General features: G+C 39.9%; 61 protein-coding genes and 1 rRNA gene (1 of these 62 running past the window's edge). 35 read left to right on the top strand and 27 right to left on the bottom strand.

All coding sequences use genetic code 11. The features are described 5' to 3' along the window. A protein-coding gene (locus BUA11_RS05720) for a D-alanyl-D-alanine carboxypeptidase/D-alanyl-D-alanine-endopeptidase (protein WP_072759323.1) crosses the window boundary here: on the top strand, positions 1-918 show its 3' portion. It extends 300 nt beyond the left edge of the window; the window shows 918 of its 1,218 coding nt (coding positions 301-1,218); its start codon lies beyond the left edge, outside the window; its stop codon occupies positions 916-918. Here BUA11_RS05720 and BUA11_RS05715 read toward each other — a convergent pair. Continuing rightward, positions 915-1,880, bottom strand: a complete 966-nt coding sequence (locus tag BUA11_RS05715; RefSeq protein ID WP_245789549.1) for a YbgA family protein — start codon at positions 1,878-1,880, stop codon at positions 915-917. The two genes, BUA11_RS05720 and BUA11_RS05715, sit on opposite strands and share 4 nt — an antisense overlap. 62 nt (positions 1,881-1,942) lie before the next feature. Here BUA11_RS05715 and BUA11_RS05710 point away from each other — a divergent pair, with 62 nt between their 5' ends. The 3 genes from BUA11_RS05710 (at position 1,943) to BUA11_RS05700 (ending at position 5,482) form a co-directional block, all read left to right on the top strand. Then, complete coding sequence (locus BUA11_RS05710) at positions 1,943-3,115, top strand: L-lactate MFS transporter (protein ID WP_072759321.1); 1,173 nt, start codon at positions 1,943-1,945, stop codon at positions 3,113-3,115. Positions 3,116-3,170: 55 nt separating this feature from the next. Further along, the gene (locus BUA11_RS05705) at positions 3,171-3,350 is read left to right on the top strand and encodes an HTH domain-containing protein (protein ID WP_072759319.1); all 180 of its coding nucleotides are present in this window, start codon (positions 3,171-3,173) and stop codon (positions 3,348-3,350) included. Between the two features lie 77 nt (positions 3,351-3,427). Further along, entirely contained in the window at positions 3,428-5,482 is a 2,055-nt protein-coding gene (locus BUA11_RS05700) for a metallophosphoesterase (RefSeq protein WP_072759317.1), read from the top strand. A 76-nt stretch (positions 5,483-5,558) separates the two neighbouring features. Here BUA11_RS05700 and hcp read toward each other — a convergent pair whose 3' ends face one another. Further along, complete coding sequence (gene hcp / locus BUA11_RS05695) at positions 5,559-6,860, bottom strand: hydroxylamine reductase (RefSeq protein WP_178137750.1); 1,302 nt, start codon at positions 6,858-6,860, stop codon at positions 5,559-5,561. A 153-nt stretch (positions 6,861-7,013) separates the two neighbouring features. Between hcp and BUA11_RS05690 the strand changes: the two genes are divergently transcribed. The 18 genes from BUA11_RS05690 to BUA11_RS05605 all read left to right on the top strand — a co-directional run bounded on the left by BUA11_RS05690 (position 7,014) and on the right by BUA11_RS05605 (position 23,916). Further along, complete coding sequence (locus BUA11_RS05690; protein WP_072759315.1) at positions 7,014-7,691, top strand: Crp/Fnr family transcriptional regulator; 678 nt, start codon at positions 7,014-7,016, stop codon at positions 7,689-7,691. 194 nt (positions 7,692-7,885) lie between these two features. Further along, positions 7,886-8,917 (top strand): L-threonine 3-dehydrogenase, encoded by a 1,032-nt coding sequence (gene tdh, locus BUA11_RS05685; RefSeq protein ID WP_072759447.1) that lies wholly within the window; start codon positions 7,886-7,888, stop codon positions 8,915-8,917. Positions 8,918-8,945: 28 nt separating this feature from the next. Then, positions 8,946-10,133 (top strand): glycine C-acetyltransferase, encoded by a 1,188-nt coding sequence (locus BUA11_RS05680; RefSeq protein ID WP_072759313.1) that lies wholly within the window; start codon positions 8,946-8,948, stop codon positions 10,131-10,133. A 58-nt stretch (positions 10,134-10,191) separates the two neighbouring features. Further along, positions 10,192-11,406, top strand: coding sequence for a cyclic nucleotide-binding domain-containing protein (locus BUA11_RS05675; protein WP_072759311.1), 1,215 nt, complete (start codon positions 10,192-10,194; stop codon positions 11,404-11,406). Positions 11,407-11,435: 29 nt separating this feature from the next. After that, positions 11,436-12,596: a beta-aspartyl-peptidase gene (gene iadA, locus BUA11_RS05670; protein WP_072759309.1), complete on the top strand. Its 1,161-nt coding sequence runs from the start codon at positions 11,436-11,438 to the stop codon at positions 12,594-12,596. A 188-nt stretch (positions 12,597-12,784) separates the two neighbouring features. After that, a complete protein-coding gene (locus BUA11_RS05665) occupies positions 12,785-13,936 on the top strand; it encodes a sodium ion-translocating decarboxylase subunit beta (RefSeq protein WP_072759307.1) in 1,152 nt (383 codons plus the stop codon). Between the two features lie 34 nt (positions 13,937-13,970). Next, complete coding sequence (locus BUA11_RS05660; RefSeq protein ID WP_072759305.1) at positions 13,971-14,231, top strand: ferredoxin family protein; 261 nt, start codon at positions 13,971-13,973, stop codon at positions 14,229-14,231. After that, positions 14,224-15,393: a 2-oxoacid:acceptor oxidoreductase subunit alpha gene (locus BUA11_RS05655; RefSeq protein WP_072759303.1), complete on the top strand. Its 1,170-nt coding sequence runs from the start codon at positions 14,224-14,226 to the stop codon at positions 15,391-15,393. The genes BUA11_RS05660 and BUA11_RS05655 overlap by 8 nt, the downstream gene beginning before the upstream one ends. Positions 15,394-15,496: 103 nt before the next feature. Continuing rightward, positions 15,497-18,091: a preprotein translocase subunit SecA gene (gene secA, locus BUA11_RS05650; RefSeq protein ID WP_084634376.1), complete on the top strand. Its 2,595-nt coding sequence runs from the start codon at positions 15,497-15,499 to the stop codon at positions 18,089-18,091. 27 nt (positions 18,092-18,118) lie between these two features. After that, positions 18,119-18,850 (top strand): cyclic nucleotide-binding domain-containing protein, encoded by a 732-nt coding sequence (locus tag BUA11_RS05645; RefSeq protein WP_072759300.1) that lies wholly within the window; start codon positions 18,119-18,121, stop codon positions 18,848-18,850. After that, positions 18,837-19,172: a cyclic nucleotide-binding domain-containing protein gene (locus BUA11_RS05640; protein WP_072759298.1), complete on the top strand. Its 336-nt coding sequence runs from the start codon at positions 18,837-18,839 to the stop codon at positions 19,170-19,172. The genes BUA11_RS05645 and BUA11_RS05640 overlap by 14 nt, the downstream gene beginning before the upstream one ends. Positions 19,173-19,280: 108 nt before the next feature. Beyond that, positions 19,281-19,688 carry a methylmalonyl-CoA epimerase gene (gene mce / locus BUA11_RS05635; protein ID WP_072759296.1) on the top strand — a complete coding sequence of 136 codons (408 nt, stop codon included), beginning with the start codon at positions 19,281-19,283 and terminating at the stop codon, positions 19,686-19,688. A gap of 53 nt (positions 19,689-19,741) precedes the next feature. Beyond that, entirely contained in the window at positions 19,742-21,280 is a 1,539-nt protein-coding gene (locus BUA11_RS05630) for an acyl-CoA carboxylase subunit beta (protein WP_072759294.1), read from the top strand. Between the two features lie 46 nt (positions 21,281-21,326). Further along, complete coding sequence (locus BUA11_RS05625; RefSeq protein ID WP_072759292.1) at positions 21,327-21,731, top strand: OadG family protein; 405 nt, start codon at positions 21,327-21,329, stop codon at positions 21,729-21,731. After that, a complete protein-coding gene (locus tag BUA11_RS05620; protein ID WP_072759291.1) occupies positions 21,728-22,183 on the top strand; it encodes a biotin/lipoyl-containing protein in 456 nt (151 codons plus the stop codon). Before BUA11_RS05625 ends, BUA11_RS05620 begins: the two co-directional genes overlap by 4 nt. A gap of 220 nt (positions 22,184-22,403) precedes the next feature. After that, positions 22,404-22,853, top strand: coding sequence for a hypothetical protein (locus tag BUA11_RS05615; RefSeq protein WP_072759289.1), 450 nt, complete (start codon positions 22,404-22,406; stop codon positions 22,851-22,853). Positions 22,854-22,982: 129 nt separating this feature from the next. Next, entirely contained in the window at positions 22,983-23,417 is a 435-nt protein-coding gene (locus BUA11_RS05610; RefSeq protein ID WP_143145288.1) for a hypothetical protein, read from the top strand. 34 nt (positions 23,418-23,451) lie between these two features. Then, positions 23,452-23,916: a hypothetical protein gene (locus tag BUA11_RS05605; protein WP_072759285.1), complete on the top strand. Its 465-nt coding sequence runs from the start codon at positions 23,452-23,454 to the stop codon at positions 23,914-23,916. 31 nt (positions 23,917-23,947) lie between these two features. Here BUA11_RS05605 and BUA11_RS05600 read toward each other — a convergent pair whose 3' ends face one another. Genes BUA11_RS05600 through BUA11_RS05570 form a run of 7 tightly spaced genes read right to left on the bottom strand, consistent with a single transcriptional unit; the run spans position 23,948 to position 29,630 of the window. Then, a complete protein-coding gene (locus BUA11_RS05600; protein ID WP_072759282.1) occupies positions 23,948-25,444 on the bottom strand; it encodes an STN domain-containing protein in 1,497 nt (498 codons plus the stop codon). After that, positions 25,441-25,860 (bottom strand): hypothetical protein, encoded by a 420-nt coding sequence (locus tag BUA11_RS05595; protein WP_245789576.1) that lies wholly within the window; start codon positions 25,858-25,860, stop codon positions 25,441-25,443. Before BUA11_RS05595 ends, BUA11_RS05600 begins: the two co-directional genes overlap by 4 nt. Positions 25,861-25,901: 41 nt before the next feature. Further along, the gene (locus BUA11_RS05590) at positions 25,902-26,600 is read right to left on the bottom strand and encodes a hypothetical protein (protein ID WP_072759278.1); all 699 of its coding nucleotides are present in this window, start codon (positions 26,598-26,600) and stop codon (positions 25,902-25,904) included. A 33-nt stretch (positions 26,601-26,633) separates the two neighbouring features. Continuing rightward, complete coding sequence (locus BUA11_RS05585) at positions 26,634-28,001, bottom strand: hypothetical protein (protein WP_084634374.1); 1,368 nt, start codon at positions 27,999-28,001, stop codon at positions 26,634-26,636. Between the two features lie 36 nt (positions 28,002-28,037). Continuing rightward, a complete protein-coding gene (locus BUA11_RS05580) occupies positions 28,038-28,571 on the bottom strand; it encodes a hypothetical protein (protein ID WP_072759276.1) in 534 nt (177 codons plus the stop codon). A 17-nt stretch (positions 28,572-28,588) separates the two neighbouring features. Further along, the gene (locus BUA11_RS05575; RefSeq protein WP_072759274.1) at positions 28,589-28,831 is read right to left on the bottom strand and encodes a hypothetical protein; all 243 of its coding nucleotides are present in this window, start codon (positions 28,829-28,831) and stop codon (positions 28,589-28,591) included. A 37-nt stretch (positions 28,832-28,868) separates the two neighbouring features. After that, positions 28,869-29,630: a hypothetical protein gene (locus tag BUA11_RS05570; RefSeq protein ID WP_072759272.1), complete on the bottom strand. Its 762-nt coding sequence runs from the start codon at positions 29,628-29,630 to the stop codon at positions 28,869-28,871. A gap of 436 nt (positions 29,631-30,066) precedes the next feature. Here BUA11_RS05570 and BUA11_RS05565 point away from each other — a divergent pair, with 436 nt between their 5' ends. From BUA11_RS05565 to BUA11_RS05555, 3 genes are read left to right on the top strand one after another with little or no spacing between them, the layout of a single operon-like run. Then, positions 30,067-30,468, top strand: coding sequence for a cobalamin B12-binding domain-containing protein (locus BUA11_RS05565; RefSeq protein ID WP_072759270.1), 402 nt, complete (start codon positions 30,067-30,069; stop codon positions 30,466-30,468). A 3-nt stretch (positions 30,469-30,471) separates the two neighbouring features. Further along, the gene (gene meaB / locus BUA11_RS05560) at positions 30,472-31,413 is read left to right on the top strand and encodes a methylmalonyl Co-A mutase-associated GTPase MeaB (protein WP_084634373.1); all 942 of its coding nucleotides are present in this window, start codon (positions 30,472-30,474) and stop codon (positions 31,411-31,413) included. Between the two features lie 30 nt (positions 31,414-31,443). Continuing rightward, positions 31,444-32,283 carry a Rossmann-like and DUF2520 domain-containing protein gene (locus BUA11_RS05555; RefSeq protein ID WP_245789545.1) on the top strand — a complete coding sequence of 280 codons (840 nt, stop codon included), beginning with the start codon at positions 31,444-31,446 and terminating at the stop codon, positions 32,281-32,283. Between the two features lie 18 nt (positions 32,284-32,301). Here BUA11_RS05555 and BUA11_RS05550 read toward each other — a convergent pair whose 3' ends face one another. The 17 genes from BUA11_RS05550 to BUA11_RS05470 form a co-directional block, all read right to left on the bottom strand. Further along, entirely contained in the window at positions 32,302-33,153 is an 852-nt protein-coding gene (locus tag BUA11_RS05550; RefSeq protein WP_245789543.1) for a carbohydrate ABC transporter permease, read from the bottom strand. A 44-nt stretch (positions 33,154-33,197) separates the two neighbouring features. Next, the gene (locus BUA11_RS05545) at positions 33,198-34,124 is read right to left on the bottom strand and encodes a carbohydrate ABC transporter permease (protein ID WP_245789542.1); all 927 of its coding nucleotides are present in this window, start codon (positions 34,122-34,124) and stop codon (positions 33,198-33,200) included. A gap of 110 nt (positions 34,125-34,234) precedes the next feature. Then, positions 34,235-35,500 (bottom strand): extracellular solute-binding protein, encoded by a 1,266-nt coding sequence (locus tag BUA11_RS05540; protein WP_072759266.1) that lies wholly within the window; start codon positions 35,498-35,500, stop codon positions 34,235-34,237. 263 nt (positions 35,501-35,763) lie between these two features. After that, entirely contained in the window at positions 35,764-36,438 is a 675-nt protein-coding gene (locus BUA11_RS05535; protein WP_072759264.1) for a zinc metallopeptidase, read from the bottom strand. 85 nt (positions 36,439-36,523) lie between these two features. Continuing rightward, positions 36,524-37,060, bottom strand: coding sequence for a GNAT family N-acetyltransferase (locus tag BUA11_RS05530; protein WP_072759262.1), 537 nt, complete (start codon positions 37,058-37,060; stop codon positions 36,524-36,526). A 36-nt stretch (positions 37,061-37,096) separates the two neighbouring features. Further along, positions 37,097-37,924 carry an ABC transporter ATP-binding protein gene (locus BUA11_RS05525; RefSeq protein ID WP_072759259.1) on the bottom strand — a complete coding sequence of 276 codons (828 nt, stop codon included), beginning with the start codon at positions 37,922-37,924 and terminating at the stop codon, positions 37,097-37,099. Between the two features lie 40 nt (positions 37,925-37,964). After that, a complete protein-coding gene (locus BUA11_RS05520; protein WP_072759257.1) occupies positions 37,965-38,378 on the bottom strand; it encodes a type II secretion system protein in 414 nt (137 codons plus the stop codon). Positions 38,379-38,467: 89 nt separating this feature from the next. Further along, positions 38,468-39,571, bottom strand: coding sequence for a DNA polymerase III subunit beta (dnaN, locus tag BUA11_RS05515; RefSeq protein ID WP_072759244.1), 1,104 nt, complete (start codon positions 39,569-39,571; stop codon positions 38,468-38,470). Between the two features lie 42 nt (positions 39,572-39,613). Next, positions 39,614-40,771, bottom strand: coding sequence for an HD-GYP domain-containing protein (locus BUA11_RS10465; RefSeq protein WP_245789540.1), 1,158 nt, complete (start codon positions 40,769-40,771; stop codon positions 39,614-39,616). 57 nt (positions 40,772-40,828) lie between these two features. After that, positions 40,829-41,017 (bottom strand): ubiquitin family protein, encoded by a 189-nt coding sequence (locus BUA11_RS05505; RefSeq protein ID WP_072759242.1) that lies wholly within the window; start codon positions 41,015-41,017, stop codon positions 40,829-40,831. A gap of 10 nt (positions 41,018-41,027) precedes the next feature. Beyond that, positions 41,028-41,615 (bottom strand): phosphate propanoyltransferase, encoded by a 588-nt coding sequence (gene pduL, locus BUA11_RS05500; RefSeq protein ID WP_072759240.1) that lies wholly within the window; start codon positions 41,613-41,615, stop codon positions 41,028-41,030. Between the two features lie 40 nt (positions 41,616-41,655). Next, positions 41,656-42,807, bottom strand: coding sequence for a ribosome biogenesis GTPase YqeH (gene yqeH, locus BUA11_RS05495; protein ID WP_245789538.1), 1,152 nt, complete (start codon positions 42,805-42,807; stop codon positions 41,656-41,658). 18 nt (positions 42,808-42,825) lie between these two features. Continuing rightward, positions 42,826-43,428 (bottom strand): GNAT family N-acetyltransferase, encoded by a 603-nt coding sequence (locus BUA11_RS05490; protein ID WP_072759238.1) that lies wholly within the window; start codon positions 43,426-43,428, stop codon positions 42,826-42,828. A gap of 120 nt (positions 43,429-43,548) precedes the next feature. After that, entirely contained in the window at positions 43,549-43,887 is a 339-nt protein-coding gene (locus BUA11_RS05485; protein ID WP_072759236.1) for a DUF190 domain-containing protein, read from the bottom strand. A 31-nt stretch (positions 43,888-43,918) separates the two neighbouring features. Continuing rightward, on the bottom strand, positions 43,919-44,287 hold the full coding sequence (gene crcB, locus BUA11_RS05480) for a fluoride efflux transporter CrcB (RefSeq protein WP_245789574.1): 369 nt from the start codon (positions 44,285-44,287) through the stop codon (positions 43,919-43,921). A gap of 100 nt (positions 44,288-44,387) precedes the next feature. Then, complete coding sequence (gene glpX / locus BUA11_RS05475) at positions 44,388-45,392, bottom strand: class II fructose-bisphosphatase (protein ID WP_072759232.1); 1,005 nt, start codon at positions 45,390-45,392, stop codon at positions 44,388-44,390. Positions 45,393-45,589: 197 nt separating this feature from the next. Beyond that, on the bottom strand, positions 45,590-46,177 hold the full coding sequence (locus BUA11_RS05470) for a hypothetical protein (protein ID WP_072759229.1): 588 nt from the start codon (positions 46,175-46,177) through the stop codon (positions 45,590-45,592). A 314-nt stretch (positions 46,178-46,491) separates the two neighbouring features. On the opposite strand from BUA11_RS05470, the gene BUA11_RS05465 reads away from it, so the two are divergent. The 6 genes from BUA11_RS05465 to BUA11_RS05440 all read left to right on the top strand — a co-directional run bounded on the left by BUA11_RS05465 (position 46,492) and on the right by BUA11_RS05440 (position 53,859). Further along, a complete protein-coding gene (locus BUA11_RS05465) occupies positions 46,492-47,469 on the top strand; it encodes a LacI family DNA-binding transcriptional regulator (RefSeq protein WP_072759226.1) in 978 nt (325 codons plus the stop codon). Positions 47,470-47,493: 24 nt separating this feature from the next. Continuing rightward, positions 47,494-48,714 carry an ABC transporter substrate-binding protein gene (locus tag BUA11_RS05460; RefSeq protein WP_072759224.1) on the top strand — a complete coding sequence of 407 codons (1,221 nt, stop codon included), beginning with the start codon at positions 47,494-47,496 and terminating at the stop codon, positions 48,712-48,714. A gap of 72 nt (positions 48,715-48,786) precedes the next feature. Further along, positions 48,787-49,956, top strand: coding sequence for a carbohydrate ABC transporter permease (locus BUA11_RS05455; protein WP_072759222.1), 1,170 nt, complete (start codon positions 48,787-48,789; stop codon positions 49,954-49,956). A gap of 24 nt (positions 49,957-49,980) precedes the next feature. Beyond that, positions 49,981-50,877 (top strand): carbohydrate ABC transporter permease, encoded by an 897-nt coding sequence (locus BUA11_RS05450; RefSeq protein ID WP_072759220.1) that lies wholly within the window; start codon positions 49,981-49,983, stop codon positions 50,875-50,877. Between the two features lie 32 nt (positions 50,878-50,909). Continuing rightward, positions 50,910-51,557 (top strand): beta-phosphoglucomutase, encoded by a 648-nt coding sequence (gene pgmB, locus BUA11_RS05445; RefSeq protein ID WP_072759218.1) that lies wholly within the window; start codon positions 50,910-50,912, stop codon positions 51,555-51,557. A gap of 31 nt (positions 51,558-51,588) precedes the next feature. After that, positions 51,589-53,859: a glycoside hydrolase family 65 protein gene (locus BUA11_RS05440; protein WP_072759216.1), complete on the top strand. Its 2,271-nt coding sequence runs from the start codon at positions 51,589-51,591 to the stop codon at positions 53,857-53,859. A gap of 61 nt (positions 53,860-53,920) precedes the next feature. On the opposite strand, the gene BUA11_RS05435 is transcribed toward BUA11_RS05440, so the two are convergent. After that, entirely contained in the window at positions 53,921-54,442 is a 522-nt protein-coding gene (locus BUA11_RS05435; RefSeq protein ID WP_072759431.1) for a C40 family peptidase, read from the bottom strand. 161 nt (positions 54,443-54,603) lie between these two features. On the opposite strand from BUA11_RS05435, the gene asnS reads away from it, so the two are divergent. The 4 genes from asnS to BUA11_RS05415 all read left to right on the top strand — a co-directional run. After that, on the top strand, positions 54,604-55,902 hold the full coding sequence (gene asnS / locus BUA11_RS05430; RefSeq protein ID WP_072759214.1) for an asparagine--tRNA ligase: 1,299 nt from the start codon (positions 54,604-54,606) through the stop codon (positions 55,900-55,902). An 82-nt stretch (positions 55,903-55,984) separates the two neighbouring features. Beyond that, a complete protein-coding gene (locus BUA11_RS05425) occupies positions 55,985-56,248 on the top strand; it encodes a LysO family transporter (protein ID WP_072759212.1) in 264 nt (87 codons plus the stop codon). Continuing rightward, positions 56,245-56,823 carry a LysO family transporter gene (locus BUA11_RS05420; RefSeq protein ID WP_072759205.1) on the top strand — a complete coding sequence of 193 codons (579 nt, stop codon included), beginning with the start codon at positions 56,245-56,247 and terminating at the stop codon, positions 56,821-56,823. The genes BUA11_RS05425 and BUA11_RS05420 overlap by 4 nt, the downstream gene beginning before the upstream one ends. Positions 56,824-57,227: 404 nt before the next feature. Then, positions 57,228-57,671, top strand: a 16S ribosomal RNA gene (locus BUA11_RS05415); the annotation flags it as partial.

Genomic DNA, 57,671 nt, shown 5'->3' with positions numbered 1-57,671 from the left:
TACGTGCCAAGAGGAAATATATCTCCCACATTAAGAGGAAATATTATCATAAAAGGCAACGGCGACCCGTCGATGAGCGTTGAGATCTTGAAAGAGCATCTCTACAAATTCGTTCAAGAAGGTGTCAAGGAGATAACCGGGAACATAGTTATCGATAATTCGTTTTTCTCAAACGAACGATGGGGAGTTGGATGGGAATGGGATTACAAGAATCCAAGCATCGATGCACTCGTTCTCAAAGAAAACACTAATTCTTTCTCACCATACGATGCCAACGCCGTAGCTATAAATTATGGTTCTCAGGTGCTTTCTATACTAAGAAATTATGGAATTCGTGTCAACGGCTCGGTAATGATTGGCAAACTGAACAGCGACTATCGGGAGTTTATTGTTATGAAATCGGTGCCGTTAAAAAACCTAATAAGCGTTGCGAATAAATTCAGCAGCAACTCTTACGCTGAACAGATTTTAAGAACAGTTGGTCTAAGGGTTTACGGGTATGCCAACGTATACAATTCTCTAAAAGTTATGAATGATTTTTACAAGAGGCTTTTTGGGGAGTACTACCCTTTAAAACTCAATGACGCTTGCGGTCTTTCGACGTATAACCTTTTGACCCCTTACTCCGTTGTGCAGGTGTTACTATACGCATACAGAAATTACGGTGGTCTTGACGGATTCATATCTACGCTCGCGATCTCTGGAAAAGAAGGAACTATGCAGGGCCGACTCGGTGATATAACCTTGTATGCAAAAACCGGTACACTTCAAAAAGTTTCAAACATCGCAGGAGTGATGATTACAAGAACAGGAAGAAAGGTAGCTTTTGCGATAATGGTTAACAACTTTATTACGCCAACTTACGTGGTTATGCAATACCACGACGAGATAATTAGGTACGTGTGGAATAACTACTAATTCTTTTCTTCCAGTCTTTCTTCGTTCTTTATATCGGCTCTTAAATCTATCGCATCGAGTTCTCTCGGATAAGGCTCGAATAGGGATTGATTCTTAATATATGATTCCGAATGCCTGATTGCCCAAGATTTTAATACGCTGAGAACCGATTGCAGATTTACAATCCCGTTCTTATAATCTTCGATTAAATCCATGAAATACGCCTTTTCCTCGAGGTTTATAATGTCCTTAAAATGCCCGTACACATGCAACAGCATGTTGATGATTTTACTTCTCTTAATTGGAGTTTTAAGTAATTTAACTAACATGCTGTGGTATTCTTTGAGCGTTTCGTTATTAAAGCCTTTCTGTGCAACGAGTCTTCCCATGTCTCTCATAATCTTCTCGTTCTTTGCAAGGAACAGATACTTGTTCTTTGAGTGGAATTCAATGAGTTCATTCTTCGATTTTATGCTTCTGAACTCTACGTGTTTGAAAATGAAAGTGAAGAATTCGAACCTTATTTTGTCATTTGTAAGTCGCATTTCGCTCTCTATGGCTATTTCTGGTAATTTTTCAACCATCGTCTTTGCAAAAAGACCTGCGGTCTTTGAAACAACACGCCCATTTTCACCGTACAGCTTTGCATCGTTTAAACCACACGATGGAGACTTCGACTTTAGTATCATGCCGTCTATGATGCCTTTTACGTTTTCCAAAAATCCATCCGCAAAGTTGTACATTTTGTTTGTCAAGTCAACCGTACGGGCTTTGTTCAAAAGCTTCAGTTCGTTGTTGATTAAAAATACGTCTATCGGCTCTCTTGGAATTGGCAGACCAATTTCAACCTCTGGACAAACCCTTACGAATTCGCAGTACTTTTCCAACTTTTTCACAATTTCGCTTGAAATAATCCCTCCGTCATACCTTGTGTGTTCGAAAAAGCAGCGGCTTACAACTATCTTAGGTTTTGGCATATTCATAACATCACCCCTCGTTAAATTATAGCATATATAAATTAATAAGTCACAGAAGGGGGTAAAACATGAAATCAAGATGGATTTACGTCGTCTTTGGGATAGTCATATTTATCTGTCTTGGAACTGTGTACTCGTGGAGCATATTCAGAAAACCGCTTGAGAACATGATGGGTCTTTCTTCGGTTGAAAGTAGCTTGCCATTCATGTTCTTTTTGACATTTTACTCTTTGTTGATGCCTGTTGGTGGCAAGTTAGTAGCTAAGCACAGCCCGAGAAACGTCCTAATTTTCGGCGGTATATTAGTTGGACTTGGATGGATACTTGCATCGTTTTCGGAGGGTTTATGGCAACTCGTACTAACCTACGGTGTTGTTGCCGGCAGTGGTGTTGGGATCGCTTATAGGATACCAATAAGTGTTGTTTCAAAGTGGTTCAACGAGAAAAAAGGACTAGCTTTGGGAGTTCTCATCGCTGGATTTGGGCTTTCACCGTTTGTCACAGCGCCATTGGCTAAAAAGTTGATTACTTCCTACGGAGTCTTTCCTGCATTTAGGATTTTGGGAATGGCTTTTCTGCTCTTGATCACGCTGCTGTCTATACCATTCAAATTTCCGAAAGATTCTGGTTTTGAATCAGATAGCAACGATGGTTCGACTTCTCCAAGACAGATGCTCAAAAATAAAAAATTCTATGCACTTTGGTTTTGCTTTATGGCAAGTACGTTTATCGGATTGATGATCATCGGAATCACCGCACCTTTCGGAGAAGAGGTTATAGGGATTGACGAAAAGACGATGCCCATTTTAACCGCTATCTTTTCGGCATTTAACGGAATAGGCAGGCCGCTTTTTGGCTTGTTGTCAGACATTATCTTACCACAAGTAACGATTTCGGTATCCTATGTCTTGGTTATTTTATCATCTTTGTTGTTGGCGTATACTCATTCTCCAATCTCTTTCGTAGTTTCATTCTCACTCTTCTGGTTAACATTCGGTGGATGGCTCGCAATGGCGCCGTATCTAACTTCGAAGTTCTTTGGGAATAAATATCAAAGTCAAAACTATGGAATTGTATTTACCGCATACGGTTTTGGCGCAATTTTTGGAAATCTATCAGCTGGCATAATCAAAGACTTATTTGGAAGCTACAAGTATGTCGTATATCCGATAGCTCTTCTTGCCATTATCGCTGTTGTTGTTGCAAACGTTTATTTGAGGGTAAACGAAAACGTTAGGTAAATGACTCATGATATAATAAATACTGTGGAACGAATTTAATGTAGGGGGTGTAATCATGGACAAGAAAGAACTTGTATTCAAAGTGTTACTCGAATCAGACAAACCGCTGAGGCCGGGAGATATCGCCGAGAAGGCAAGCCTTTCAAAAGAAGAGGTTGATAAAGCCATTAAAGAGCTGAAAAACGAGGGCAAGATCGAATCTCCAAAAAGGTGTTTTTATCAAGCAAAGAAATAACCAATCAAACCCGCCGAGGATTCCCGAGGCGGGTTTGTGCTATTTATACCACTTTGTTTCGCGTTAGGAGGGAAATCGTGCGAGCTAAGTTTTTGTTATTACTAATTCTGTTTCTAACCTTTATATATTTGTTCTCATCTACCGTATTTGCTCAAATACCATTCTTATCGCATAAGGGTTTTGTAGCGGTACTGAGCGATCTGCACTATCCATACCGCTCGAATATCACGGATACTCTGTTTAAAAAGCTCCTTGAACTGAAGCCGAGTTACGTATTTTTGACAGGTGACTTGACGGAGATGGGTAGCGATGTGGAATTTTCGAAATTGTGGAAAGCCATTTCGGTGCTTGATAAATCGGGTATCAAGTACAGATATACCCTTGGAAATCATGATGTGCGTTGGAGCGATATATTCAGAAAATCAAAAAGGCTGTCGAATGTTCCATATGAATTCTTCCAAGAGACTGTGGATAAGTTATTATTTATAGGCATAGATACATCTGTCCCATTCCAGCAAGTTGGTCATATTGGCAACGAGCAGTTGAAGTGGGTTGAAAACACTCTCAAGAGTGCAGGAGTTGAAAAGAAAATTCCGATTATATTGTGCCACCATCCGTTCGGTGGTCCTTCGAATTATACCGACGACGGCTGGAAGTTGATGAATATGCTTTTAGAATACAGAGTACCTTTGGTTTTGTACGGACATGGGCACAGCTATTCTTATGCAGGAAATTACAACGGGACATGGTTTCAGATGATTGGAGCAGCAAAGGATGGGTATATGACCATTGTAAGCTGGGACGAAGCGGCTTTACATATCTGGAGATACTCGCTTGAATTTGATAAATTTGAATTATTAAAATCTGTATCTCTAATACCGGAAGCTATTGAAAAAAATCTATCGCCTTCAATAGAAAACAAAGACGGAAAAATCTCTATATCTGCCAACCCTTCAAAATACAACAGAATTAAAGCGATTTCCAACGGCAAGATTCTCCTTGAACGAACTCTAAAAGATACTTCCAAAACCAGCTTTGAAATAGGCAACGTTACAACCGATTTAGGCATCAACTTTTTATCACTCTATGGCTACTCAAAAGGATACACTATTCATAGATTTTACACATTAAAAAGCGCCATAAACACTGATGCTAAGTTAAAACTCATTTGGTCGTATGAATTACAGGAAGCTATTTATTCAAAGCCGATAGAAGTAGATGGTGGGATAATCGTAGCTGATTACTCGGGCACGGTTTTGTTTTTGCAGGATGGAAAAGAGACTTGGAAGATGAAGATTGGTCCTGTTTTCGCGAATATAGTTAGTGAAAGTGATTCGGGTACGTCGTTCTTCATTGGCGATATCGATGGTAATATGTATGTTATTGAAACCAAGACAGGAAAGATTTTGAAGAAGATAAAACTTAACGAACCAATTTATACAATTTCAAATGGAAAATCAACACTACTCGTTGGTGCAGGTAGGTTTGGTTATGTGATTCGAAAGTCAGATCTCCAGATAATAGCCAAACACGATTTAAAGGGGTTAGTACAATCAGAAGCTTATTTTGAGAATGGAGTGTATTACCAAACATCTTGGGGCGGAGGTATCTATATCATAGCCGAAGATGGAAGGCTTACAGATAGAATAGACACGGGAAGCGGATACTACACAGCGGGTGCGTGTAAACCTGCGGTGATTGACGAATGGCTCTTCTATACAACCACCGGAAGCAAAGTTGTTGGTGTGAATTTAAAAGACAAGACTAAAAAATGGGAAGCCGGCAACATAACGGTTGGATATTCCTCAGTTGAAAAATTCAAAGATTTCATCTTTGTATCTTCACTTGGGGGAACGGTGTATAAATTTGACAAAAACGGAAAGTTGGTCTGGAAAGCAAATACAGGTTCGCCGATAAGTTTTTCATCGCCGAGAGTTTTGAGCGATAATCATTTAATAATTGGAACAAACTCAGGTGAGATAGCTTTAATAGACATAACGACGGGAAGTTTCTCAAAGTACTTTGCAGGACCCTCTTATGTGACGCATGTTGTACCAACTTCAAATCCCGGAACATTTATTGTGGCTTTTGCGGACGGGAGTGTGAAGATGATAAGAATAGGTTCAACGTGAATCAATTACAAATAACGCAGGGCATTTCAGCCCTGCGCTTTTTTATTTTTCAAAATCGGTTCGAATTTAAGGTTTCTTATACCTTTAAAATCGCCTTTATATCTTCTTCCGGTTGCCCTATGAGTTTCAAATCGTAGTTCTTAACGAGCACTTCAAGAATTTCTTTATTGACCCAAGCTGGCAATACAGGACCTATGTAGATTCCTTTGAGTCCAAGTGCAAGTAGTGTCCACAGTATTGCAACAGCTTTCTGTTCCATCCATGTGAGCACGAGTGATAGCGGGAGCTCTGTGACAGGAACACCGAACGTTTCAGAGAGCGCCATGGCTATTTCGAGTGCTACGATTGTATCGTTGCATTGACCAACGTCGATGAGTCTTGGAATACCTTCAATATCGCCGAGTTGTAAGTCGTTGATTCTGAACTTACCACACGCAAGTGTTATAACTACTGTTTCCTTTGGAAGTTTTTCGACGAATTCTCTGTAGTATGCACCGCGTCTTGTTGGGGTATCGCATCCGCCAACAACAAAGAAGTGTTTTATCTTTCCAGCTTCAACAAGTTCTTTAATCTTTCCCGCTAAAGATTTAACAACGCTTGCAGAATATCCTGTTGTGAGCTTGTACTTTCCGGGTTGTTCTGGGAGCTTTGGCAATGACTTTGCCTTCGCTATAACTTCCGAATAGTCGTAACCTTCAATGTGCTTTACGCCGGGAAGCCTTGCAATCGATGTTGTGAACATTCTGTCTCTATAGGATTCTTTTGGCAACAGTACGCAGTTACTCGTTCCGAGTATCGCTGCGGGAATTTTGTCAAAGAGGTCCCTTTGATCAAACCAAGCGCCTCCGAGGTTTCCAGCTAAGTTCTTGTATTTTCTCAATCCGGGATATCCGTGTGCTGGGAGCATTTCAGAGTGCGTGTAGACGTACACATCCGTGCCTTCAACTTGTTTAAGGAGCTCTTCAAGAGCTTTGAGATTATGTCCAGTGACGATTATCGCGTGTCCTTCTTTTGTACCCGTTTCCACTTCTGTCGGCATCGGCTCACCGTACGTTTCAATATGTGCCTTCTTGAGTAGTTGCATGACTTTGAAGTTCATCATACCAGCTCTGAGAGCCAAATTCACAAACTCCTGAGCATCGAAATTCACGTTTGTGAGGGTTGAATAGAGCCCTTCACTGAGGAAAGCTGCAATTTCCTCATCTTTGTAACCGAGTTCTCTTGCATGGTAGTAATACGCAGATATACCTTTGAGTATGTACTCCAAGTTATCTTGCAATCTTGAAACAACAGGATCTTTGCCGCACACACCTGTGATAGTACATGCTTCGCCGTTCATCGCTTGTGAACACTGATAACAGAACATGTTCAACGCCATCTCAAAACACCTCCTAAAATAATACCTTTTAATATTCTTTGATTTCGAATAACCTGAGGTTTCCAAGATAAGTTTAATATAACTTCAAATATAATTCCGTAACCTATGTTACAATTTTAGAGAAATAGTCGTGTCTCAAACGGAGGGAACTTTATGGAAAAATACATAGAAGCTCTTCAAAAGTGCGAGGTATTTGCCGGTGTTGAGAAGAAATGCATAGAAGAACTTATGCGGTATGCGAAAATTCAAAGGTACGATTCGAAAGAGCTGGTGCGTTCAAGGAATGATGAGTGCGATGAGATGTTGTTTTTAGTTGAAGGTGAAGCGTTTGGGCTTTTTACAAATCCAGAGGGCCACGTTTTACAAATTGACCATATGTTCGCCCCGAAATTGCTCGCAGCTGCGGTTATATTCTCAACGGAAGCCAAGTACCCTGTTGATGTCGAAACCGCTCAACCTTCTGTTTTCCTAAGCATCGAAAAGGATAGGTTCGTTTCATACATGATGAAAAACGAGCAACTGCTGAGGAATTACCTTAGATACGTCAGCGATGCTTTTGTCTTCATCACCGATAGGTTTTATGAAATAACAATGAAAAACCTCGTCCAAAAAGTGTGTTCATATCTTGTGAGACTAATGGAAGAGCAGAAAAGTCCTGTTGTTACACTTGATATGACGAAAGAAGAGCTTTCAAGAGAGTTCGGCGCCACACGCCCTGCGCTTTCAAGGGTGTTTGTGGAGCTTGAGAAGCTTGGAATTATTGAGATGGAAGGAAAACGCGTGAAAGTCAACGATATCGACTATGTGCAAGACTATGCTGAATTTGGATAATGGATTATAAAAGTGCATATGGCTGAAAATAAGTGAATTTTTGTACTAATAACGTTCGAATTGCTAATTTTCTTCTGTATGCTCAGTTATTTCAGCTTTGCGAAAGTTTTTCGATAAACTCCGAGGTTGTATAATTGTATTGCCAGAAGAAAAGCTTTTAAACAAAGGAGGCGGTTAAATTGGGGACAGTAACAATGAAAGCTATAATGAAGCAAACAGCAGGACCAGGGCTTGTAATGACAGAAGTTGAAAAGCCAACGGAACTTGGACCAAGAGATGTGCTTGTTAAAATAAGGCGTGCTTCAATATGTGGTACGGATATACATATATACAAATGGGATGAATGGTCGCAGTCTCGAATCATCCCACCACTGATAACCGGACATGAAATGGCTGGTGAAGTTGTAGAGGTAGGTAGTGCGGTAACACAAGTTAAAGTGGGCGATTTAGTTGCGGCGGAGACGCACATTCCTTGCGAGCACTGCTATCAGTGTAAAACGGGAAGAATGCACATCTGTAAGAATTTGAAAATACTTGGCGTGGATACAAACGGTATCTTTGCAGAGTACGCGGTTATACCAGAAACTGTTCTGTGGCGCTTTTCAAAAGAGATACCTCTGGATTTCGCGTCTGTAATGGAGCCGTTTGGTAACGCTATACACACAGCTTCCGTAACAAACCTTCTCGGAAAGACTGTACTCATAACAGGTGCTGGTCCGATAGGCTTAATGGCGATACAAGTTGCTAAAGTTGCAGGAGCAAGTACGGTAATAGTTTCCGAGGTTGATCCGCTTAGAATCCAAATGGCGAGAGAAAATGGAGCAGATGTAGTAATAAATCCTGCGGAGAAGGATCTTGTAAGAGAAGTTTATAAATTGCTTGACGATGGTGTCGATGTATTGCTCGAAATGAGCGGAAATAGAAAAGCATTTGAAGATGGTTTGAAATGCGTGACGATGGGCGGAGAGGTATCCGTTCTTGGTATATTCGGCGGCAAGATCGATATCAATATCGATGCATTGCTAACTATGAGAGGCCTCACAATGTACGGCATAACCGGAAGGCGCATGTTCGAAACTTGGAGAATCGCAGATGAGCTGTTGAGGACAAAGAAAGTTGACCTCTCAAAAGTCGTGACTCACGTGCTTCCATTTGACCAGTGGGAAAAAGGATTTGAATTGATGCTCAATAAGCAATGCGGAAAAGTTGTTCTTAATCTTGACTAATGTGCCGTAGAGGAAAAGGAGGGTTTGTATGTTCGATTACAAGATTCTCGAAGATGAAATGGAAGCTCTTAAGAATGAGGGACTTTTGATAAATATCCGCACGTTGGAATCACCGCAGGGAGCATGGATTGTAATCAATGGCAAGAGAGTACTTAATCTTTGTTCGAACAATTACCTCGGGTTTGCTAACGACGAAAGGCTGAAACAGGCAGCGATAAAAGCAACCCAAGAATGGGGTGTTGGACCTGGGGCTGTTAGAACGATCGCTGGTACGATGAAAATTCACGAAGAACTCGAAAAAGCGCTTGCAGAATTTAAAGGTGCCGATGCTACGATATTCCTTCAGTCAGGATTTATAGCAAACCAAGCAGCGATCCCGACAATTTTTGGAGATGAATCAGACGCTATCATTTCCGATGAGCTTAACCATGCGAGTATAATCGATGGTGTAAGGCTTTCAAAAGCCAAGAGGTATGTATACAAACACAACGACATGAACGAACTCGAAGCAAGGCTTAAGGAAGCGAGAGATGTTCAGAAAGCAAGAAGAATACTTATCGTTACTGATGGTGTTTTCAGTATGGATGGAGATATAGCACCACTGCCTGAGATAGTCGAGCTTGCAGACAAATACGGAGCTGCTGTAATGGTCGACGACGCACATGGTGAGGGTGTGCTTGGACGTGGTGGGCGCGGTATAGTGGATCATTTCGGGTTGCACGGCAGAGTTGATATGGAAATAGGCACGTTATCGAAAGCGTTCGGCGTGCTTGGTGGATACATTGCAGGTAAAGAAACGCTTGTCAGGTACTTGAAACAGAAAGCAAGACCATTCTTGTTCAGCACGGGCCTTACACCGGCAGATGTGGCTGCGTGTCTTGAAGCGGTCAAGATACTCCAAGAGAGCGACGAAAGAGTCAGAAAGCTCTGGGATAATGCTTCATACTTCAAAACTGAAATGAGAAAGCTGGGTTTTGACCTTGGCGTAAGTCAGACACCGATAACGCCAGTAATGCTTTACGATGCAAAGGTTGCAAGCCAATTCAGTAAAGAACTGTTTGAAGAAGGCATATTCGCTCAAGCGATAGGATACCCAACGGTGCCAAAAGGAAAAGCAAGAATAAGAGTAATGATAAGTGCGGTACACTCAAAAGAAGATCTCGACTTTGCACTTGAAAAATTTGAAAAGGTTGGGAAGAAATTGGCGGTGATATGATAAAATCAAACCGGGTGGTTCTCACCCGGTTTAATTTTGCACATTAGAGGTGAGGATTATGAAGCTCATCACTTATCCTCCGAACAGTGTTATATATAAAGAAGGTGAGGTTCCGCAATCGATTTACTACATAGTTAACGGCTCTATTAGCGTAAAGCTCTTTAGAAAAGAAAAACAGATAGAAAGCGGTACAATCGGTGAGTGGGGTATTTATAATATCCCTTCAGAAGAGAGCGTTGTTACACTTTCGGAAACTACACTCTATTCAGTGAATTCAAGTGAAATTCTTTCGTCCGAATATTCTGACAGAATATTGAGAAGCATGGTTTCCTCAATAGCCCAGCGATTGTTGGTTATAGATTCAGAGCTTGCAGAATCTCGGGAAATACCAGAATACGTTGGACCCGATAAACTGCGTTTTTTCAATAGACTGCACCCGGGGGCTTACAAATTGACTGATAATATCTTTCAAGATATCTTGCAATCCAAGAGATTTTATGTGGGCGGTTATTATAGAGAAGCGATGGAGATATTTGCTAAGATGATGGCTCAGGTGACAAGCGAAGAGCTCAAAAAGGAGATAATGGTATGGCATACTCTCCTAAGTATGGTAACGGATCCTGAAAGAGCCGAAATACACTTCAAGAGGCTCAATCCAAACGAATACAGCGATTTGCTTTCATATGCGTACCTTGTTAATTTCTTCAAAGGTGGTCAAAAGCAGGAGATACTTGAAATGTACATGAAAGCTGGTCTATTTGTTCCTGCCAATACCATAATTACGCTCGAGGGTGAAGCTGCTTTGGAAGGGTATTTGATATTGAAAGGATATCTGAAAGCAGTGAAACTTCTCGAAGACAAAGAAGTACTGCTTTCAATAGTTGGACCCGGAGAATTCGTGGGAGAAGGCGCTTTCTTGGATTCAAAAGTAAGGATGGTCACACTGTACACGCTTTCACCTACCGCATTCATCCCGCTCAATGCCGAGGTTATAAATAAGACGATTACTACAAACCCAGGCTTTATACTGAAGATATGCGAGTCTCAACTGAGAAGGATATCGCAAGTCAAGAGATTACTTGAGATACGGTATCAATCAAATCCAGCTCAAAGAACGATAAGCGCACTTAAGTACTTTTCCGAACTCTTTGGCAAGACAAAAATAACAGTGAGAGATATAGCGTATCTTGTCGATGTAAATTCCGAGAGAGTAATAGAGGAAGCTAAGCATCTTGGATTTAAAGTATCATTTGACGGCACGATTACTCTGTAGAGGACAGTCGTTGTTTTGGAGGAATTGCGATGGTAAGGATGATCAAAAATGTGAAAGTATTTGCTCCAGAATATTTAGGCGTCAAAGATATCGTATTCGATAAAGAGATTTTGTACGTGGGCGAAAGTATAAATACCGATGTACTGCCTTTCGAAATAGAAATCTATGATGCAAATGGTTTGTATTTGATTCCAGGCTTGATCGATCCTCATGTTCATATAACAGGCGGTGGTGGCGAAGGCGGATTTGTAACGAGAACACCCGAGTTGGATTTTTCTGAGTGTGTGAAGAATGGCATCACAACAGTGATTGGTTGTCTTGGAACTGATGGGATTACGAGAAGCCTTGAAAATTTGTATGCAAAGGCGAAATCGCTTGAAACGGAAGGTATAAACACCTATATTTATACAGGCTCATACAGGGTGCCACCTGTTACTTTCACTGGTTCGGTGATGAAGGATATAGTTCTAATTGATAAAGTCATAGGTGTTGGTGAAATAGCGATTTCTGATCACAGGTCATCCCAGCCAACGTTTGAGGAAATAGCCCGAATTGTGGCTGATACAAGGGTTGCATCGCTCTTATCTGGAAAGCCTGGAATTGTTAATTTCCATGTGGGAGCTGGAAGTAGTGGTATAGATTATCTGTTTAAACTTATCGATACGACCGAGATTCCAATTCACCATCTGTACCCAACGCACATGAGCCGGAATAGAACACTCTTTGAACAAGGGCTCGAATTTATCAAAAAGGGAGGAACGATAGATCTAACCGCTTTGCAACCAGAAGAGTTGCCTAATGAAATCGAATCATTTAATACAGTCAACTGCATCGTAGAGATTTATGAGAACAAAATGCTCGATAATGTCACTATCTCGTCAGATGGACAAGGAAGTCTTCCGAGATTTGACAAAGATGGTAGATTCTTAGGGCTATCTGTTGGAAGTGTATCATCTGTTCCCCATACGCTCAAGCGTGTGGTTGAAAAAGGCGTTCCGTTTGAAGATGCACTGAAGATATCAACGACCAACCCCGCGAAAGTTTTTAACATGAAAAAAGGCAAGATATCAAAAGGATATGATGCAGATTTTGTGGTTATTGATTTAGAATCATGGAAAATTAGCACAGTAGTCTCGCGTGGAGAATTCGTTATGAAAGATGGCATTGTGAAGCCCAGAATATTTAAATAGTCTTGTGTGTGGCTTTATAGTTGCCTATAATTGCCAAATTCACATTATGGGCAAGAAAAATATAATAAATCGTTTATAGCTTGCCTATTTTTGATTTTAAGCTCGTTCTTGTTTATTGAAAAAAGATGTATTAATAGTATACTAAAATATGAGATAAAACAAAAATATTAATAGTGGAGGCTAAGTATATGCTGGATCAGTTCGCTTTGTTTTTCCAAAGTACGGGCTTTGCACAGCTTACTATGGGTAATATTTTCATGTTAATTATCGCTGGTGTTCTGGTGTATGTTGCTGTGAAAAAAGATGCTGAACCTCTTCTCTTAATTCCTATTGCTTTCGGTATAATTTTCTCGAATATTCCTTTACTTGCGACTGGTGTTCTGGCTGAACCTCAGGTTTTAGAAAATGGTGGATTAGTTCCAGGTGGTTTTTTGTATTACATAAAGCAAGGACTTGATCTGGGTATATACCCGCCGCTTATATTCTTAGGTATAGGTGCGTTGACGGACTTTTCATTTATGCTTTCCTACCCGATAACTATTTTCCTTGGCGGTGCTGCTCAAATCGGTGTTTATTTAACATTTCTTTTAGCAAGAGCTTTCCATTTTACGTTCCCTGAGGCAGCGGCGATAGGAATAATAGGCGGTGCGGATGGTCCGACGTCGATTTATTTAGCAACTAAGTTTTCACCGGATTTGCTACCTATTATCGCTATCTCTGCTTACTCGTATATCGCATTGATACCTATTTTGCAGCCTCCGATATCTAAATTACTTACAACAAAAGATGAGCGAAAGATAAGGATGAAACCACCGAGAAAAGTTTCAAAAACAGAGAAAATAGTGTTTCCAATCATTACAACTGTTATAACGGCGTTGATAGTTCCGCAATCCTTAGCGCTTGTCGGTCCTTTGATGTTCGGTAATCTTCTCAGAGAAGTTGGAAATGTGAAAAGATTGGTTGAAGCAGCGAGTAAATACATACTGGATACTACGACGATCTTGCTCTGTCTTTCTGTCGGAGCGTCTGCTCGAGCCGATGTTTTCCTCAGTCCGAAATCGCTCTTGATATTTGGCATGGGAGCTTTTGCGTTTGTTACATGCATTATCTCGGGAATACTTTTTGCAAAACTCATGAACCTTTTCTTGAAAGATAAGATTAATCCGTTGATTGGTGGAGCGGGTGTTTCGGCAGTTCCTGACTCAGCAAGGGTTGCACAGAAGATAGCTCAGGAAGAAGATCCAACAAACTTCATTCTCATGCATGCTATGTCACCGAACGTTGCTGGTGTTATCGGTACAGCTGTGGCGGCTGGTATGTTCTTAGCGATGCTTAAGTAATAAACTATAAATGTAAAAAAGGAGGTAAACCCTCGTGGCAAAAAAGCAGTACAGGGTGGAAATCAAATATCAGTGGTGTAAAGCATGTGGAATCTGCTATCATATATGTCCAACAAAGACAATTATTAAAGGAGAATTAAATAAACCTGCAGTCCCAGATCACAGCACTTGTATAGGTTGTATGATGTGTGAAAACCTTTGCCCGGATTTCGTTATAAACATAGTTGAGATACAACCAGAAAACTCCAGTATTGAAAAAGAAGCTGAACAGAAGGTGGGTGTTGAAAATGCCTAAAAATTCTCGCATGGTCTTTTGGCAAGGAAATGAAGCCTGTGCCTACGGTGCCATAAGGGCTGGTTGCCGATTTTATGCAGGCTATCCGATAACCCCATCTTCCGAAATAGCCGAAGCGATGGCAAGAGAACTCCCAAAAGTTGGTGGCGTTTTCATACAGATGGAAGATGAAATAGCGAGTGCCGCAGCTATAATTGGTGCTTCGCTTGCAGGTACAAAGTCTATGACCGCGACAAGTGGTCCCGGGTTCAGCTTAATGCAAGAAGCCATAGGTTACGCAGTTATGACTGAAACGCCAACTGTATTTGTGAACGTAATGCGTGGCGGTCCCTCAACGGGTATGCCGACAAAACCAGCGCAAGGAGATATAATGCAGGCAAGGTGGGGAACGCACGGAGATCATGCGATCATTGCCCTCTATCCTTCAACTGTTGAAGAAGTGTATAAATACACGATCAAGGCTTTCAACTTAGCGGAAGAGTACAGAACACCAGTCATATTGTTAATGGACGAAGTGCTTGGACACATGTACGAGAATTTTATGCTTCCACCTGACAGTGAAATAGAAATTGTAGAAAGACTAACATCAAGAGAACTCGAAGAGGAAGAATTATTCGTACCTTTCAGCGAAAGTGAGTATGCTGAGAACTTACCGCCAACGTTGGTCGAGATGGGTAAGGCGAGATTCCATGTCTCGGGCCTTGTGCATGATGAATCAGGTTTCCCAATGGCAACAGCGGAGACCGCTGAAAAACTGATAAGAAGGCTTGTTAATAAAATAAAATTGCACATAGACAAGATTGCAGAGTGCGAGGAATTCATGACCGAAGATGCTGAAACAATAATAGTTGCCTACGGTTCGGTTGCAAGGTCTGCAAAGGAAGCAGTTAAAATGGCGAGGCAGGAAGGTATAAAGGTTGGCTTGCTCAGGCCGATAACAATATGGCCCATCCCAATAGAGAAAATGAGGAAAAAACTTTCGAGTGTTCAAAACGTCCTTGTTGCGGAGATGAATCTTGGGCAGTACGCGGGCGAAATTGCAAAGCTCATAAGACCTGGAACGAAGATGAGGCTTTTAAGCAGAGTAGGTGGTGAACTCATAGCACCTCACGAGATACTTAACGAGCTTAACAATATGCTCCTCGAAGGCATAGATTTTTGAAATACTTTTGTCTTTTGGTCATCCTCGCTTGGATGACCTTTTTTCTTTTTTGTGATAAAATATTATAGGTAAGTGAATTAACGATTTAAGGAGGAAAAAAGACGTGATTAGCAAATTGAAAAAACTTTTTGACAAGAACGAGTCTGAAATAAGAAAGGCACGAAAGTTGGTAGAGAAAATTAACTCCCTCGAAGAACAAGTGAGAAGAATGTCTTTCGAAGAAATGAAGAACTATATCTTAGAACATAAAGGAAAGCTCCAGAACTTTGAAGAACTTGAAGAGCATGTGGAAAAAGTTTTCGCATTTGTAAGAGAAGTTGCAAGGCGTACCGTTGGAATGAGGCATTTCGATGTGCAGCTTATAGGCGGAATAGTGCTCCACAAAGGTAAGATTGCTGAGATGAAGACCGGTGAAGGTAAGACGCTTGTCGCAACCGCACCAGTTGTGCTCAATTCTTTGATGAATAGGAATATCCACATGGTCACCGTTAACGATTACCTTGCAAAAAGGGATGCAATGTGGATGGGACCAATTTACCTCGCACTTGGGTTGAGGGTTGGAATTATAAATACCGCCGGGAAAGCCTACGAGGTAGTTTGGAAAAATCCGGAATTAGCTCAAAAAGGACTCGAAGAGAATTACTGCGTCTGGCCAGATGATTTCGATGGAGAATTTTTGTCCGATGAATTGAAAGTTAAAAAGGCTGTTGAAGCTTTTGAAGTCGATATAGTTGAGGTAAGTAAGAAGGAAGCTTACAGGTGCGATGTTACATACGGAACGAATTCTGAGTTTGGGTTTGATTACCTGCGAGATAATCTCGTTATCTCGCTCGAGGACAAAGTCCAAACCGGACATTTCTATGCGATAGTCGACGAGGTCGATAGCATACTCATAGATGAAGCAAGAACGCCGTTGATCATAAGCGGTCCTTCCAAGAACAATGCTTCCGTTTACAAACAATTCTATCAGATTGCAAAAAGACTTGAGAGAGACAAGCACTTTAAACTCGATGAAGAGCACAGAACGGTGCTCCTCACAGATGAAGGCATCGAATTTTTGGAAAAATTACTTGGCGTTGATAATTTGTACGATCCGGCGAACGTGAACAGTATTTACCATATAACGAATTCTCTGAAAGCGATACATCTTTTCAAAAAGGACGTTGATTACTTAGTTCACAACGGACAAGTCCTCATCGTCGATGAATTCACAGGGCGCGTTCTACCAGGAAGACGTTACAGTGGAGGCTTGCACCAAGCGATAGAGGCGAAAGAAGGAGTGCCTATAAAGGAAGAAAGTATTACGTATGCAACTATAACTTACCAGAATTACTTCAGAATGTACGAGAAACTCGCCGGTATGACTGGAACTGCGAAGACGGAAGAGGAAGAATTTAAATCGATATACGGTCTTGAAGTCGTTGTCATCCCAACGCACAAGCCTATGATTAGAAACGACAGAGACGACCTGATTTACCGAAGCGTAGACGAAAAATACAAAGCTATCGTTGAAGAGATTAAGAAAAGATACGAGAAAGGCCAGCCTGTTCTCATTGGAACGACGTCGATTGAGAAAAGTGAAAGGTTAAGCGAGATGCTGAGGCGTGAAAAGATTCCACATCAAGTTTTGAATGCGAAATACCACGAAAAAGAAGCGCAGATCATAGCCCAAGCAGGTCAAAAAGGAACGGTAACAATAGCAACTAACATGGCTGGAAGAGGAACGGACATCAAGTTAGGTCCAGGTGTGAAGGAACTCGGCGGTTTGTGCGTTATAGGTACTGAACGCCACGAGAGCAGAAGGATAGATAACCAGCTACGCGGTAGGTCAGGAAGACAAGGCGATCCGGGAGAGTCTATATTCTTCTTGTCTGTCGAAGATGATCTCATGAGAATCTTCGGTGGAGACAGGATACAAAAAGTTATGGACATGGTCAAGATAGAACCCGGACAGCCAATTTACCATCCGCTTTTGACAAAACTCATCGAACAGGTTCAGAAGAAAGTTGAAGGCATAAACTTCGGAGTTCGTAAATTCTTACTTGAACTTGATAGCGTCTTAGACACACAAAGAAGGGCGATTTATGGTTATCGAGATTACATACTTGAACACAACGTTGATAATTTCATAAACGAGGCGATTGAGAATTTTGTCCAGTCGAGAATCGATGAATTCTGTTCATCAATTGAATGGGATTTAGAAGGGTTGAAGAATTCCTTTGCCGTAATAAAAGATTATGTCAAAATAAACGAAAAAATCGACGATGTTGAAAAACTGAAAGCCGATTTAACGGCGCAGATCAGAGGATGGTACGAGGAGAAGAAGAAAGAATTTGGCGAAGATTTTGAACATGTCGCAAAGTTTATTGTACTAAGGATTATTGATGAAAACTGGAGACAGTACCTTGAAGAAGTGGAGCATGTCAAAGAGTCTGTAAGATTGAGAAGTTATGGACAAAAGGATCCAGTTCTTGAGTTTAAGAAAGAGACGTACGCGATGTTCACGGATATGATGTCGCGAAATTATGAACTTGCGGTTTCTTACCTACTCAATTTGAGAAGGGTGGACAATAAAGCAGAAGAAGAATCGAAGAAGGAACTTGCAAGAGTCAGCACAATTCATGATGAATTTAAACTTGTAGAAGACAAAACAGCTGATGGTAAGAAAAAACCAAAATTAAAAATAAAGAGAGATTAAAAAATCTGTCTGGGTGAGTGAGTAGGCATGAAAATCGAGGGCGTGATATTCAAAAGTGGAGAAATTCCAAAGAAGCTTTTTAAAATTCAGTACGGAACCATTAGGGAAACAAGGAATAAGACATATCACGATATATCGAAGGGTGATTATGTTGCTCTGGTCGAGTATCTTCTTGAGATACCGCTGGAAGAGGATGTCGTTGCATTGGAGGAAAGCGAGATAATTGACGTTTCACTTGAAGATGAATACGAAAATATAATAAATAAGATTCTTGAACTTAGGAAGATCCTTTACGAAACATCTGTGGATTTAGACAAAATAGTTCTTGATGATTTTAATTTCGAAACGCCTGATTTAGATGAGTACCTTGAACAAGTTGAATCGCTCTTAACTTTATCAGGAGGGGAATTGCCGGAGAATAAAGAAGAAGCGATCAAGTTTATAGAGAGCATTGAGGACGACAAGCTAATCACAAAGGTCAATTTGGTAAAGAAATTCTCAGACAAATTTCCAGACGAGCAGATTGGTGCGAAATTTTTAATAGAAACAGCGGCCAAAGTTTACATAGTGCTGAACGACAGGTACGTAGCGAAATCTCTGCTGAAAAAGGTGCTTCTAAGGTACTCTCATCTTAAAGACTATTGTTACGAAGCGGTCAAAACTCTTGAGAGCATATACAAGGATGAAGGTAACATCATTTACAGAAGGTATTCAAAGATTGCGCGGGTTTTAGAGGTGATGTTGCGTGGAAACTCTTGAATTCAGCGACGGTGAGAAGATCATAGAAAAAGATGACAGAAAGCCTTACATTTATATAATCAAGACTGGAACCGTTAAAGCTATCGTAGGTGGTTATGAAACACTCGTTAGTAGTGATCAAGCAGCTGATATGGTTGAAGTCTTTGGTCTTGAGGCTCTCGTCGGAGAACCTTATTCTGAAACGTGCATCGCTGTTGGGGCTGTTAAAGTGATACGTTGTGAAAAGAATGAATTTTTGGATATATATGCAAAAACAGAAGTTGGAAAGAATGCACTCAAAAACTTTATGAAACGCACGGCAAAAGCACTTGGATGGATTTGATAACCGTTTGGCAGGTTTTGACACACCAAGAGTGTATTGTAAAATAGAAGTAGATTCCAAGGGATAATTTTAATAAACTTTTAATAGACTTTTTGGGGGTGACTTGTTGTGCACACTAACCGAATAGATCACATAGGCATCGCTGTAAGAGATGCCTCAGAGAAGCTGAAGTTGTATAAGGATTTCTTAGGACTGGAAGTGACAGAAATAGAAGAGCTTCCTGAAAGAGGTTTGAGAGTGTATTTTATCAAAGTTGGCGACACTCGAGTAGAACTTCTTGAGCCGATGAACGAAAACTCTGAAGTGTCAGGCTTTCTCGAGAAAAAGGGCGAGGGAATTCACCATATAGCATTCAACGTCCATGGGATAGATGAGGCAGTCAAACTTGCTAAAGAGAACGGACTGCAACCTTTGTCTGAAGAGCCGAAAAAAGGTGCGGGCGGTACTCGTGTTCTTTTCCTGCACCCGAAGACAACAGGTGGGGTCCTTGTTGAATTAGTTGAAGGTGAACATTGAATTGTTAGTTGATTTAACTGATTTGATAGATGTATCGGAAGGAGTGGGAATTGATGGACGAACTCATTGAAAAGCTTAAACAGATGGAGGAAGAAATAGAGCTTGGCGGTGGAAAAGATAAGATAGAAAAGCAACATGCCGAAGGGAAGTTGACAGCAAGGGAAAGACTTGAGCTGCTCTTTGACGAAGGCACTTTCGAAGAGATAGATAAATTCGTAAAACACAGAAACGCAACTTTTGGACTCGATAAGATGAAGTTACCAGCTGATGGCGTTGTCACCGGTATTGGAAAAGTTAACGGAAGACCCGTTGCTGCATTTTCCCAGGACTTTACCGTAATGGGCGGTTCATTAGGCGAGATGCATGCAAAAAAGATAGTAAAAATAATGGACCTTGCGTTGAAAATGGGAATACCTCTTGTAGGTATTAATGATTCAGGTGGTGCGAGGATACAAGAGGGTGTTGATTCTTTATACGGTTACGGAGAGATATTCTTCAGAAACACGATTGCATCGGGAGTTATACCGCAGATTACGGTTATCTCCGGTCCGTGTGCAGGTGGTGCTGTGTATTCTCCTGCGATAACGGATTTTGTAGTGATGGTGGACCAGACTGCCCAGATGTTCATAACGGGTCCCAACGTCATAAAGGCAGTGACAGGAGAAGATATATCGAAAGAGGACCTCGGTGGTGCTTATGTGCACAACTCAAAGAGCGGAAATGCGCATTTCCTTGCTTCTGACGATAGACAGGCTATAGAGATGGTCAAGAAATTGCTTTCTTACATTCCTGAAAACAACATGGAAGAACCGGTTTCACAAGAAGAATATGTTACGCCCAATATCTCTGATATCCACACAATAGTTCCTATCGATTCGAGAAAAGGATTTGACGTTAGGGATGTTATAAAGAAAATAGTTGACGAAGGAACGTTCTTCGAAGTGCATGAGCATTTCGCAAAGAGCATAGTAGTTGGATTTGCAAGGATTGGCGGGAAATCGGTCGGTATAGTCGCAAACCAGCCAAATTATCTTGCCGGTGTGCTCGACATAGACTCATCAGATAAGGCGGCAAGATTCATAAGATTCTTAGACGCTTTCAACATACCGATAATTACATTTGTCGATACGCCTGGATATTTACCAGGAGTCAAACAAGAACATGGCGGAATAATAAGGCACGGTGCAAAATTGCTCTATGCATACAGCGAGGCAACTGTTCCGAAGATTACGATAATTCTCAGAAAGGCATACGGTGGGGCGTACATTGCAATGGGGAGCAAGCACCTTGGCGCTGACTTTGTTGCCGCATGGCCAACAGCCGAAATTGCGGTCATGGGACCAGATGGTGCGGCGAATATCATATTCAAGAAAGAAATAGACGCTTCAGAAAACCCAGAAGAAACAAGAAAGCAGAAGATAGAAGAATACAGACAGCTCTTCGCAAATCCATATGTTGCAGCCTCAAGAGGATACATAGATGCTGTCATCGACCCAAGAGAAACGCGTGAATGGATCGAAAAAGCTCTCGAATACAGTGCCACAAAAGTAGAATCAAGACCGAGGAAAAAACATGGCAACATACCTTTGTGATCGTTAGATTGAAAAAATAGTTAAGAAGCTAAGAGGTGATTGATTCATGCCACAAGAATTAGTAGTGATGATAGTAGGAGTTACAGCAGTTTTTGCCATATTCGTTGTTCTTTATTTTGTTTTCAAGCTGATGGAACTTTTTGGTGTAAGCAAGAACAAAAAAGTGAAATTGCCTTCGCAAGAACCTCGAGAAGCTGTTGAGACAGCGACTAAAAAAACCGATGAAGGGAAAAAACTATTCAGCGAAGCGAAAATCTCTGAGGCTTTAGATAATTTAGATAATACCGAAGAAATAGCGGCAATATTTGCAGCAATTTACGCAACGATAGGAACGAACGTCGTCGTAAGAAGTATAAGACCTGTGTCTAAAGGAGAAAGTAAAGTAAGGCACAAAGGTATTAGAGGATGGGATGAATGGAGAACATATGGTTGGAGAGGTGGAAATAGATGATTAGAAAATTCGTTGTTAGGGTGAATGGAAAAGAGTACGTCGTAGAGGTCGAAGAATTGGGAGCACAAGTGCAACAATCTGTGCAAGTATCTCAACCAACACAACCAGTGCAATCAACTCAGCAAGTAGCTGCAGGACCCACACAACAAATGCAGAGAACATCTGCTCCGTCGACAACACCGACAACACCAACTGTGCCAACTACACCAACAGCACCATCAAGTTCCGGCACAAGTGCTGGTGCGAAAATAGTGGCACCGATGTCTGGTGTGATACTGAAAATACTGGTTGGGGAAGGACAAAAAGTTGAGTACGGTCAGAAGGTTCTGATACTCGAAGCGATGAAGATGGAGAACGACATCGTAGCTGATAAACCGGGAGTTATTAAGAAGATACTCGTGAAAGAAGGAGACAACGTAGATACTGGACAAATAATGATTGAACTCGAATAATCTTTGGAAGATGGGTAAAATTCAGATAATCTAAAATTCAAGAATTCAAGCCGATGGACGACCATCGGCTTTTTATTTATTTTTTGATTATGATTTAAGCGTTTTTTAATACTTATTCCTTGCATTTTCCTATACATGGTTATAGAATGGTTTACCTTTGTAAATAATGGGACTATACTTGCGTAAAGGGAGAAGCGTTTCAAGAAAGGAGGGATGAGATATGAAGAAGTTATTAATCGTTCTCTTGATAGTTCTTGTCTTTACGGAGTTCGTAGCAGCTGGAAGCACCACCATTCAAATGAGTTCAAGTGGACAGTGGTCACAGACGCTCAAGTTTTCAGTAAAACACAAAATCGTTGTTACTTGGGAATACGATGTGTCATCAACATTCTTAGTCGATTATGATACCGGAACTGCAAGTGTTGGAGATATTCAATTCTGGTCTAATAAGAAATTCAAACTTTACTACGCTATAGGCAACCAACTTCCTACTGGCTTAGGAATTTCTGCAGTCCAAGTTGGCACGCAAGTTCTTTCAGACAATGCTAATAGTCCAACAGAAGTTCCTACAAAGTCTCTTGCCGGTGTATTAAGTGTAACGTTTACAGGTTATACAGACATTGAAGATGACTTTGACGTAAAACTCGATTTTACCTTCTTGCCGTTTTGATTAAGGATATGATTTTAATAAAAACTGAAAGAAGAGGGCTTCGTGCCCTCTTTTAATTTAAACAGTTTCGTAGGAAGTGGTATAATTTTAGAGCGAGAAGATGGTAGTAATAAGAAGGTGATCAAGAGAATGATAATAAAACGACAGTTCGAAAAAGGTGACAGCATTGAGCGGTTCAAGGTATTAGCGATTTTGCTTTTGATCATATCTTATCTATTCTGCGCTGAGCGGACTTTTGCTGAGCAGATAATAACAATTACTTGGTATTACGATGAGAGCCAGACTTTTGTAGTAAGTGAATACACCAAAACAGCGTCAGTTGGAGAAATTTATATTTATGCTTCGGTGAGCAGATTTAAGATGTATGTTGAACCTGTCGTATTGGATTCTCAAGATGTGGTCGTTAAAAGTGTTAACATAGGCAACACCAAAATATCAATGTCTCAAGATAAACCAACAAAAATAAATAACTTCATAAGAGGAATTCTATCTCTGCGTTTCGATTTAGATGAAGCAGCTGGAGACTTCCAAGTGTCTTTAACGTTTGTATTTTTGCCGTTTTGATTTTTAGCACCCTGGTATAACGGAGGTTGATTTTTTGACAAAAAGATTGTTTTTGGTGCTTTCTGTTGTTTTAATACCACTTTCGTTGTTTTCTAATGGTCCAGTTCATATAATATTTGGACCAAGCGGAGCTGTCTGGAGTCAGGTACTTACTTTCACTGTAAAGCCGGCAATAAAAATCTCGATGGACTACGATGAAAGTCAGCAGATTCTAACCGAGCAAATGGATTTAAAAACGGTTGTGGGAAGCATCACATTAGAATCAAGTAAGAAATTCAAATTTTCTGTGGACGTTTTATCCACTGACGGTGTTGCTCAAGAAATGAGAATACCTATAACAATTAGGTTAGGTAATAAAGTCATATCTTTGAGCCAAGCTACTGAATTCAATCCGAGAAAACAGTTTAGAATGACTTCTGTTTTCTTCATCATAAACTTGGAAGAACTTGAAAAAGAAGAATCTCCAGTGGTCCTTTCATTTACTTTTTTTCCGTTCTGACTAATTGGCTAAAGAGCTAAAAAAGCTTTCCTCACCAAGAAATTCCTCCAGTAACTGCAAAAAACTGACCTGACCATAAAGTTCCTAATCTGAATTCATAATCTTTCCCTCTGTATCTTGCTGTCACTCCATATCCCGTGGTTTCATAAAATGCATTCCCTTGGTTTCCGAATTTTATCAATGGAACGAGTGAGAAATCGCCAAAAGAGATAACAAAGTCTATTTCTGCCGTGATTGCAAATGAATTATCATTTATCGAATATCCTATTTTTGGATAAATCTCAAAAAGAGGAAGAGTAATCTTGTCGTGTACCAAAATGTAGATCTTTGAACTTGATACCTCAAACCCAATTCCTATGAAAGTATTATCCACTATTCTTGTTAGTATCTCTGCATACAAAGGTAAAAAGTCTTGACTGCTTACAACAACCGATGCTTTGTTCCTTTCATTCTGAATAGACAGTATGGTCGATGAACTGCTGTATGTTAGTTCAATATCGCTTTTTAGTTTTGTTAGATTGTAGTTATCTTTCTTCTCTACATACGTATAATTTCTTACTTCATCAGTATTTTCAATTTCCAATTTGTAGAATTCCAAGTATATCAGATATTGTCCAGACTCCAATATAGAGTATCCTGTGCCCTGACCTTCTCCGAATTTAATCTTTTCCTCTGCACTCTTCAAAATCGGTATACTGTTCAGCGGTAGTGTCCCCTCAGCTTCTTTTGTTCCGAACTTAATAAACTCGGTACCATCTTTGTTGATCAACCGTACAGTAACTTGTCCAAAACCACCTTCTATTGTCATTGTTGCAGCGATGGTTTCTGACAAAAGCAAGGTTGACTCTTCAACTTGAGCTTTGTAGATCGGGATAGATATGTAGCAATATTCTCTTGAATATTCGCTCACTCGTTCAACGATTCTTGGCAAAATGTATGCTATATTAGATTTGTCGATACTTTGGTTAGCATTTTTGTTTGCTGAAATCGTGAACTCGCTTTTTGAAATCGACAACAGCTTTACCAAAAGAATCGAAGAATCTTTGGAATCCTTCCTTACATCGAGCTGTGAAATGATAGAAAGCAATTCATCTGCCTTCTGATTGCTCGCCGAGTAAAACACATTTCGATTTTCAAAAACATAATTCTCAATGTCTAAAGTGTCCAAAACACTTTTGATAGTAAACGGGTCCAGGTATTTTGGCTCGTAGTTTGTGATATATCTTGGGTAATACCGTGTCTGCGAAAAAACGACATAAGTTTCTGAATCGATTTTCTCAAAATCAAAGCCGAGATTTAGAAGCAACATTTTCAGCGCAGTCTCTATATTAACGTTTTTCAAGTTGATAGTAATCTTAAGTTTAGAGAGTTCTAAAGGGTAAACTATGACGGAACTGGTTTCTGAAGATATGAAATCGAGAATCTCAGAAAGAGGCGTATTTGTAAAATCAAGAGTGACCGAAATGCCAACGGAAAATAAAAACGAAGAGATAAGAAAAAAGAGCAAACTGTATAGACTTCTTCTCATTTTCCATCAACTCCTGATTCTTGAACATATTCGTTCATATTCGACAACAAATCTATACTTCTTGCGACGATTACAAGGAACATAACATATCTTTTCTCTGATTCGATGTAATAGCTTTTGAAAAGACTACCTATTATCGGCAAATCTTTAAGAAATGCGATTCCACCTTCCTTTTGCACACTCTTGTCATAACTAAACGATCCAACCAAGTAAACCTTCCCGTATTCCAAGTTAACTGTTGACTGAAGTATCGCACCCCTTGTTTCAAAGTTCAACTCGTTGGCATCTGGAATTCCATCTAACTTCAAAGAGATTTCCATTACACAGCTGTTGTACAAAAATCTTGGGGTTATGGTCATCTCCATTGTTGTTATATTCTGCCCGCTTGTTAATTTACCATCTCCGAATTTTGAAATCGTAATACTTCTCTGAGCCGTTATCTTTGTTTGATAACCACTTAAAGCTTGGACTTTACCTTCGTATATGATTTAAAATCTTCCGAGTCTTCCTTGTTGTTAAGAAGAATATTTAGGTTTGTATCAGAAATTGGAATTTGCAACAAATTCGGCGCAAAGATTGACTGGCGTGAGGACGAGAAATCGAGCCGGAAGTTAAAGAGAAAGGCCTCGCTTATATCCGTAATCTTCACATAAACTTCGTAAGCTTGTTTCGGCTTGTCGATATCTGAAACAAAGCTTGCAATCTTCGAAGCTATCGGCGGTGGTGCAAACACTAAAAGATTATTCTGCTCAAAGGGTTTCAAAACGAAACTTTCAAGAGCCTTCGGCATGACAGCAATGATCTTCTCAGCAGAGCAAAACCTAAGCGGTATCTGATAGAATTTAGCAGTATTTAAAAAAGAAGATGCGTTTACATCCGAGATGCCGACAAAGTATACGTTTTCGAGCTTAGTCCAGTAGTAATTGTAAGGCATTAAAATCAAATCGAGGACTCTTTCAAAATCAGCATCTACTTGTATCGTAACTGCACCACTGATATTTGGTTCGTAAATGATAACAGCACCAGTATCAAGTGAAAGAATATTCAAAGCCTCTTTTATATTAGTGTTGAAAAACGATACTTCCAACGCAAACAAAAAAGGTAGAGAGTATATCATAATCAAAATAATTAAAAGAACCGGTGAAATTCTCTTCACAAAATCCCTCCTTCGAAGGTTTTTAAAGATCCATCAAAAGTCTTCGAGCGAGTTAGTTGTGTTTTCTCCATAAGGTCCGTACTTCACTTGTAGTTGGTTCTTGTTAATAACTGTCCCAAAATCGATGGTGAGTGTCTGCCCGGGGAAGATAACCAAAGATTCGCTGTTCAATTTCTGGTTGCCGTACATAACATCGAACTGTACAACGCAATTCCCTTCGTTGCTTACTACCAAACTTGAACCAAACTGGGATGATTCTAAATGACCTTCTAACAAGGCATTTATAGTCTTGCCTCGCAATACTACGTACGCAGGTTGAACATTCCTCAAAGTTGTTGACGATTCTGCTTGGAATTTTATTTCATATATCCTGTCTCCTGAGAAACCAAAGTCTTTTGTTGATGTTCTAACATTGAATGAAGTGGTCCTGTAAGGATAGATTATGGACTTTTTGGGGATAAACGAGAGTTCATCTGAATTGACAATTGGTATGATCGAATCTTTGATAAAAGAAAGGTTGCTTATTGTTAAACTGTATACTGTGTTTTTGTTCTTATCGTTAAAAATAACAAGTTGAGGTTCTGTCTTGACTATCATCAGGTTGTTTTTATTCTCGATTTTCTTTGAAGCACTTGTGCTAAAATCAAGACCATATGATTTTCCAGAGAGGTTGATATCTAACGTTCCAGACGGTAGCGTGCACGGTATGTAAAATGTGTAGTAAGTTCTTTTCTCAGGAAAGACAACAAGATCAAATGAATCAATAGGAACCTCAGCTATCGTTGTTTTTAGTTCTCTTGCTGAAACTAAGATAGAACCTTTTGGTATTAATCCGATATTTCCATTATTCTCAATTTCAAGTGTAATCAATGAACCATAATTTCCATATTCATCGTCTGGCTCTAAAGAGAGATCCCTCACTGAAATATCCTTAATTTTAACTGATTGAAATATCGGAACAACCGTGAACCTTATAAAGAACGGTACTATATAATTTAGGCGTATCTGTACCTTACCGCCAGTGGTACTTTCCTGAGAAATCCGCAATGCGAAGACACCAGTCGCACCCGGAAAATTCTGAGGCACGTTGAATTCCAACTTTACAGGCTTTTGTTCGTTCACAGCTAAAATGATCTCTTTTTCGTTTACCGACACGTGATTTCTCAAACTGTATTTATAGTCCGGTTCGTCGAACGAATAGCTTCGACCATCAGTTATGAAATCTATTACCTCGACAGTAACTTTACTTTCGTAAGGTATATCGTTCTTTACGTAGAGTTCGTAAGAGAATTGATATTTCGCACTCTCAATTTGATATATGAGGTTAGGTGATATTTCTAAGGCGAAGAGAAGAGTTACAAAACACGTAAATACCAAAATCATGAAAACTCTCAAATTCATACGCAAATCCCTCCGTTCCTTTCGTGCTAATGGACGTTAATTTGAAAAATCCTTTTTTTCATAAGAATCACTATTCCTGATTTTTATTATTTCTAAAACACCATTTTCATCAAGAATCTTTACAGCTTGTTCAGTCAGCCCTGCCCTTTTTAAGAAACCTTTGATAGTTTTTTCATACGACTTTGTCCCTTTTTCTAAAACAATGATAACAATGTCTTCAAAATCAACCAAAATGTCGCCTTTTCTGACCGAAAATCCAAATATTACTTCGTCTTTTCTGAGAAGTAATGGTATGAAATGCTTTTCTCTTGTCAATTTCTGCTGTTCAAGGATGGCTTTTAATTTTGTGATTGGATTATTTTCTTTATCGAGGTTCTTTTGAGAGGCAGGATAGTTTAATTCTTCAAACATCTTCTGGCAGGTTAGTCTATATTTTTTCACCCAATCATCGTTGATACCATCTAAAAGAGGACCGGTGTACATGCTTTCTGCTCTCTTCAAATCACCCGATTCTACCGCTTCAAGGAACTCTTTGTAGTCACTTTGAAAATGACTCTGCGCAATGTGCACAAAATCCCTTTCGCCGCTTAGATAATCGGTAGGTATTTTAAGTCTGTTCTCAAATAACACAGGAGAGTATTTAGGTTCTTCTTGGCATAATCTTTGTTATATCTAATCCAGAAAGTTTTGAAAAGTTCATCCTCAGATACTCTCGTTCTTCCAGATAGTACAAGGTAAAATAGGATCTTCAATGATTTCTGGGATTTGAATTTTTTAATCAACTTTCCATTAGAATACACCTTCCAATCTCCGAAAAACTTGATGTACATCACCTTAACCACCCCTGAACCAGGGTTGACGGTTCAATCATTCTTTCTTCATCTTGATCAAAGCGTGTATAGTTTCGGAATTCACAACTAATACCACTTCATTATCGCCAACAAACGAAACTTCACTGCAACCCTTAATTAGATTTAAAAGCATATCCGTTGGTATGTTCGTAATTCTCAAAATCCCCAATTCTTCATTAACTCCAAAGACATAATCACCAATGTTGACACGAACATAACCAGAGAGGCTTTCCAAGGTGCTCAAGTCTATAACGCTCATCTGCAATTCGGGAAAAATTCTTAACATTTTTAACTTTGATGCTGAAGAAAGAGTCTTTGACAAGTACAATTTTGAAAATAGGGAGAAGACTATAGATTTAAGCATGTCTCTATAACTCTCGACCCAAAGGTTTTCTATGAATGGAAGAAAGTGGCCACGATAAAGTGCCAATAAAGACTCAATATCCGTGTCTTCCAAAGCACTGTGTTTCATTTTCTCTTCCACCTTCTCAACTTCCTTAGGCAAAACTTTTATATCACAGCTGTCTCTAAATTCTGAGCTAATTCTTCCTTCAGATACGTTTATATCAACATTATCACACACCTTCGCTCTTAGATTTTTTAAGATCTTCCTTACGTATGCAATTTCATAACGTCCTTTTTCTTCTAAAATATCATATAACTCATTTATGTAAAATCTCTCTTTGACCGCACAATAGGCAAGAGCTATCAATTCGTTCTTAGATAATTCCAGCTCGTTGCAATTACCTATAGAGAAATCGCCGAGAAACCTAATCATTTCGAATCCTCCCTAAGTGCGAGCGTTAAAAACCGACGTAGCGTACTGGGTGCAAAGATAAATAACAATTAAAAAATCTTTCAAAATCGTAAATAGACAATCTTTATCATATTTTAGAATATTTGATAGTATTTGATTAATTTTACACCTAAACAGACTGTTTAAGCACGAAAATACATTACGTTTTAGTAAAGTAATTGTAAATTTTTAACACATAAGTTGGATTTTTTCAAATCCCAATAAACCTTGGTGTAAGTTTGCATGCGATTTTGTGTAAGTAGAGAACGATGCCAAAAAACGTCTGAAAAGAACTTTCCGTTTTATCGAAACTCTAATTCAAGGCTCTTGGGCTTTTTTTCTACTTTGAATCTTTTATCTTGTGTGATAGAATAAAACTAAATAAAAGTATCGATTTTATCGGAAGGGGTGAGCGCTTGTGGATAAGAAAATTAGGGTGTTGATTGCTAAGCCCGGTCTTGATGGACACGACAGAGGAGCGAAAGTTGTCGCTCGTGGTCTTAGAGATGCAGGTATGGAAGTAATATACACCGGTTTAAGACAGACTCCTGAGGAAATTGTGAGAGCTGCTATGCAGGAAGATGTTGATATAATCGGGCTTTCAATACTTTCAGGCGCACATATGAGTGTCTGTAAGAAAGTCTTTGAGCTTATGGATCAGTACGATTTCCACGTTCCTGTTTTCGTTGGTGGCATCATTCCAGCAGACGATGCTGAGGAATTGTTAAAGATGGGAATAAAAGCTGTTTTTGGACCTGGAACGCCTATTTCCGAAGTTGTGAAAAAGATACAAGAAGTTGTCGAACAAGGAGTTGCGTAATAAGTGAAAAAGTCCATAGATGTTGAAAATATCTTTCATTACTGCGAAAGGATACTGAATGGTGACCAAATAGGACTTGCAAAGGCTATAACGCTTGTGGAGTCTGACCCAGAAGTCATTTTTCATGTTGAGTCGAGGTACTGGGAGCAGCTTAATAAATCTTCTTCGCATATAGTCGGATTCACCGGAAGCCCCGGTGCGGGAAAAAGTACGCTGACAGATGCTTATGTTGCGCGTCTGAGAAAGGAAGGCAAGAAGGTAGGCATCATCGCTGTTGACCCATCGAGTCCATTTACTGGCGGTGCTCTGCTTGGTGATAGGATTAGAATGAAGAGGCATTTTACCGACAGTGGTGTTTTCATACGAAGCATGGGCAGTCGCGGGAACGTCGGTGGATTGAACGATGCCGTATTTGGTGTAATAACGCTTTACAAACTCTACGGATTCGACTATATTCTAATCGAAACTGTCGGAGCAGGGCAGAGTGAAATAGATATAGCTTACGTTGCCGATACCGTTGTCCTGGTTCTCTCTCCAGCCGCTGGTGATGAAATTCAGCTCATGAAAGCGGGAATAATGGAGATAGCAGATATTTTCGTAATAAACAAATCAGACATCGAGGGCGCTCATGTTTTGAAGACGAATCTCGAAATGGTGCTTCAATTTTCCGAAACAGTTAAACCAATAGTACTCACAGTTGCGACATCTGGTAAAGGGATTGACGAGATGCATACGGAGATTGAGAATCATAAAAGAAAAATAAATGAAACCGGGGAAATTGTGAACAGAAAACTCCGCAGAGTGAAAAAGCATGTCGAGGTTTTGATAGGTAAGAAAATCTCGCAACTTGTCAGTTCGCAAGGTTTAAGCGAAACGGATAGGGTGGATGTGATCGTTGAAAATGTCATCAACAAAATCTGCGAACTTAAAAAGGAGAAAAACTAAAATTCCTCATTTTCGGAGTGTGGTTTTCATTTGAACGATATCACAACTTCTGAACGTCTCTGTACCAAGGAAGAAGCCATCTATTTAAACTATCGATTTTCAGATATTGTTAACATCGTTGGTGTTGGAAGAGTCTCATCATCTATTGCACATGCTCTTTTCGGGAAGGTAGAGTTTGGATACGTCATCTCGAGGGACATTGAAAAAGCAAAAAAGCTTTCTAAAGAAATAAACGCCGTGCCGAAGACGTACGATGATGAATTTCTTTTAAACGGCACGGTTTTGCTTGGTTTAAACGACTCTACACTTCCAAGAGCCGAAGAACTGTTAAGCGGAAAAATTGGTGATATAACAGCTTTACACTTCAGTGGTTTCTTGACATCAGATATATTTCCTTCCGACTGGTCACCAGCCTCAATGCATCCAAACTGTGCAGTATCAAGTGAATGGCAAGATTTTAAGGACATTATTTTTGGTATAGAGGGAACTAAAAAGGGAACAGAAATTGCGAAGGACTTGATAACACTGCTCGGTGGTACGTTTGTTGAAATCAGCAAAGAAGAAAAACCACTGTACCACTTAGCTGCAGTCATTGTGAGCAATTTTTCCGTTGCACTTTCGTACCTTTCAAGTTCCATATATAAAGACATAGGGTTTTCAGATGAACAATCCCGAAAAATCATATCGACACTTCTCAAAAGTGTAAGCGAGAATATTTCTGAAAAAAAGCTTTCTGATGCACTCACAGGTCCTGTAAAGCGCGGCGACTGGGAAGTTGTTGAGAAAGAAGCACTAATTTTCAAGAGCAAATACCCAGAATATGAAAAACTCTATTGGATGTTAGTTGATATATTAAAAAAGTTAGAATGACTATATATTGAAAAAATCTCACTTCCTTCCTGTGAACAATTCGGCTCCAGTTATGAAATATTTAGTCATGGAAAGGAATATGATTAGCATTGGTATACTTGCAAGGACCGCCGCTGCCATGAGTGCTCCTTCGTTTGTGTATTTCTCCGATGCGAATTGTGAAATGTAAAGCGGTATTGTTTTCTTTTCAGGGCTTTGGACTACGAGAAGTGGCCATATTAAGTTGTCCCACTGAGCTCTGAAAGTTAGTACTGAGAGCGCTGCTATCGCTGGTTTACTATTCGGTAGTGCTATCTTCCAGAAAATCATTAATTCATTCGCACCATCTATGCGGGCCGAATCCATTAATTCATCGGGGAAAGTAATGAAGAACTGCCTCATCATGAAGATTCCGAATGCGCTTGCGATGAGTGGGATTATTAAGCCTACATATGTGTCTTGCCATCCGATGTTAACTACAAGCAGATAGAGAGGAATCATTATTGCTTCGAATGGTATCATCATTGTGCTGAGTATCAAGATAAATGTTAAATTTCGTCCCCTGAATTTGTATTTTGCCAAACCAAAAGCGGTGATTGCTGAGAGCAATACAGTACCAAGAGTTGTCAATGATGCCACGATTAGGCTGTTTAATATGCTTCTTGCAAAGAGAAATTTCCCATCGTTTCCTCTTATTGCCTGCCAAAAATTCTGAATTTGAAGCGTGCGCGGTATCCACGGATACGGGATGCTCATGATATCTTTCGATGGCATCCACGATGCTGTGAACATGAATATCACAGGCACTATTACAAACACTGCGAATCCTATCAAGAAAAGCCAAATAAGTGTATCGATGACAATGGAAAAGAATCTATTTACATTTCTCAAAGAGATCACCTCATTTCTCTTTCTAAATATTTTCTTCAATAGCTTCAATACTGGACTTCCTCAGATCTCGAAACCCGGAGCTGAATTATCGTAAGGATCATGATTACTATGAAAAGTAAAACACTCATCGCACTTGCCCTTCCAATATTTCTGTCTCGAATAGCGGTATGATAGATATTTAAAGTAATCACTTCTATTGGCTTAACACTTGCTCCCGCCTGGACAAAAAGGTACTGCGTACTGAACGTTCTGAGACACTGTATCATAGCGACAACAGAGACAAGGGTTGTCGTCGGTTTCAAAAGCGGAAGAGTTATATATATAAAATCTTGGAATCTATTTGCTCCATCTATTCTTGCAGCTTCGTGTATTTCGCGCGGGATACTCGCCAGACCGGCGAGGAAAAGGACGGTAAAATAGCCTATGTATTTCCAAAAGTATACAATTATTGTTGATAGCACAAGCATATTCTCGTTAACCAGCCACTTGTAATCAACGCCTTTTGTGTTAAGGATAAAATTCATGAACTGATTTGCGATACTTCTCGGGTCGAATATTATCAACCAAACGAGCGCTGCAACGGCAGACTGCATTATAGCTGGTGAGTAGTATACCACCTGAAACAACTTCTGAAATCTCTTTCTTCCGAGTATGAAAGTTGCTAACAAGAGGCTGAAAACTACCATAGGTACGAAAGTACCCACTGCGAACTTAAGTGTTGCAATTACCGAATTCCAAAACGAGTCTGATTCTAACAGCCTCACATAGTTTCTCAAACCTATGAATTTTGGCGATTCTAACGATAGAAGCTCCTTCTTATAAAGACTTACGAAGAAAGCATAACCAATTGGGTAAAAGCTAAAAATGGAAAACAAAATTATCGAAGGTAATACAAAAACGATCCCCCAAACGGCTTTTTTTCTTTCTAAACCGCTAACCTTCTTTTCTTTAGACTTCTTTTCCTTCTTCAACTTTGCATCCCCCTTCCATTGTTTCATATTTACAACAAGAGTTAAAGCACTATCTATTAAAAAGGGGGCGCCGAGCCCCCGAATGATATGTAGATGGCAATAAATATAAATCAATCTTCGAGTAATTGAGCTAACTTCTTCTTGAAGTTGTTCAAAGCGTTTTCTGGTGAGACGTTGGACAGCATTACCGACTCTACCATTTCCTTCAAAAGCTGTTCGATTTGAGGATCCTTTTCGTGTAGTGGTATCATGTGAGATTTTTCAAGATCTTCTAAGAAGACTTTTGCATAAGGGAATTTTTTAAATGTTTCCGACTGCATCAAAGATAACTTTGGTTGAATGAGTCCAACCTCTGTTAGATACTCTTCTGGGTGGCTCAGCATATACCAAATCAATTTCCAAGCCATCTCGCGCTCAGGTCTGGAAGCTTGCATGTTCACCATGTAATAATGTCCGTAATAGTTGCACCTGACGTCTTTAACCGCATCTTTCCAAATGGGCCAATTAACCACCATCCATTCTCCGCTGTTGTAGAAATTCGGATTTTCTTCCTTTATTCTAAGTATCTGGTAAAGTCCCGATTCGCACATCGCTATCGTGTTGTTGTCTTTATTAAACTCTTTTCTTGCTGCAGTGTAGGTTGGAGAGCCGAGATTCTTACCGTTTGGTCCCCATTCTTTCATGTAGTTCAAAACTTTAATCCAAGCCTGGTCGTTGATAACAACAGGATTTCCCTTCTTATCGAACAAAGCTCCGCCCAATTGTTCTACCATCGGCAGGAAGAATGTGAGGTAATACGGATACCTGAAGTCGAAGCCTCTTCTCTTTATTATGTTACCATCGCGGATCGTCAGTTTCTCACTTATCCTCATTAAATCTTCCCATGTCTTTGGATAATCCTTTTCAGGATCCAATCCCACTTCTTTGAAGTACTTTTTGTTTATGAACAGTGCCCAGTTTGTAACTTCAAGTGGCAAGCCATAAATCATATTTCCATACGTCACTGCGTCCAATGTTCCCTTAACGTACATGTTCTTAAGTTCAGTATAGCTCTTTACACCTATCGCGTTAAGATCGACCGGAACGACTCGCTTGTTCGTGATGTATGGGTAAGCGTACTGAATTTCGAGGTTGAATATAGTGGGACCTTTACCTGCCGCGAACGCTGTCAAAACGATATCTCTTATCTTGTCGGATGGATAAGTTACTCTCTTCACTTCTACATTTGGATACATCTTCATGAACTCTTTAATGTACTTCTCCTCGATCCTTGTCCTGTTTGGATCCTCATGTGTCCATATCGTGATCTGGATCTTCGCACCGAAAGATATAACTACTGAAATCAACAAAATTGACAATAATAACTTCCTAAACATACGATCACCTCCTATCGGATAAAACAATTTTACTACTTATATTTTTGAAAAAGAAAGAATACAGTTTTGAGAATTTTAGAGTAAATAATCGTTTTTAACAGGAAATAACCCTTCTAAAATATATGCCAATCTTTTTCACCGATATTCACGAGACTTTCGTTAAAGTTGTATTCTTGGAAATGCTCATGAAATTGCCGAGAACAAATTAAAAATAAAAAAGGGACAGATTATTCTGTCCCTCTTCTTATTATTAATTGGCGAAGTTAATCTCTTCTCGCTATAAGTATCATCCTTACAAGCTGCAAGACTGCCATAAGCATCGCTGCCACGTACGTCATCGCAGCTGCGGAAAGAACAGCCTTGACACCTTTTAGTTCTTCAGCAGGCATCATTAAGTTTTTCTGTAAAATTGCAAGTGCTCGTTTACTTGCATCGAATTCCACTGGGAGTGTTATTATAGAGAACAAAACAGCTATTGAAAAGAGTATAATTCCAAGTTGAGCAAGACCGAACATTCCTGTGACTAAACCTATTATGAAGAATATCCACGCAAGGTTTGAAGAAAATTGTGCCACAGGTGCAATGGTGTTCCTAATAACCAGAGGCACATAACCTTTCGCGTGCTGAATCGCATGCCCAATTTCGTGTGCTACAACACCGAGCGCCGCAACAGAATCGCTTGAGTAAGTCGCTTGTGAAAGCCTTACGATTTTTGTTCTTGGATCATAATGATCGGTCAATGCTCCAGGTAAGGCTTCTATTTTTACATCGTACAGTCCTGCTGACTCAAGAATAAACCTTGCAAGCTCTGCACCAGTCATTCCAATCCTTGACCGAACCTTAGAATATTCAGAAAATCTTGACTGAACAGATATAGTTGCCCAAAGTGAGAGCAAAAGTGCTGGCAATAATATTATAAATGTTGGATCGTAAAACATCTTGCTTCACCTCCCGTTTCTTAAACTTTTTTCTATTATATATTATACCACAAATACAAGCCCTGACCTTAGAAGAAACTTAGAATTAGAACTCTGATTTTATCCTCCAATATTCGTTCGCGAGTATACCCATTATTATCACATCAAGGTACTGACCTTTCAAATATCTTCCCTGCCTCATTCTTCCTTCTTGTATGAATCCGCATTTTTCATAGACCGTTATGGCTCTCGGGTTGTTCTCAAAAACCTTTAGCCAAACGCGGTTTAGGTTTAGGTATTCGAATGCGTATTTCAATATTAACTTAGTAACTTCTGTTCCTATGCCGCGATTCCAATATTCTGGATCGTATATGGCTATCCCGTACTCAGCACTGCGCGCTACCCAATCTATATCTTTCAATCCAGCCGTTCCTATAAGGATGCCCTCGACATCTATTCCAAAGGTTAAGTTGCTATGTGATATTGCATTCCGTTTTATCCATTCTTCTTCCAAGAACTGGTTTATTGGAAAGACCAAACTGACAAATTCTTTGATGCTTTCATCGTTTAAATAATGCGCTAATTTTTTTACGTCCGATATCTCTAAGGGTCTGACTCGTGCAAGCTTCCCCTCTAATCTCATCTCTATCACCCCAATTTGTATTCTGGATTCTTGTTCTTATTTCTTAACCAGTTCCTCACTCAAGTTTATAATTTCCCTTAAACCAAGGTTCCTTATGTGAGACACTTTTCCTTTCTCTTGGATACTTCTTAACTCATCTATATTCACAACTTTCGTTGTCTTTTTAGCACCTTCGTAGTACGTGACGGAATAGAATTTTTCATATTTCTCCCAAAACTCGTCGACATTTCCAAAGAACGTCGTTTTTCCATTCTTTAAGACCAATATCTTATCACATACCTCTTCGACCTCATCTTCATCATGCGTCACATAAAAAACAATGCAGCCTTTATCTTTGAATGACTTAACGATATTCTTGACTACGGCTTTGGTTTCCACATCTAAACCTTCTGCCGGTTCATCGAGCAGGACGATCTTGGCATCTTTCAGCAAACTTATAGCCAAAGATAATCTTTGCCTTTGGCCTTTAGATAACCTTGATGGCTTATGGTTCAAAAAATTTTCTATCCCAACTTGTTCTGAGATAGAATATATATCCTTTTCAGATTTGAATATATACTTAAAGTAACTCAGATTATCTTTCAGATTTAGCTCAGATATGAATTGCGAGTTTTCGGAGACGTAAGTAACTAATTTTCGATATTCATTTATGCTTTCTGGAGAACCGAAAACATCGATATTGTTGTAATAGAGCTTCCCTTCTGTTGGTTTAAGAAACGTCCCAAGTATATTTAAAAGCGTACTCTTTCCGCTTCCGTTTTCACCAATCACGGCAACAACTTCGCCTGCCTCTACTCTACCTTCTATTTTATCAAGGGCGAGTTTATTATCAAATTGCTTGCTTATCTTTTCTAAGATTAACACTTAAGACACCTCACTAATATACTCAGCATTGTTGATATACTCATGGCTTTGGCACTTTCAGAATGGGTTTTCCGTAGGTGTCTGAACCTTCTTTATCGTCTAACTTTATAGACTGTAATATGTTGGTTATCCTCCATGGTTCTACATCATCTTGCGTGTACACGATCTTGTATTCTTTTGTGTCTTCTTCATACGTTATTTCAAATCCTTGAGGTTTTGTGGAGATATAACCGTGTGTATAAATATAATCAAGTATATTGCCACTCGCAGGTGGATTCGGTTCAAGTGTTAGCATTTGAAGAACAGCTTGGTTCAACGCGCGAAAATTACCGGCAACATTTGTTGCTTTTGCTTGTTTTAAAGCATTTAAACCTGTTGGAGTTGCCACAGCCATGAGAGCTGCAATTATTGACATAACTATCAAAAGTTCAATAAGTGTAAAACCTCTTTTCACCTTCTCTCCCTTCTTCCGGTTCGCCTGCCAACTGAAATTTCGATTGAAACAGGCGAGTTTAGATTATATATAACTGACTGTAATAACACTTACGCTCTTACTGGTAGGACTATGTAGATGTATCCTTCCACATTCCTCGGGTTTATTTGCAACGGGTTTATGTTGTCAACAAAGTTGAATTCAATTTCCTTTTCACCAATGTGCTTGACAGCCTCGCTCAGAAATTTCGGGTTGAAGTTGACTATCAAATCTTCACCGTCTTTTGTGACTGGTATGTTTTCTATTGCCTCGCCGAAATCTGGACTCTGGCTGGAAAGTTCCATTACATCGTCGGTGATTTTGAGCTGGACCTTTTCGTTTCCACGTTTTGATATGATCATTACGCGCTTGAGTGCTTCTGAAAAGTCGTCACTGTTGAGGACAACACGGGTCTTAAATGCCTTTGGAAGCACTCGCTTGTAATCTGGGAACGTTTCTTCAACGGTTCTAACAACCATTGTTACGTCTCCGGCGTTGAACGACACTATTGAGTGGTCGTACACTATATTGATGGTTGGCTCTGTTGTACTTGAAACGAGCTTTTCGAGCTCCTTTACACTCTTTAGAGCCAGTATGAAATCGAACTCACTATCGATGTCGAGTTTCTGTTCTGCGAGTGCAAGTCTGTAACCATCGCTTGCCACCAGTCTCAAGAATCCGCCGTGTACCTCCCAGTAAACTCCGTTAAGTGCCCTCATTGCGCTTTCGCTTGATGCACAAAAGCTCACTCTTTCGAGCATCTCTTCTAATATGGAAGTATCTATGCTGAATCTAACTCCACCGTTGTCTACTTCTATTATCGGAAATCTTTCAATGTCTGAAATAGTTGAGATGTTGTATTTTGCCTTGCCACTTTTGACCAACAGTTTTCCATTTGAATACTCAAAGATAACCTCTTCCTCAGACAGATTGCTTACTATATCGTCTATAAGCTCTGCATCGACAGCGAATGATTCGTTGCCTTCATATTCGCCAACGCGCACCAATGAAATCACAGAAGTTTGCAGATCTGTTCCATATATGCTTATGTGCCCGTCTGTTGGTTTGAATAACAAACATTGCAAAATTGGATCTACAGTTCTTGAGCCTATTGAAGAAGATGCAATCGATATTTTCTTTGCGATCTCTGACTTGTTAACCGAGAATCTCAGCATCATATATCCTCCTCTCGCATATCGATGTTATACATTATTTTGCTAATCTACCAAATGCTCTCTGATGAGCTTTACAAACGTCCTCACTATATTTGGATCGAATTGAATCCCAGAATGTTCAATCAATTCTTTCAAAGCCTCTTCTTTACTTAGCCCCTTTCGATATGGCCTACTGCTTCTCATAGCATCCCAAGCGTCTACCACTGCTATGATTCGCGAAATGAGCGGTATGTCTTCACCTGAAAGTCCTGATGGATAACCTTTGCCATCCCAACGTTCATGGTGGTGGTACACGTATCTTGCAAGTTCTCTCAAGTCAGCAGATGTTGAGAGAAAATCATGGCCATAAACAGGGTGTTTTTTAATTATTTCAAATTCTTCGATCGTGAGTTTTCCTTCCTTGTTAAGTATCGTTGACGGAATGACAATCTTTCCTATGTCGTGCACTAAAGCTGCCCAATAAGTTTTTCTTATTAATTCATCGGACAGTCCCAATTTCTCTGCCAATAGTGAAGCAAGATTTGCAACGTTCTTAGAGTGTCCTTTCGTATATGGATCATGGTATTCCAAAATTCTAATTATTGTCAAAATCATGTCCTTTTGGAACTTACCTTGGCTGGTCACATAGCTATGTGTTGCCATAAATGATGTTAGAAAACCGCTTAAACTCTTAATTGTGTCGATCTCATCTGAAACAAACGGTTCATCGCGTTCAATTAAGAGCTTACCTTTTAGTTCTCCTCCTATATGTATATCTGTCACGAGGATTTTTTTAGAAGAAGTATCTGAAGTAACTGATGTATCGAGCGAAGGCTCAAAAATCGCAGAAAGTTTATCCTTTTCAACCAAATAAACCCTTTCGACAGAGTACGGTAGATCTATCTTTCTAACTTTTTTTTCTTTTGCTGAGGTGTCGCCAAGAGCTGATACGACTTGTCCGTATTCGCCGTCAAAGGTTATTAAATAGCTTTTCTTAACATTCTTAAGAAAACCAATCGACAATTCGTGAAGATTTTTGTAAAAAGTCTCCTCTCGCTGCACAACGATGTCTCTAAGTTTTGTAGAGAGATCTCGAAACTTTTGCAGCTGAGAGGAGTACTTTAAAAGCTGCTTTCTTTTCTTTCGAAGTCTAAAGAGTAAAATTATATTCAAGGATATGGATAAAATTATAGCTGTTGTAAGAAAAAAATGCAAAGTCACACTGCGACCTCCCGTTATAAAACTAAAATGCAGATTTGAGACAATTTGGAAAACAGCTTACCCACTACTCGTTACTTTTACTATTTTCACTTCCTTGTCCTTTCTAATTACGCGATCTTCAGTATAAAGTTCGTCTTCAACAATTATTAAATGTTCCTCTGGATTCAGTCCCAATCTCTTTAAAAGCTCGTAACCTCTAAGAGATTCATTAAATTCGAATGTCTGATATTCGTAAAAGACTTTCACCTTATTATGCTCACTCCTCAAGTATATATACGTAGTCACCTGTTTTCAACATAGCAGCATTTGCTTCATCCGTATCAACATGAAATTCAAGGGCGAATTTCTCGCTTACCCTTATAAGAACGTCATCGAATATCAATCTCCTATCTCCTTTTTCAACGACGACTTTAACGATATCTTTATCTTTAACGCCAAATTTCTCTGCGTCTGCTGTGTGCATGTGGATGTGCCTTTTTGCTAAAATTACGCCCTTATCTTTTACAACCGTTCCTTTTGGACCAACTATAACGATTCCAGGTGTGCCTTCAATATCTCCACTATCTCTTACCGGTGGCATCACGCCGAGTTTAAATGCGTCTGTGAGAGAAATCTCAACTTGTGTTTCTTTTCTCTCTGGTCCAAGTACCCTAACATTTTCGATAGCGCCCTTTGGGCCAACAATAATAACTGTTTCTTTACAAGCAAATTGCCCGGGTTGACCAAGGTCTTTAATCGGTGTAAGTTGGTAACCCTTTCCAAAAAGTATTTCAACGTCTTCTTTAGAAAGGTGAACATGTCTGTTGCTAACACCTGCAACAATCGGTAACTCCTTCTTTTTCATATAATACTCCTCCTCTCTGAACTTTAATGACGCAACAATCTTAAATTTTATTAAATTTCCTTTTCGGTTGCATTAATGCTTCCCTTACGTACACATTCACATCTTGGGGTAATGTGAGTTTGAATTTTACAGGGCCTCTCTTAACATTTATCCAACAGAACCCAGATATCGATAGTTCCTGATTTTCATCGACAACTATCTCTTCTTCCTTGAAGTTCAGGATTGAGACATCGAATTTACCACACGGAGGAACAAGAACTTTTCCAAAATATTTTGAATAATTGTTTATAAAGTTCTCGTTCTTAGTTTTGTGGAACGCTACATTTTCAGGAGCGTATATCTGGAAAATTGGCCTAAGAGTTTCGTCGGGGACGTAAACCGCGTTCAATTTACAAAGTCCGCCGATGAAGATCATTTCTTCAGGATAAGGTTTAAACGTTTTTCGCGTGACTTCGCCTTTAGCGAGGATTTTTGATTGACATTCGGGATCAAACAGCTCTATCATCCTGTCACCTACAACAATTCCTGGCGCGTCAAAAATTTTAAGTTTTCCAATTTTGTGTTCCACAAGCCCTATAGTCGTGCCTGGATAAGGAGATACAGTAACGGATGATTCTGTTATACTTTTCAATATAGAAGATTTCCCAACATTTGTCACGCCAAGAACTAAGATACTGCCCGTGAGCCTTTCCAAATCTTTTTTCAACTTACTAATCCCGAATCTATTCTTTGTGCTTGTTATGTATATTTGCGCATTCGGTACGTTTATGCGTTTAATAAGCCACTGCTTCAACTGATTTGCGCCAACGGTTTTGGGGAGTGTATCGAACTTATTAGCAACAAAAATCACATTGTTTTTTTCCAAAAGCTCAATAATTTCAGGTCTGAAAGTGCCTTCGAAATCAAATACATCAAAAACGTACATTACATTTTTGAATTTCTTTAACACTTTCATCAAGAAATCCATGATTTGGTCTTCGTCTGCTTCGCTTGTGAACATCCCGTAGTTTTTCAACTTAAAACACCTTTGGCAAATTATTTCCTTTCCTTCTTTTAAGCGCTTTTCGTATACTTCGTAAGGAATAAAACCTGGTTTTCCTGGATGCTCAAACTGAATCTCCGCTCCACATCCAGGACATTCGCTTTTTTTGGTGTCTCTATGAGTCATGGAAGCACCTTGATTATTTGTCATTCTATCACCTCAGGTTATTTATTTTAACGCCTTTTCCATTCTCACAAAAGTGAATTTTTGATTTCTAATCGTTACTCTGTTCACCTTCTTGCCGATGTACCCAAGTTTCTTATAAAGATCTATCGCCTGTTTGTTCGTATTCTCAACATCGAGCGAGATTTTCTTAAAATTATTTTTCTTTGCAAGTTCTTCAGCAAATTCCATCAGTCTTTTGCCGTATCCCATACCTCGATATTCCCTGCTGACGGCTATATTTGATACATAAAATTCGTCTCTGCTTATTTTATTGCGCATCCACACTAACCTGAACGAAGGAAGCCTTCTAATCAGGTCAAAACCCATGATTCTGAATAATGCAATACCAGTTTTGAGAGCTCTCTTCATTATTGTATTTCCTGCAAATGCTACTATCATTCCGACGACTTTCCCTTTTTCTACCTCGAGGACATAGATATTATCAACCGAGTATACAGTTCCGGGTGTTTTTACTAACCTGCCAAGGATTACTTTCACATATGGTCCAAAAAGCAGCGGTAGAAAAGACTGCCCTGTTTCCAATATTAAGCTTGAAACAACATCTGCGTCAGAAACCTGAGCCTCTCGTATAAGCACGTCAGCCATAAATGGAATACCTCGCCTTTAGTTTTTATAAAATATAAGCCAAAAAAATTATACCATAACTTTTGAACTGTTTAAGCCTCAGTATCCTTGATATACAGTTTCTTAAATCTTTAAATTTTGTCACTGCGATTTAACATATTTTATTATCTCCACATCGTGCATCATTATTACCAACCCTTCTGTTATCATGTGGTCAATCATTCTTATGAATTCATTAAGTTTCTCCTCTTTATCAACAATCTCTATGATTATCGGCAAGTCTTGTGAGAGAATTTCACTGAGCGTAGTGTGAACCCTACTGTTAGCTCCAAAACTCTCAATTCCGCGTATTACTGTTGCACCTGCAAGACCGAACTCCTTAGCCTTCTTGACGATTGCGTGATATAAAGGTTCGCCGTGCCACTTATCTGATTCGCCGATGAATATTCTAAGCAATTTACCGTGTCCTTCTAATTTCACAGTTAATCCCCCCTCAAGTTAGAGAAAGGTACTAAATGACTATGTAAACAACTAACCTTCCGAGTACTACGCCAAATATACTCAGAAACAAATTCAAAACCACGTTCAAAAAACCAAGCATATACGCACGATCTGATAGCAATGCAACCGTTTCATAGCTAAATGTGGAGAACGTTGTGAACCCGCCGAATATACCTGTGGTTAAGAATAACCTCAATTCTGGAGAAATCAACTCTGTTGATATACTGAACTCCATAATCGTACCTATCAAAAATCCGCCCAACGCATTAACTAAGAGTGTGCCCAGTGGTATATCGAATTGACTTATTTTAGCCATATATAAAGACACAGAATAGCGAAGTATAGCCCCGATAAATCCGCCAGCACCAACCATTAACACCTTAGACAACTTAAGCACCTCCCAATTTCTTAAAAATAAATAGTGGTGGCAAGACTACCACCACTATTCTAACCACTGACAGATTATTGTGCAATATTGTTCATTTCCTTATTCCATTGATGTACCTTATTTCGCCTGAACTCTTGAGAGGTATAGTCTTGTAATTCAGGTTATGTTGTGCAATAATTCTTCTAATTGTTCTTGTTCTCGATCTCATCACTATCGACTCTGTTATTGCAATGTTCTTGTAGAATTTCACACCTTTAAGCATATCACCATCTGTCACGCCGGTTGCTGCAAATATTACGTTATCGCTTTTTATCAAATCATCTGTTTTGTAAACTTTTTCAGTGTCGTATCCTTGTTCTGCGAGTTTCAGCCTTTCATTTTCATCAATAGGCCATAGTTTAACTTGTATTTCTCCACCGAGCGATTTTAACGCGGCTGCTGCAAGGAGCGCTTCTGGTGAACCACCTATTCCAATGTATATGTTGACGTTACTTTCAGGAAGAGCTGTTGCAATTGCCGCTGCTATGTCGCCATCGCTTATGAGCTTTATCCTTGCTCCGACCCTTCTGATTTCATCGATTATTTCTCTGTGTCTATCTCTATTAAGTACAACACAAGTTAATTCTGATATTTCCATACCTAAGATTGCTGCAGCTACTCTAAGATTTTCCCTGATTGTTGCATTTATATCGAGCTTCCCGGCAAGCTCTGGACCAACTGCGAGTTTGTATGAATAGTACGTTGGAAGATACTCAATACCACCCTTTTCCGTTGCTGCAATGACGCTTATGGCATTGGGAAGTCCATATGCAACGAGTCTTGTTCCGTCGATCGGGTCAACAGCGATATCGAGTTCCGGATCCTCCTCTTCCCATCTACCGACTTGTTCACCTATATACAACATCGGGGCTTTGTCTTTCTCACCTTCCCCGAGGACAACAGTACCTCTCATTTCGATATAATCCAGCATACCGCGCATCGCATCAGATGCCTTTTGATCAACGATTTCTTTATCGCCACGTCCAAGATATCTGCTTGCCATCAAAGCAGCAGCTTCTGTAACACGCACAAGTTCCAAGGTAATTTCCTTCTCCATAATGTCCCCCCCTTGTTTGAACCTCAGTAAAATTTTAGCACCGTTGTTCACGTGAAAGTATTGTTAAAAGAATATGCATACTGTTATATACCCCTTCTTTAGAATGAATAATGGAACTTTTTTCATAACAAGGGAGAAAAATGTTGATTTTCGGGAAATGTTGCGAATCGTTGTGTCCAGTTAACGCACAAATATATTTACTTCGCTTTAAAGTCGGATAGTATCTCGATGTTAAGGTCTATGATAGTAACCTGATTCCGATAAGATATCTTTGAAAAATAATACCCATCGGAATTCCTTGTAAGCGGAATGGGAGCGGTTATTAAAGTTTCTTGGAATGGTTCGCCGGGGATTATGCAGTAGAATGGAAACATTTGGCTTATCATCCAGCCAAGTTTCTTATCGTTCACGACAACAATGACCGTGCCGTGATTTTCAAAAGAACGTAGTTTCTTTATATCGAAGGAGTTGACGTGGTTTATATAATTTCCATGATGGTATAAAACAGAGTTGCTGTTATCGAGCTCGGTTAGAAGAATGTGTTTGTTTTGGAAACTTCTTTCAAAAGCTCTCAAAATTTTCAAATCTTCCTTTGAAAAATTCTTCCCAACGATAACATCCGCTGACTTAAGTTCAACGGAAAAGTTGCCTATTACATCTTTGAGACCTTTTCCATCGTAATGTATTATTGCAACAGTTAGAAATTTTCTCGGCACTCTTCTTGAAAAAGCTAACTTTCGCAAGTTCCTTAGAAATTTCTTAAAGTAATCACTGAGTATGTTCAAACCTTTATCACTTCCCTTGAGACGTTGTAATCCTGCTTCCTATTATATCATCAAATATATCATCAAACTTCGGGAGATTTTGAAAATCAGAACTTATAACCCGTTCTTGAGTTATGTAATCGATTACATTTTGCAGTTGAAATTCAAGAAAAAATTAGATATATGCAGTATTGCATATTTCTCGAAATATAAAGATGAAAATCGTCAATATTCGGAATTTTTTAGGGGTTAATTTTCACAAGTATATTGTGATATATTACCAATGTAATCGATTACATTAAAGACATGCAACATATAGATTTAGGGGTGTTCTTATGGACATCAAAGAATTGGCGAATTTATGTGGAGTTTCAGTTGCAACTGTATCAAGAGTTTTCAATGAGCCTGAGAAGGTAAGAGAATCTACAAGAGAACTGGTGCTTTCGATGGCGAAGAAGTATGGATATTCTCCTCATTCAGTTGCGAAATCTCTTCGCAAGAGATTCACTGGGCTTTTCTTACTTGCAGTTCTGAGTGAAGTTGAGAGAGTTTTTGAAGATTCGTACACTTCTAAGTTCCTCAAAGGCGCTGTCGGATATTTCTCAGAGAACAATCTAAAGCTGGTGGTTGACGTTGTCAACCCAAACAAAACGAATGTTATTGAGTACTACAGAAGCCTTGTGCTCTCTAAAATGATAGATGGAGTTATATTGATGGATTTGAAGGACGATGACGAGCGTGTTGAATTGTTAAATGAGTTGCAGTTTCCTTATGTATGCGTTGGACGGAACAATAGGAACAATTTCATCTATGTCGATTCTGATAACTACAACGGAGGTTACATAGCAGCAGAACACTTCTTGTCTCTTAGGAGAAAAAAGTTGTTGTTTGTAGGAGGTGATCCAACTCTCCCGTTTGAAAGGGATAGAAGGAATGGTTTCTTTGATGGTTGTAAAGGACACGGCGACATAACAATAGTTGAGGAATACGGATATTATGATGAAAAGAAAGTAAAAGAGATACTTGAGATTTATCAGGGAAAATTTGATGGAATTTTCTGCACATCTGATGTTATGGCGTATGCAGCACTGAGATTCTGTGAAAGGAACGGGATAGATGTTCCAATTGTTGGTTTCGACAATATACATCTTTCAGAGATCGCGAACCTGACAACCGTAGACCAGCACATAGAAGTTGTCGGTACTAAGGCAGCTGAGAAGCTCTACAGATTATCAAGAGGACAAAAGGTAGATTCAGAGCTAATTAGCACAGAGTTAATTGTTCGTGGAACCAAGAGGTTCCTTATTCCATAACTATTCTGAAAAGGAGGGTTTAGTATGAGGAAGTTACTCGTGGTACTTTTGACGGTTTTGACAACACTTTCGATCTTCGCAGCATCGAAGATCACTATCAGTGGTTGGCCCGGCAACCCAATCGAAGAGGGAGCTATCAAAAAGGCAGTTGATACTTTCAACACAACGGTAGGAAAACAGAAAGGTATCGAAGTCGTTTGGGAACCTATCGCTGGAGATTACAAGCAAGTTCTTATGACAAGACTTTCCGGTGGAACAGGACCAGATATCTTCTACGTTGATGTTTATGTTTTCGAAGAACTAGCAAAGGCAAACGTGCTTTTGCCACTTGACACATATGTCAAGAGAGACAATTTCGACCTCAACGACTTCTACACATCGCTTGTCGATGCTTTCAAGTACCAGAACAGACTATACGGAATTGCGAAAGACTTCTCGACGTTGGCAGTTTGGTTCAACAAAGAGATATTCGATAAATACAAAGTCCCACATCTCACCAACGATGAGACATGGGACTCCTTCCTCAAGAAACTCCAACAGCTAAAAGCAGCAGGTTACGAAACCCCTCTGGCTCTCGCACCAGATTTTAACAGGGTCATACCATTTATTATAAGCTTCGGTGGAAGACTTGTAAAGCCAGACCTCTCAACAGCTCTTGGAGAACCAAATTCAAAGAAAGCACTGCAATTCTACATTGACCTCGTAACAAAACACAAGGTTGCGAAAGAACCATCAGCACTTGGTTCAGGATGGCTTGGTGAAGCTATAGCAACAGAAAAATGTGCAGTTGTTATGGAAGGTCCATGGACAATAGGCTTCATGAAAGGCTCATTCCCAGATACGTTCAAGAAGATGGGCATCGTTGAAATGCCGAAAGGTATCAAGAAGGCAACGATGATTTACACAGTAGCGTGGTCAATCAACAGAGCAACTCCAAACAAAGATGCAGCATGGGAAGTTTTGAAGTTCCTCGTTACGGAAGGTCAACAGATATTCGTTGACGGCGCAGGTGTGCTTGCGTCAAGAAAATCAATCGCGGCGAAAGATACAGATCCAGTAAAGAAAGTCTTCTACAAAGGTGCCGAATACGGTGTGCCTTGGAAAGTTCCAACACCAACCGGATTGTTCGCAACAGCAAACGATCAGATTAACTCACTCCTTAAAGACCTCTTCTACTCAAAGATAACAGTTGATGATGCAGTAAAGACGATAGAAACAAACTACAACAAATGGATAGGCAAGTAACTTCCTTGGACAATTTAAAAAGAGGGAGGCGCCTGCCTCCCCTTTATTAAAAACATTCTGGGGGTCTTAGCCGTGAAGTACAGGACAAAAGAAGCTATTGTGGGTTATCTGTTTTCTCTGCCAGTAATATTAACAGTTCTTGTGTTCACAATATATCCAATAATCGCTGCATTCTATTATAGCTTGACAGATTACCAGCCTCTAGAAGCGAGAAAGTTCACATATGTTTTTAATCCGTACGATGCACTCGAGATTCATACAGGTGTTTTGCGTGAAGAAGCGAAAAGTTATTCGGTTGATGAACTTCTGAACTACTTCGACCCCGTTACATTTGTTGAAATCGACGTTGGTGTTAAGTTGAGTGATGAAGAGAAAGAATTGATAAAGAAAAACTTGGATTCACTTAATCTGCTGGCTGACTACAGAGAAGGACGCTTGCCTAAGGAAATTAAAATCTCAGACTTCATGAGGCGCTACATGAGAAATGATTCTAATCGCTTTACGCGATACAGACCGAAGTTTGTCGGAATCCAAAATTTCAAAGACATGTTTAAGGATATGTACTTTTACACATCCTTTTGGAATGCATTTCTATATTCAATCATCGTAGTTCCAATCCAAACTTTGCTTGCAATAATTCTTGCCGTTGCGGCAAATTCTAAGATACGGGGCGTTAACTTCTTCAAGTCCGTTTTCTTCTTGCCGGCGATAACTTCTTCAGCGGCGCTTTCAATGATTTTCTGGCTCATTTACTCAAAGCCGGGAATTTTGAACAAAATACTTCTTTCGCTTTTTGGAAGATTTAAATTTGAGCCGATAGATTACCTCAATGAACCGAATATAGCACTCTTTGCGATAATGGCGATGAACATATGGTCTACAGCAGGCTACTTCATGGTCACATTCCTTGCCGGATTGCAAGATATTCCATCAAGTATCTATGAAGCAGCGAAAATTGACGGTGCGAACGGTTGGCAAACTTTCTGGAAGATCACAGTTCCGCTGTTGAGACCTCAAATAGTCTTCGTTTCCATAATGGGAACAATAGGATGTATGCAGGTATTCGACCAGATATATTTCCTGATAAGAAATTTAAGAAACATAACGATTTCGTTCTACATATACAAAAATGCATTTGAATACGGAAAGATGGGCTATGCATCAGCTCTTGCGGTTGTGCTCTTTGCTGTGATTTTGACGCTTTCGCTGATTCAAAGAAAAGTCATCAAAGAAGAATACTGATATTTCGGGATGGGCGGTGAGTCTATGGACAGTAGAAATGACAAGAAGAATATATCAATCGTAGTATCATACGTTGTACTTATAGCATACGCAATAGCTACGCTCTTCCCATTTACTTGGGCTATCCTTGTTTCACTTACGCCAATTACATACTTTGATGAAAGCGGAAATGAAAAGGGCGTAAATATCTTTGATTGGCCACCGAAAATAAGACTCTTCCCAAAACCATCTGCGTTTGGTGCGCCACTTACGTTTCAGAATTACAAGTTGATCTTCGAAGTTGTTCCGCTTTACAGAAAGTGGCTGTGGAATACCATAGTCTACGCTGGGCTCTTGACGATGGGAAATATACTGCTAAATTCTCTTGGTGGTTATGCGTTCGCTCGGTTGAATTTTCCGCTTAAAAACTTCTGGTTCACGATGTTCCTTGCAACAATGATGGTCCCAGGGCAAGTAACGCTTATTCCTCAGTACAACTTGCTTGTCAAATACGGTTTGGTGAACACTTACACTGGACTCTTCCTTCCAAAGCTCACAAACATATTTGGCTTGTTCTTGATGAGGCAATTTTTCTTAAACTTTCCAAAAGAACTTGAAGAAGCTGCTAGGATAGATGGTTCGGGTATTTTGAGAACATACTTCAAGATAGTTTTACCGAACGCACTCCCAGCTGTCAGTGCACTTGCCATTTACACGTTCCTCGGAGCCTGGAACGACTTTCAGTGGCCATTGATAATACTCAGCAGGAAAGAGATGTACACACTTACTCTCGGATTGAACTTCTTCAAAACATCTTACTACACTTACTGGCAATACATGATGGCTGCATCGATATTCATGACTATACCGATGATAATAATATTCCTCTCATTCCAGAGGTACTTCATCGAAACAGGAAAAGCGGTAGCTGTGAAGGGATAAAGATAAGAAAATTCTATTAAGGAGGACGAGGCATGAGACCTAAGGCTTGTATCTTTGATCTCGATGGTGTTATCGTCGATACCGCAAAGTATCATTACCTTGCTTGGAAAAGATTAGCGAAAGAACTCGGATTTGAATTTACGGAAAAAGACAACGAAAGATTGAAAGGTGTAAGCCGAATGGAGTCGCTTGAAATTTTACTCTCAGTTGGTGGGATTAAGATCGAAGACCAAAAATTGAAAGAACAGTTATCCGACAAGAAGAACAATTGGTATGTCGAATACATCAGTCAGATGACAAAAGACGAGATACTTCCAGGTGTCGAGGAGTTCTTGAGAAAATTGAAAAACGCCGGAATTAAGATTGCTATCGGTTCTGCAAGTAAGAACACAATGACAATACTCAGAAGAATCGAACTTGTTGATCTTTTCGACTCGATAATCGATGGTACTAAGATCACGAAAGCCAAACCAGACCCAGAGGTATTCCTGAAAGCAGCCGAGGAACTCAATGTTGATCCAAAAGATTGTTGTGTCTTTGAAGATGCGGTAGCCGGAATAGAGGCGGCGAAGAGGGCAGGAATGAAAGTGATAGGCGTTGGTGATCACGAGATACTTAAGGATGCTGATAGGGTTATAACCTCGTTCGTGGGTCATGGAATAGAGCTTGTTGAATTCTGACTTGAATTCTGAGTTTACGGAGGGAAGTGTGATGTGGACAGTGCGTAGAGAGAAATACTTGCCAGAAGAAAACCTCGTTTACGAAACCATCTTCACATTGGCAAACGGCTATCTAAGTTTACGCGGTACAGAAGAATTTTCAAGCAGAGCAATGAGAGGCACATATGTTGCCGGTATCTTTGATAAACACCACGCACAGGTTACCGAGCTTGTTAACCTTCCAGACCCTCTTAGGTTTGCTATATACGTTGACAATGAGCCGCTGAGTCTTGATTATTCAAATTTGAAAAAGTATGAACGAACACTCGACATGGAGAATGGCTTGCTTAACTCTTTGTATGAGTTTGAAGTTAATGAGAAGACGATACTCGTAGAATCTCAAAGATTCGTAAGCAGAGCCAACCTCCATCGCTTTGGTGTTAGATATAAAATTACGCCAAAGTTTAACGGGAAAATTGTAGTTGAAAGCTGTATCGATGCAAACACATATAACGGATATCTTGACCCAATAAACAAAGTGCAGCATTACGAAATACTCGATTCAAAGGACCTCGAACCAGGAATAATTGTTCTTGTGAAAACACACGATAAAGGGCACAACATAGCAATCGCAACTTACATTTCTGGAAAATATGAAGATGGAGAAAACGCTTTGAAGTTCAGAAAGTTTAGAAAAATTGGCGACAATCCTCAAGAGAGCTACACGATATTTGTAAAGGAAAATCAGTCGATAATTATTGAGAAATTCGGAAGCATTTACACATCGTTAGATGTTGAAATTGAAAATCTTGTAGAAAGGACAGTTTGTGAATTAGAAAGTTTTCTAAAAGACACCTTCGATAAAGAACTGGACATACATGCTAAGATTGTACAAAAAACTTGGGATGATATGGACATAGTGATTGAAGGAGATGAAACCGCGCAAGTTGGAATACGATTCAACCTCTTCCACCTTTACCAGTGCGCTCCTGACAATCCAAAGGTAAGCATAGGTGCAAGGGGTTTGCATGGTGAAGGTTATAAGGGACACGTTTTCTGGGACACTGAAATATTTATGTTCCCGTTTTTCCTTTACACGCTGCCTGAATATGCAAAGAATTTGCTCCTTTACAGGTACAACACACTTCCTGGTGCGAGAAGAAATGCACAGATGAACGGGTTCAAAGGTGCCCAGTTCCCGTGGGAATCAGCCGACGAAGGGCTTGAGGTTACGCCAAAGTGGGGTGAAGATTACCTTGGAAATCCTGTGAGAATCTGGACTGGCGACGAAGAATTTCACATAAATTCAGACATAGCTGTTGCGTTAGTGCACTACCACACAGTGACCAAAGATGATCAATTCATGGTCGACTACGGTGTTGAGATGCTACTTGAAACCGGCAAATTCTGGGAATCGAGGCTTGAGTACAATGAAAAAGAAGACAGGTATGAAATAAAGAGGGTAATAGGACCAGATGAATTTCACGAACACGTTGACAACAACGTTTATACAAACTACCTTGCGAAATGGAATTTGTTGAAAGCAGTTGAATACTATAATTGGATAAGGGAAAAATCTCCCGTAAAGTTTGAAAAACTAAAAACGCTTCTCGGATTGACTGATGAAGAAGTAAACAGCTGGGTAGAGAAGGCAGAAAAAATATACATTCCTCGAAAACCTGGTGAGAAACTGATAGAACAATTTGAAGGATACTTCAAGTTGGAGGATATCGAAATCACTGAATGGGATGAAAACGGATTACCAAAGTGGCCCAAAGGACTTGATTTGACTAAACTCGGTGAAACGCAGTTAATCAAACAGCCTGATGTTGTCATGCTTATGTTGGTCTTGCCAGAAGAATTTACATTTGAAGAGATGAAAGTGAATTATGAATATTACGAAAAAAGGACGATGCACAAGTCATCCTTGAGCCCATCAATGTATTCTATAATGGGACTTAAAGTTGGGGATACACATAATGCCTACAGATACTTCTTAAAAACAGTGCTTGTTGATTTGGAAGACAACCAGGGCAACACGAACAACGGTTTCCACGCAGCATCCGCTGGTGGAGCATGGCAATCAGTTGTGTACGGATTTGCAGGCATGGAATTGGAAAAAGATGGTTCTCTCAAATTCAACCCATGGCTACCAGAACACTGGAAATCTTTGAGTTTCAAGATACATTACGCTGGAAAACCAATTAAAGTGAGCATCACAAAAGAAAAAATCGCATTCGAATCCGAGACAGAGCTTGAAGTTGAAGTAAAGGGCAGAAAGTATAAAATAAATTGTGGAAAAACAGAGGTTCAATTGGTATGAAAAAGAGAAAACGGCTAAGGTTGATACCTTAGCCGTTTTGTTAATTTATACACCAGATCACTTATTGCTGTACAACCAAAATCCTTCCAAAAGCGTATTTTCTTGCCGAGAGTAAAGACAAAGGACGCCTATCAACTTTATTTTGGTGTATCCCGTCGGACATCTCAGCGGAATCCCAAACCCATATATTTCCGTATTTATCGATTCCTTCGAATATAACAACGTGGTCAAACACCGTGTCTTCATTCATGTCAAAGAAAATGAGGTCACCTTTCTTTAAATCTTTCAACTCCTTTATGGGCTTTGTGTTGTACCTGTACATATTGTCTGCCGTAACGTCATACACTAAGGAATTCTTGTAAACGAATCTCTTGTACCCTAACTGATTTAATAAGTAAATAATTAATCCACTGCAGTCTAAACCGAGCTCGGAGGTTCCGCCCCAAACGTATGGAACCGCCCTCAGTTTATACAGTTTCGAAAACATTTTTTCTATCTCAGAGCTTGTAAGCTCTCGTGTTGTAAAGCCGAAATACATTCCACTGATTACGAGAAGTAAAAATACCAAAAGAATTTTCCGCATCACTATTTCTTCTCCTCCTTGCATCATCTCAGAAAATTATAACATACCAATTCAACATTAGAAAGATTGAAAACTTCAGAATGTTGAAAAGAAAGCAGATATGGTATAATCTAAATTAAGTATCTTGAGCAAATGAATTGAAAAACAAGGAGGCATTGGGTATGGAGTGGGTGTACATAAAAGATTTAAAAGGATACATCGACCAGGAAGTTGAGTTGAGAGGCTGGGTAAGGCGTAAAAGGTCAAGTGGTAAGATTTTGTTTATAGAAATGCGCGATGGGACAGGATTTGTTCAGGTTGTAGCTGAAAAGAGCACAATTGGCGATGAGAATTTTGAGAGTGCCGATAAACTCAGGCTTGAATCATCTTTCATCGTAAAGGGAAAAGTCAGAAAAGACGAGCGTGCGCCATCTGGCGTTGAAATACTTGCTACGGAAATCATTCCAGTTCAGATACCGCAAGAAGACTTTCCAATCCAGAAACCGGACCACAGCATAGAGTACTTGATGGAACACAGACATCTCTGGCTTAGGGCCAAAAGACAGTTCCACATACTAAGGATAAGAGATGCTGTGATAAAGGCTATTAGAAAATTCTACTGGGAAAGGGATTTCGTGCAGATCGATACACCTATATTTACCGGAGCAATTGGCGAAACTGCAGGTAACTTGTTCGAAGTTGACTACTTTGACTATGGGAAAGTCTACCTTGCGCAAACAGGTCAGCTTTACTTAGAGGCAGCATGTATGGCACTCGGAAAAGTGTTTAACCTCGGACCAACGTTCAGAGCTGAAAAATCAAAGACGAGAAGGCATTTGATAGAGTTCTGGATGAACGAAGCGGAAGTTGCCTACTACGAACACGAAGATAACGTCAGGCTCCAAGAAGATCTGGTTTACTACATAGTCCAATACGTGCTGAACAACGTATACGACGACCTTGTAGCGATTGGCAGGGATGTTTCAAAACTTGAAAAGGTTCAAAAACCATTCCCGAGAATGACTTACACGGAAGCTGTTAACTTCTTGCAAAAGCAGGGATTTGACATAAAATGGGGCGATGACTTTGGAGGAGACGAAGAAACAGTCTTGGCAAAACAATTCGACAGCCCATTGTTTGTAACACATTACCCAAGACAGGCAAAGGCATTTTACATGCAACCTGATCCAGAAAATCCGCAGGTTGTTCTCTGCGATGACCTACTTGCACCGGAAGGCTATGGTGAGATAGTCGGTGCATCGCAACGTATACATGACTACGATCTAATGGTTGAAAGATTGAAAGAACATAACCTGCCAGTTGAAAAATACGACTGGTACCTCGACTTAAGGAATTTCGGCTCAGTTCCGCACAGCGGATTTGGACTTGGTGTGGAGAGAACAATAGCATGGATTGCAGGCCTTGAACACATAAGAGAAGCCATTCCGTTCGCAAGAACGCTCTACAGAGTGCATCCGTAATTTTCGAAGCAGTTTTAAATAACTGATTGGGAGGCATATGCGCCTCCCTTTTTATAAAGACTTTTGACAAGGAGCGAAGAACATGATTTGGTGGGTATTAATCGTATTTTTTGCAGGTTTCTTTGTAGGGAAATTCATAAATACAAAATGGATAGGAAAATATAAAGTGATAATGCTTCTTACAATGACCTTGTTGTTCTCTCTCGGACTTAAAATTGGGAGTAACGATGAACTTTTCAGCAAAATTGATTCAATAATATTTTTCGGACTATTAATCGCACTTGCAGGTGGGGCGGGGAGTTTCTTGGTTGGTTACATTATTGAGAGGGTGGTGAATAAAAAATGAGCATCTTAATGTTGATTGGATCTGTTGTTATTGGACTGATAGTTGGACGTCTTACTCGTACTCAATTACCGGGAAATACTGTTGACATTGTTCTTTATTCACTTGTATTCTTGGTAGGTTTGGATTTAAGTAAGGAGAAGATAGAGAAGAGGTTTTTGAAAGATATTATAGGAAGCATAATTTCAACGATTGTAGGTACCCTTTCATTTGTATTAGTATTGTCCTTCTTCCTACCGTTGAAACAGCTTGAAACTATAGTTGCTGCCTCAGGATTTGGATGGTACAGTCTGTCTGCTGTCCTCATAACAAATTCATACAGTGCGTATATAGGAAGTATATCGTTCTTTGCAAATGTGCTGAGGGAATTAATTGCAATAGTTATCTCTCCGTTTGGACTAAAATTTTCTCGCTACGGAACAATATCTGTTGCAGGGGCAACGTCTATGGATACTCTTCTTGGAATTATCGCAACTTATAGCGACAGAGAGACAGCTCTTGTTTCCTTCGGACATGGGTTTGTTATTTCCCTGCTCGTTCCAGTTTTTGTGAACATATTCTTGAAATTCCTAATCTAATTCACACTCCCATATTATTTTAGCGTATTTTAGTCACTATCGAAACGCCTGAGAGATAGGCATGCTGTGGTTGTTTGTAACAGAAAGTGGTAAGGAGTCGTTACGGAATGAGGCTTTACAGTTAACGCAAGATGGTGTAGAATGAATCTCGCCGTCTGACAGAAGGCAGACGGAAGGCAAAAAAGAAAAAAGACAGTTGACAAAACAAAGAGGATATGGTAAATTAAGAAACGCTTGAGGAAAGCAAGCGGAAGAAAGTACGGGTCTTGACAAAATTGAAGGACTGTGGTAAATTAACAAAGCGCCGAGCGACGACACGAAGAAGGTAAGGGAAAGCCCGGTCATTGAAATACGAATAGCAGCCACCGAAAAAAGATAAGCTTGGGTTGAACCTGACAAGGGTTAGCTTGGAGGGTTTGATCCTGGCTCAGGGTGAACGCTGGCGGCGTGCCTAACACATGCAAGTCGAGCGGTGCGGCTGGAAGCTTTGGCGGAAGGCTGCATAGCGGCGGACGGGTGCGTAACACGTAGGAACGTGCCCCCTGGAGGCGGATAGCCGTGGGAAACTGCGGGTAAACCGCCGTAGACTCGGGAGAGTAAAGGCCGAAAGGTGCCAGGGGAGCGGCCTGCGGCCCATCAGGTAGTTGGTAGGGTAACGGCCTACCAAGCCGACGACGGGTAGCCGGTCTGAGAGGATGGCCGGCCACAAGGGCACTGAGACACGGGCCCTACTCCTACGGGAGGCAGCAGTGGGGGATTTTGGACAATGGGCGAAAGCCTGATCCAGCGACGCCGCGTGGAGGACGAAGCCCTTCGGGGTGTAAACTCCTTTTCTCAGGGAAAAAAGC

Source organism: Fervidobacterium gondwanense DSM 13020, assembly GCF_900143265.1.
Classification (GTDB): Bacteria; Thermotogota; Thermotogae; order Thermotogales; family Fervidobacteriaceae; genus Fervidobacterium; species Fervidobacterium gondwanense.
Note: the sequence above shows the minus strand (reverse complement) of the source record. Positions and strands in the feature narration are given on the sequence as shown.

Bases quoted from the DNA above. Each gene is read 5' to 3' on its own strand.
- BUA11_RS05715 (WP_245789549.1), bottom strand. From the start codon at position 1,880: ATGAATATGCCAAAACCTAAGATAGTTGTAAGCCGCTGCTTTTTCGAA.
- BUA11_RS05710 (WP_072759321.1), top strand. From the start codon at position 1,943: ATGAAATCAAGATGGATTTACGTCGTCTTTGGGATAGTCATATTTATC.
- BUA11_RS05705 (WP_072759319.1), top strand. From the start codon at position 3,171: ATGGACAAGAAAGAACTTGTATTCAAAGTGTTACTCGAATCAGACAAA.
- hcp (WP_178137750.1), bottom strand. From the start codon at position 6,860: ATGGCGTTGAACATGTTCTGTTATCAGTGTTCACAAGCGATGAACGGC.
- BUA11_RS05690 (WP_072759315.1), top strand. From the start codon at position 7,014: ATGGAAAAATACATAGAAGCTCTTCAAAAGTGCGAGGTATTTGCCGGT.
- tdh (WP_072759447.1), top strand. From the start codon at position 7,886: ATGAAAGCTATAATGAAGCAAACAGCAGGACCAGGGCTTGTAATGACA.
- BUA11_RS05680 (WP_072759313.1), top strand. From the start codon at position 8,946: ATGTTCGATTACAAGATTCTCGAAGATGAAATGGAAGCTCTTAAGAAT.
- BUA11_RS05675 (WP_072759311.1), top strand. From the start codon at position 10,192: ATGAAGCTCATCACTTATCCTCCGAACAGTGTTATATATAAAGAAGGT.
- iadA (WP_072759309.1), top strand. From the start codon at position 11,436: ATGGTAAGGATGATCAAAAATGTGAAAGTATTTGCTCCAGAATATTTA.
- BUA11_RS05665 (WP_072759307.1), top strand. From the start codon at position 12,785: ATGCTGGATCAGTTCGCTTTGTTTTTCCAAAGTACGGGCTTTGCACAG.
- BUA11_RS05655 (WP_072759303.1), top strand. From the start codon at position 14,224: ATGCCTAAAAATTCTCGCATGGTCTTTTGGCAAGGAAATGAAGCCTGT.
- BUA11_RS05645 (WP_072759300.1), top strand. From the start codon at position 18,119: ATGAAAATCGAGGGCGTGATATTCAAAAGTGGAGAAATTCCAAAGAAG.
- BUA11_RS05630 (WP_072759294.1), top strand. From the start codon at position 19,742: ATGGACGAACTCATTGAAAAGCTTAAACAGATGGAGGAAGAAATAGAG.
- BUA11_RS05625 (WP_072759292.1), top strand. From the start codon at position 21,327: ATGCCACAAGAATTAGTAGTGATGATAGTAGGAGTTACAGCAGTTTTT.
- BUA11_RS05620 (WP_072759291.1), top strand. From the start codon at position 21,728: ATGATTAGAAAATTCGTTGTTAGGGTGAATGGAAAAGAGTACGTCGTA.
- BUA11_RS05615 (WP_072759289.1), top strand. From the start codon at position 22,404: ATGAAGAAGTTATTAATCGTTCTCTTGATAGTTCTTGTCTTTACGGAG.
- BUA11_RS05610 (WP_143145288.1), top strand. From the start codon at position 22,983: ATGATAATAAAACGACAGTTCGAAAAAGGTGACAGCATTGAGCGGTTC.
- BUA11_RS05600 (WP_072759282.1), bottom strand. From the start codon at position 25,444: ATGAGAAGAAGTCTATACAGTTTGCTCTTTTTTCTTATCTCTTCGTTT.
- BUA11_RS05585 (WP_084634374.1), bottom strand. From the start codon at position 28,001: ATGAATTTGAGAGTTTTCATGATTTTGGTATTTACGTGTTTTGTAACT.
- BUA11_RS05575 (WP_072759274.1), bottom strand. From the start codon at position 28,831: ATGTACATCAAGTTTTTCGGAGATTGGAAGGTGTATTCTAATGGAAAG.
- BUA11_RS05570 (WP_072759272.1), bottom strand. From the start codon at position 29,630: ATGATTAGGTTTCTCGGCGATTTCTCTATAGGTAATTGCAACGAGCTG.
- BUA11_RS05540 (WP_072759266.1), bottom strand. From the start codon at position 35,500: ATGTTTAGGAAGTTATTATTGTCAATTTTGTTGATTTCAGTAGTTATA.
- BUA11_RS05535 (WP_072759264.1), bottom strand. From the start codon at position 36,438: ATGTTTTACGATCCAACATTTATAATATTATTGCCAGCACTTTTGCTC.
- BUA11_RS05530 (WP_072759262.1), bottom strand. From the start codon at position 37,060: ATGAGATTAGAGGGGAAGCTTGCACGAGTCAGACCCTTAGAGATATCG.
- dnaN (WP_072759244.1), bottom strand. From the start codon at position 39,571: ATGCTGAGATTCTCGGTTAACAAGTCAGAGATCGCAAAGAAAATATCG.
- pduL (WP_072759240.1), bottom strand. From the start codon at position 41,615: ATGAAAAAGAAGGAGTTACCGATTGTTGCAGGTGTTAGCAACAGACAT.
- yqeH (WP_245789538.1), bottom strand. From the start codon at position 42,807: ATGACAAATAATCAAGGTGCTTCCATGACTCATAGAGACACCAAAAAA.
- BUA11_RS05490 (WP_072759238.1), bottom strand. From the start codon at position 43,428: ATGGCTGACGTGCTTATACGAGAGGCTCAGGTTTCTGACGCAGATGTT.
- glpX (WP_072759232.1), bottom strand. From the start codon at position 45,392: ATGGAGAAGGAAATTACCTTGGAACTTGTGCGTGTTACAGAAGCTGCT.
- BUA11_RS05465 (WP_072759226.1), top strand. From the start codon at position 46,492: ATGGACATCAAAGAATTGGCGAATTTATGTGGAGTTTCAGTTGCAACT.
- BUA11_RS05460 (WP_072759224.1), top strand. From the start codon at position 47,494: ATGAGGAAGTTACTCGTGGTACTTTTGACGGTTTTGACAACACTTTCG.
- BUA11_RS05450 (WP_072759220.1), top strand. From the start codon at position 49,981: ATGGACAGTAGAAATGACAAGAAGAATATATCAATCGTAGTATCATAC.
- pgmB (WP_072759218.1), top strand. From the start codon at position 50,910: ATGAGACCTAAGGCTTGTATCTTTGATCTCGATGGTGTTATCGTCGAT.
- BUA11_RS05440 (WP_072759216.1), top strand. From the start codon at position 51,589: ATGTGGACAGTGCGTAGAGAGAAATACTTGCCAGAAGAAAACCTCGTT.
- BUA11_RS05435 (WP_072759431.1), bottom strand. From the start codon at position 54,442: ATGCGGAAAATTCTTTTGGTATTTTTACTTCTCGTAATCAGTGGAATG.
- asnS (WP_072759214.1), top strand. From the start codon at position 54,604: ATGGAGTGGGTGTACATAAAAGATTTAAAAGGATACATCGACCAGGAA.
- BUA11_RS05425 (WP_072759212.1), top strand. From the start codon at position 55,985: ATGATTTGGTGGGTATTAATCGTATTTTTTGCAGGTTTCTTTGTAGGG.
- BUA11_RS05420 (WP_072759205.1), top strand. From the start codon at position 56,245: ATGAGCATCTTAATGTTGATTGGATCTGTTGTTATTGGACTGATAGTT.